Below are 55,271 nucleotides of genomic sequence, written 5' to 3'. Positions count from 1 at the left end.
AGCGACCGCTCGGCCCTGCTGGGAGCTCTCTGACCGCGAGCCGCAGTCCTGCCAGTCCGCGTTCGGCAGCGGCAGGACGGCGGGCGTGTCGCGTGTGCGCTTACCCGTGATCGGGTGGCGACGTGGCCGGGGTGACCGCCGCGTCGCCGGGGCCGGCAACGAGCTGACAGAGCCGGACGAGGGCGTCGGCGCGTTCGCGTTCCGCATCGGCGAAGCGGTAGTCGCGCTCGACGACCAGGACGTCCCGACCCCAGTCGAACACCAGCCGTCGCCCGTGGGGCTCGGGCGCCTGGCTGCGCGACACCACCCGGGCCTCGTGCGCGCGGAGCTGCCCGCCGAGCAGGGTCGCCCCTCCGCGGTCCGGCTCGGTCTGGCCGGTGAGCAGCGCCTCGAGTGCCACCGCGATGCGCGTCACGGCGTCGCCTGGGTGCCCCCGGGACGGGCCGGCGTGCACGAGCTCGATGTCGGGCAGGTCCCTGACGCGGTCCAGGAGGTTCGCTCCCGCTTCACCGTCGATCACGACGACGAGGTCGTCGATCGCCCGGCCACTCCCATCGGCATCGACGACGTGCTCGACGACCTCGACGGCCTGGATGTCGCCCCCGGCGTCGCTGATGACCCCCGCGAGATGGGCGAGGGAGCCCGGCTTGTCGGGCACGGCGCAACGCATCATGACCTCCACGAGGCAACAGCCTATGCGTCGGAGCGAGTCCTCGTTGTTACGGTCAGGTTGACAGGCGCTGCTCACGCACGTACAAGAGGGGTCGTGATCGCGCGCACGAACTCCGCCGACCGCGTGCACCCGCGCCCGGGTGCACCGGCGATCCTGCGCGTATTCGTACCCGGCCTCCTCATTGGCCTGCTCCTTCTCGTCCTTTGATGCCGCGGGCGGGCGCCGCTATCCGCACCGAGCCCCCCGCGGAGCGCATCAGAGGGTGCGGGTCCATTCCCCAGGCGAGCAGGAGCGACCATCATGAGCGAGCAGACGACGCACGCGACCGGTGCGCCGGTACGCATCTTCGACACGACCCTGCGCGACGGCGAGCAGGCGCCGGGCATCTCCCTCGACGTGAAGGAGAAGCTCGAGATCGCGGAGCAACTCGGCCGCCTCGGTGTCGACATCATCGAGGGCGGCTTCCCGATCACGAGCCAGGGTGACTTCGACGCGGTCAAGGCGATCGCCGAGACCGTCGGGGCCCAGCCCTTGGCTCAGGGCGCCGACCAGCCGCCGGTGATCGCCGCACTGGCCCGTTGCCATCCCGACGACATCAAGCGCGCGGCGGATGCGGTGGGTCCGGCCCAGCACGGTCGTATCCACGTGTTCCTCTCGACCAGCGAGATCCACCGGCACGTGCTGCACCACGGCGCGAGCGAGGACGAGATCGTCGCCCAGGCCGTCGAGGGCATCCAGCGGGCCCGCGAGTTCACCGACGACGTCGAGTTCAGCCCCCAGGACGCCACACGCACCGACGACGAGTTCCTCAAGCGCATCGTCGACGCAGCCGTCGAGGCCGGGGCCACGACGGTCAACATTCCCGACACCGTGGGATACGCGATCCCACACGACTTCGGCGCGACGATCGGTGACATCGTGCGTCGCGTCGGCCCCGAGGTCGCGGTCAGCGTGCACTGCCACAACGACCTCGGCCTGGCGGTCGCGAACTCGATCGAGGCGGTGCGTCACGGGGCCACCCAGGTGGAGGTCGCGGTCAACGGGATCGGCGAGCGTGCGGGCAACTGCTCGCTCGAGGAGGTCGTGATGGCGCTCGCGACCCGTGAGGACGTGCTGGGGCGGCGTTCGCGGGTGCGCACCCGCGAGATCGGTCGCGCGAGCCGCCTGGTCAGCACATTGACGGGCTACCCGGTGCAGTTCAACAAGGCCGTGGTGGGCAAGAACGCGTTCGCCCACGAGTCGGGCATCCACCAGCACGGTGTGCTCCAGGACCGGCTCACCTACGAGATCATGAGCGCCGAGGACGTGGGCCTCGAGGGACGCCAGATCGTCCTCGGCAAGCACTCCGGCCGGCATGCGTTCAGCGCGCAGCTCGAGGAGATGGGGTACGACCTCACCGCCGAGGAGACCAAGCGCGCCTTCGAGCGCTTCAAGGAGCTGGCCGACAAGAAGGTCGAGGTCACGGACGCTGATCTCGAGGCACTGGTTGCCGACGAGGTCTTCGCGTACACCGAGGAGGCCTTCGAGCTGGACCGGCTCGAGGTCACCGGAGGCACGGTGAGCCAACCCGAGGCCACCGTGGTCGTTCGTCGCACCGCCGACGCCTCCATCCACGAGGAGACGGCGACCGGCGACGGGATGGTCGATGCGGCTTGCGGCGCGATCCGCCAGGCCGTGCGGCCATGGGTCGGGGCGACCCCGACGTTGGTCAACTTCAACGTCGCGGCCGTCACCAAGGGAATCGACGCGCTCGGCGACGTGACCGTGCAGGTCGAGGTCGACGACCAGCGCTACACCGGGCGCGCGGTCTCGACCGATGTCGTCGAGGCGAGCGCTCGCGCGTTCCTCGCGGCGCTCAACAAGTCGATGCGCCTGCAGCGGGCACGGGACGACGCGGCCCGCAGTCCGATGGACACCCCGTAACCACCGGAGGCCGCCGGCGGCCGGGCTGCCGGCGGCGCACCGGACCCGTGGACGACCACCAGGAGGAGCACCGAGATGGCAAACGTCAAGCTGCACGTCGCCCCCGACCAGACGCCCGAGGAGGAGCAGCGGCTCGTCGCTCGGGTCGCACAGGCGGTCAGCGAGCACACTGGAGACGAGACGGTGAGCTTCGAGCTGGTCGAGAGCGAGAACGTGCAGGTGAACGGCACGGTCGCCGACCGCATGCAGGCCGGCGACCGCTGGAACGCCTAGTCCGACCACCCCGATCCGGCGGGTCCACCACCATGGACCCGGCCACGAGCGAGGAGCCCAGGAGGATGTCGGGTCGAACCCTGTTCGAGAAGGTGTGGGACGAGCACGTCGTCCGGTCGGGGGGTGACGATCCGGACCTTTTGTACATCGATCTGCACCTGGTGCACGAGGTGACCAGCCCGCAGGCCTTCGACGGGCTGCGCCTGGCGGGGCGGCCGGTACGGCGTCCGGACCTCACGCTGGCCACGGTCGATCACAACGTGCCGACCACCGATCGCAGCGAGCCGATCACCGATCCGTTGTCGGCGAAGCAGATCGAGGCGCTGGAGCGCAACTGCGCCGAGTTCGGGATCCGGCTGTTCTCGACCCGCGCCCGGGAGCAGGGCATCGTGCACATGATCGGCCCGGAGCTGGGCCTCACCCAGCCGGGGATGACGGTGGTGTGCGGGGACAGCCACACCTCGACGCACGGTGCGTTCGGGGCGCTCGCGTTCGGCATCGGCACCAGCGAGGTCGAGCACGTCCTCGCCACGCAGACGCTGTCGCAGCGCAAGCCGAAGCCCGCCGCGATCCAGGTCGACGGTGAGCTGCCGTTCGGGGTGAGCGCGAAGGACGTGATCCTGCGCGTCATCGCGGACCTCGGCGTCGAGGGCGGGGTCGGCAGCGTGTACGAGTACCGGGGCAGCGCGATCGAGGCGCTGTCGATGGAAGGCCGCATGACCGTCTGCAACATGTCCATCGAGGGCGGTGCGCGGGCGGGCATGATCGCCCCGGACGAGACGACCTTCGCGTATCTCAAGGGCCGACCGCACGCGCCGCAGGGTGCGGACTGGGATCGTGCCCTCGAGGACTGGCGCGACCTGCCGACCGATCCCGACGCCGAGTTCGCGTGGACCCACGAGTTGGACGCCGCGACGATCGAGCCCACCGTGACGTGGGGCACGACCCCGGCCATGAGCGTGCCCGTCACCGGACGGGTGCCCCGTCCCGACGAGACCCGCGACGCCGAGCAGGCCCGTCGGGCACTGGAGTACATGGGGCTCGACGGCGGGGAGACGATCACCGAGATCCCGATCGACCGTGTCTTCATCGGGTCGTGCACGAACGCGCGCATCGAGGACTTGCGGGCCGCGGCCGGCGTGGTTCGGGACCGCAAAGTGGCCGAGACGGTGCGGGCCATGGTCGTGCCCGGCTCGACGATGGTGAAGCTCCAGGCGGAGTCCGAGGGCCTCGACGAGGTCTTCCGGGCGGCCGGGTTCGAGTGGCGCGAGGCCGGTTGCTCGATGTGTCTGGGCATGAACCCCGACATCCTCGAACCGGGTGAACGTTGCGCGTCGACGAGCAACCGGAACTTCGAGGGCCGCCAGGGCAAGGGCGGGCGCAGCCACCTCGTCAGCCCGGTGATGGCCGCCGCCGCGGCGATCCACGGGCACTTCGTCGATGTGCGCGAGGAGCCGGCGCGCCTCGCCGAGAACCCCTACCTGGCCGGCGGTGGCGTGGGTTAGCCGGCCCGTCACCACCGCCGATGACGACAAGGCCGACCACCCGACGGCAGGGAGCGACCCGTGGATCCCGTGACCGTGATCACCGGAACGATGGTGCCGCTGTGGCGCGCGGACATCGACACCGATCAGATCATGCCCAAGCAGCACCTGAAGAAGGTCGAGCGCACCGGCTACGGCGAGGTCGTGTTCGAGGACTGGCGTGCCGACCCCGACTTCGTCCTCAACGATCCCCGCTACCAGGGCGGGAACGTGCTCGTGGCCGGGCCCAACTTCGGCACCGGCTCCAGTCGTGAGCACGCGCCGTGGGGCCTGCAGCAGTACGGGTTCGAGGCGGTGGTCGCGCCGAGCTTCGCCGACATCTTCAGGACCAACTGCGCCAAGAACGGGCTGCTCACCGTGGAGCTGTCGACCGCCGCCTGCGAGCGGCTCGTCGACCTGGCCACCGCCGACCCGAGCGCTCCGATCCGGATCGATCTCCCCGAGCAGACCCTCGTGGCGGAGTCGGTCCACGAGCGCTTCGAGATCGATCAGCACACGAAGCACATGCTGGTCAACGGGCTGGACCCGATCGCACTGACGCTGCAGCACGACGAGGACATCGGCGCGTACGAGGCGCGCCGGCCCGCCCGGAAACCGACCACACCGGCGCGCGCGTAGCAGCCCGCCGCCGACGGGGGTGGGTGACTCCGCCGGCGGAACGAGCTGCTCCGTGTGCGCCTGCGACCACGCCCCGCGTCCGTCCATTAGGCTTGGGGGGATCGGTCGACCGAGGAGCACGCGTGAGCGAGCCCACCTCCGGCCGCCTGCCCCGGCCCCCCGGCTACGCGTGGCGGTGGCTGCAGCGTTCCCGTCCCGTCGTCAGTGCGCTCGCGGAACGGCTCACGGGTGGACCCCCGCCGCCCGACTTCGTCGAGACCCTGCGGGCCCGGTTCGCGGAGGACCCCTTCGTGCAGGACGTCGTGGCCGACACGATCGCCGAGGTCGCCTTCCGCGGCCGCATCCCGCGGCAGCGTCCGCCGGGGGCCTCCTGGGATCGGGGCCTCACCTGGTGGGCCGCGACCCTCGCCGGCGAGCGGCTGACCGACTACGAGGCCACCGGGCCTGCCGGGTCCCTCGGACAGCAGCGCCCCTTGTTCGACGGTGCTGACGGCGCGGACACTTCCGCGGAGCACGACCAGGCCACCGCGACCGGGGAGGCGATCGATCCCGGCGAGGTCTTGCGCCGCGGCCGCACGGCCGAGCGTGCCGCCCTCGCCGCCGAGCTGCGCGAGCTGTTGGCCCAGACCGACGGCGACCAGATCCCCGCGGCAGCGGTGCGCGACCTGCTGGGCAAGTTGGAGGCCGCTGCGCGGTGAGGGGGGCGGCCCGGGCTCGTCGCGCGGACGATGTCCGAGCGTCCCGGGTGGCCTCGCAGTAGCGTGGGGGGGTCCGTGTGCTCACCCACTCGCGTCTGAGGACGATGCGCGCCGATCTACAGGTCACCTACCTGCCCGCCGGGCTCGTTCCCGCATGGGGACAGCTGCTCGTCTACGACGCCGCGCCCCGCGGTGACTCCCCGCTCGACACGCCGTCCGGCGAGGCACCGGACCGGGTCGACGGGGCCGACGGGTCACATGCTGACCCGACGGGTGCCTCGGGTCCGGGAGCGTCACCCTCCGATCTCGCGGATGCCGCGCGCACCCTCGGGCTGCCGCCGGGGGAGCCCGCCCACGCCCGGCTCGCCGTCCTGCATCGCGACCACGGCGGGGTCGTGCCCCGGGCGGCCGAGGTGGCCGTTCGCGCGATCCGGCTGCGTGACGCGCTGCCGGCCCTGCTCGCCGTGCCGGCGGATGTCGGCCCGCTTCACCGGCGACGTCCCGACAGCCTCCGCGCGTTCGCGCTCACGGCCCGTCTGGCGTGGCGGCTGGTGATCGGGCACCGGATCGTCCCGTCCCTCGCCCTCGACGAGGAGACCGGTGAGGTCGCGGGAACGTGGCGGGCCTTGCCGACCGGTGACGAGGACGCCGAGACCCTGTTGCGCCGGCTCGTCACGGTCCTGCCGCCGGCCGCGCATGCGGTCCCCCGCGACGGCGACGACGGTGTCTGGCGGCCTGACGACTTGCTCGCGGTCTTTTGCGACGGGGTGGCCGACCTCTGCGCCCGCGAGGGATCCGCCGACCCTCGGGAGGGTCGGCCGCGTGCGCGGATCCTGCCGTGGACCGCCCGTTGGGAGGAGGCGCTGCGGGACACGTCCGACCCTCTGGTGCCGCTGCGTGACGATGCCGCCGACCTCGTCGCGGGCGTCGCCGGCTGGCACGCGACGGTGGCGGCCGACGACGCCGGAGTGTTCACGGAGTTGCGGCTCGTCGCGCCATCCGACCCCGAGGGGGACTGGGTCCTTCACCTCGGTGTTCGAACCGAGACCGGGGCGTTCCTGCCCGCGGACCAGGTCTGGGCGAGCCAGGACGACGAGGACGACCCCGGCGGCCTCGCACGCCAGGAGGTCCTGCTTGCGGGCCTCGGTCGTTGTGCGCGCGTGTTCCCGCCGCTCGAGCAGGCGCTCGCCGAAGCGGTGCCCGAGGCCGTGACGCTCGACCTCGAAGGCGCGTGGGAGTTCCTGTCGGAGGCCGCACCCCTGCTCGAGGCCGCCGGGGTGCTGGTCCAGCTGCCGGACGAGCTGGCCACCGGGCACCTGCGCGTGCGGCTGCGGGTCGGCGAGGAGGCGGACGAGGCGACGGACCACGCGCCTGAGCTCGACGCGGCGGAGATCCCGTTCCGCTGGGAGGTGGTCCTCGGCGACGAACCGCTCGACGAGGAGGAGGTGGCGGGGCTGCTCGCTGCCCAGCGACCGCTGGTGCGGTGGCGGGACCAGTGGGTGCGGCTCGATCCCGAGGAGGCCGAGCGCATCCGTGGCCTGTCGGAACCGGGCACCCTGTTGCTCGGTGACGCACTGGGGTTGGCGCTTTCCGGGGCCCAGCCCGCGTCCGGTGAGGGCCCCGCGGCCGGGACCGAGGCCGAGGTCGTCGCCGACGGGCGCGTCGCCGAGCTCGTCCGGCGGCTGCAGGAGGCCGATCGCGGGCCGGCCGAGATCCGCGAGCCCGTCGGGTTCGAGGGGGAGCTGCGCCCGTATCAGCAGCGAGGCGTCGCGTGGCTCGCCGGGATGGGTCGCCTCGGGTTCGGTGCCGTCCTCGCCGACGACATGGGGCTGGGCAAGACGATCCAACTGATCGGCTATCTGCTCGTTCGCGGTGGTGGTCCGCACCTGGTCGTGTGCCCGACCTCGGTCGTCGGGAACTGGGAACGGGAGTTGCGCCGGTTCGCGCCGGAACTGCCCGTCACCCGTCACCACGGCAGCGATCGTCCCTCCGCGCTCGACGAGCCGAACGGCGTGGTGCTCACGACCTACGGGACGCTGCGACGGGACGTCGACCTGCTCGAGAAGGTCGGATGGGACGTCGTCACGCTCGACGAGGCGCAACACGTGAAGAATCCCCAAACCGCAGGCGCGAAGGCGGTGCGCCGGCTCCAGAGCGGCCACACCGTCGTGATGACCGGCACACCGCTCGAGAACCGGCTCGCCGAGCTGTGGTCGCTCATGGACGTGACCAACCCCGGCCTGCTCGGCACCCGGGCGCGATTCGGCCGGCAGTTCGTCACCCCCATCGAGAAGCGCCGGGACGCGACCGCCTCCTTGCGCCTGCGCCGCCTCGTCGCCCCGTTCATCCTGCGGCGCGAGAAGACGGACCCCGAGGTCATCAGCGACCTCCCGGACAAGATCGAGCGCACGGTCGTCTGCCCGCTCACCCCCGAGCAGGCCGAGCACTACGAGCGCGAGGTCTCGGCCGCGTTCGAGACCGGCGGGGCCGTCGCGGCCGACGGCTCGGACATGGAACGCCGCGGCCGGGTGCTGGCGCTGCTCACGAAGCTGAAGCAGGTGTGCAACCACCCGGCGCAGGCGTACGGCACGCTCGACGAGAGCGGGGTGGACGACCTCGCGACGCGCAGCGGCAAGCTCGCGGTCTGCCGCGACCTCGTGCGCGACGCGCTCGATTCGGACGAGCAGGTGATCATCTTCACGCAGTACGTCGCGATGGGGCGGATCCTGTCCGAGGTGCTCGCCCGCGACCTGGACGTCGACGTGCCGCTGTTGCACGGCGGGGTGAACGCCACCGCTCGCGACCGGATGGTCGCGCGCTTCCAGGGCGAGGACGGGACCTCGCCCGTGCCGGTGTTGGTGGTGAGCCTGCGGGCGGGCGGCACGGGCCTGAACCTGACGGCCGCGACGCAGGTGATCCACTACGACCGGTGGTGGAATCCGGCGGTCGAGGACCAGGCCACCGACCGGGCCCATCGGATCGGTCAGTACCACACGGTCGACGTCCACAAGCTCGTGACCGCGGGCACGGTCGAGGAGCGTGTGGCGGACCTCCTGGAGTCGAAGCGCTACCTCGCGGACTCGGTGGTCGGCGCGGGCGAGGCGTGGGTGACCGAGCTCGGCGACGACGAGATCGCCGAGCTCGTCGCGCTCGGCAGTGACGCCGACATCAGCGAGATCGACGAGGACGGGACGTGGAGCGATGCCCTCGAGGCGACCGGATAGGAGGGCGCACCATGACTGACGCCAGGGAATCCGTGGCCGGGTCGGGCAGCGCCGAGAGCGCTGGTGACTGGGCCGCGGCGTGGCGGGCACTCGTCGAGCGGCCGGACGTCGAGGTCACCAAGCGCCTCCGCCAGGGGCACGCGTTCCACCGAGCGAGCCGCACCGGTGATCTCCGCGTGCAGCCCGGCAGGGTGTCGGTGCGGGTTCAGGACGCTCGGGCCACGCCCTACACGCCCGAACTGGAACTGACGCCCCTCGACGACGAGGCCTGGATCACCGTGATCGAGGTCCTCGCGGGCAAGCTGCGCCACAGCGCACGCCTGCTCGCCGGGCAGGCCCCCGACGGGCTGGACGCGGAGCTGGCAGGTACCGGGGTGCGCGTGTTCCCCCGCTACGAGGAGCTCGCCACCTCCTGCGACTGCGCCGATCGCGTGTGGCCGTGCGCGCACGTCGCCGCGCTCTGGGAAGCGTTCGAGGAGCTGCTCGCGGAGGAGCCGTTCGCGCTGTTCAAGGTGCGGGGCCGCGGGAGGGAGCGGTTGCTCGCCGAATTGGCGGAGGCGCGCCGCCAACGTTCGCGGGGGACGGCTCGTCGCGCGTTGCCCCTCGAGGAGCTCGAGGCGACCCGCTGGAGCCGCACGGCGGAGCCGATCGAAGGCTTCGGGGTTCCCCCTGCCGAGGAGCCCCGGACCCCGGCGGGTCCGCTGAAGCTGCTCGGTGACCCCCCCGGGTGGGCCGGTGGCGTCGACGCCTGGAACCTGTTCAGCCCCCTGGTGTCCGCGGCCGCGGAATGGGCGGCGTCGCTGGAGGAGGCCGCGGCCTCCTCCAGCGACGACGGGACCCCCCGCGGCACCGGGTATCGTGCCGAGGCGGGCTCGCGCCCCGATTCCTGAATCCGCCCCACCGGGCCCGTGGGGGCGGATTCGCTCGCCTCAGCGGTCGAAGCCCGGTGGGCTGTCCCCGGTCGCCTTCGCCCAGCCGGCTGCGGCACCTCGCCGAGCGACGAGCTGAGCGACCCCGACCCCCACCGTGGTGGCGACCGTCCACCCGACCGCGTCGCCCCAGCCCGTCGCCGGGTCCGTGGGATCCTCTGGCGGCTCGCTGCCGCGGAGTCGCGTCCAGAGGAGGTTGAGGACCTTGCGGGTCGTGAGCGCCGCGACGAACGCTGCCGCCGCGGCCCCGGCCTTCCACGCGATGGTTTGCGCTGCGCTCGCCACGTGCCCTCGGACCTCCTCGTCAACCCGGTCGAGCCGTCCGGCCAGACGCTCCCGCGCGCGCTCGACCTCCGCGCGCTCGCTCGCCAGCCGTTTGTCCCTCGCGTTCACGCCCGCCCCAATCGTTCGCGCACCACGCGCACGGTCTGCTCGACCTCCGACCTCGTCGTGTCGACCGTGATCGGGGTGGCCAGCAATCGTCGTCCCACCAGGGCAAGGATCACACCCAGGAGCAGTAGCACCCCGGAGACGATCAGCGCGGCAGCCCACACCGGCACGACCAGGGCCAGTGCCGCTCCCGCAGCGATCAGCAGACCCTGGACCGCCAACCAGAGCAGCACGATGGTCCCGATGAGCATCCCGGCGCCGGCCGCCTTCGCCTTCGCGCCCTCGGACACCTCCTGCTTGGCGAGCGCGACGTGAGCCGACAGCAGCGGACCGACATCCTCCGCGAGTCCGCCCACCAGGCCGCGAGTGCCAACGTCCGGCGCCTCCTCGTCCGCCTCGGGGGCGGGCGGTGTCCCGGTCGCCATGGGTCCTCCTCGGTCGTGGGGCACCTCGACCGCGATACCCGTTCGTCGACGGTCCCACACGGCTGCCCGTGACGCGGGCGTGCGGCCTGCGGGCGCGAACGAAAAGACCTCCCCACAGACCCCCACCGCGTCGTACCCTGTGGAGTAGTTGGTGGGCTGCACGAACCGTGCGTGTCGGCCCGCGCCACGAGACAGACCTGTGAACGCGACCGCTCCGGGCCGAGTCCGGGGTGCGCGAGGCGGCTGACAGCCTGACCGAGGCCAGCCCGCGTCGCGCTGACGAGCGAGAGGCCCGCGGACCGTGTCGAGCTCGCGGCTCGGCCGTCCCAGAAGGAGGGTGACAGCGACCGTGGCACAGATCGTCGAGGAGATGCCGCTTCACGACCACGTGCAGCTGTACCTGCGGGAGATGGCACGCACCGCGCTGCTCACCGCCGAGGAAGAGGTCGATCTGGCGAAGCGGTACGAAGCGGGACTCGAAGCGGAACGGCTGCTGGCAGAAGCGACCAGCGAGGGGAGGAAGCTCTCGCCCACCCGCCGCCGGCAGCTGAATCAGGTGGACCGGGACGGCAAGCGGGCCAAGGAACGGCTCGTCCAAGCGAACCTGCGGCTCGTCGTGAGCGTCGCCAAGCGCTATCAGGGGCAGGGGTTGCCGCTCCTCGACCTCATCCAGGAGGGCAACCTCGGGCTGCTGCGCGCGGTCGAGAAGTTCGACTACCGGCGGGGCTACAAGTTCTCCACCTATGCGACGTGGTGGATCCGGCAGGCGGTCGGGCGCGGCGTGGCCGACAAGGGGCGCACGATCCGGCTGCCGGTGCACATGATGGAGCGAGTGCGCCGGGCGCTGTCGATGCAGCGCGACCTCGCCGAGTCCCTGGGACGGGAGCCGGCCCTCGAGGAACTCGCGGAGGAGCTCGGCGAGGAGGCCGAGACCGTCGAGGAGCTGCTCACCTACGCGCGGACGCCGACCTCGCTCGAGACGCCGGTCGGTGAGGACGGTGATGCCGAGCTCGGCGACTTCATCGAGGACCGCAACGCTGACGATCCCCTCGAGGTCGCCGCGAAGGGCCTGGCCCGCCAGGAGTTGCTCGACGTGGTGAGCGGACTCCCCGAGCGGGAGCGCATCATCCTCGAGCTGCGGTTCGGGCTCCTCGACGGGGAAGCCCGCACGCTGGACGACGTCGGCCGGTACTTCGGCCTCACCCGGGAGCGCATTCGCCAGCTCGAGGCACGCGCGCTCTCGAAGCTGCGCCATCCGTCGCGTGGGCGCGCTCTGAGCGACACCGCCGCCTGACGACCGTCCGCTCGGTTTCGAGCGGCTAGTCTCCCCCTCCATGCTGCGATGGGGGATCCTCGGGCCCGGTCGGATCGCCGACCGGGCGCTCGCGCCGGCGATGCGGGCCGCCGGCCACGACCTCGCGTGCGTCGGATCCAGTTCCCTGACGCGCGCGCAACGCTTCGGTGCCCGCCACGGGGCGCGGCGCGCGCGGGGCGCCTACGAGGAGGTGCTCGAGGCCCCCGACGTGGACGCCGTCTACGTGTCGCTGCCGAACGACCTGCACGAGGCGTGGGCGATCGCCGCGCTCGAAGCGGGCAAGCACGTGCTCTGCGAGAAGCCCCTCGCGCTCGATGCGGCGGGCGCGCAGCGCATGGCCGCTGTGGCGGCTCGCACCGGGCGAGTGTTGATGGAGGGCATCATGTCGCGCTTCCATCCCCGCACCGACGCGCTGCTGGCGATGGTGCGCGCCCGCGAGATCGGGTCGGTCCTGCGGGTCGACGCGTGCTTCGATGGTGCCGCCCCGTCCGTGGACGACTACCGCTGGACGCGCTCCAGGGGTGGTGGCGCGATCCTCGATCTCGGGGTGTACGCGATCAGCGCCATCCGTTGGCTGATCGGCGAGGAGCCCCACGACATCCGCGGGCTGATGATCGCCGATCGCGAGGGGGTCGACGAGGTCGCCTCCGCCGTGATCGACCTCTCCGCCGGAGGTCTCGGCACCGCCCGCGTGAGCTTCGGCGGCGCGCGCACACAGCACATCAGCGTCGTGGGCACCAAGGGGTCCCTCGACGTGCCGCACGCGTTCACCGTCGGGGTCGACCGCGAGGCGGTGTTGCTCCGCGACGGGGAGCCGTGCGGTTCCTGGCAGGCAGACCCGTACGAGCGCATGGTGACCGGGTTCGCGGAGGCGGTGCGTGGCGACGCGGCGGTGTTGCCCCCGACCGATGCGCTGGCGACCGCGCTGATCCTCGACCGCTGGCGCGCCACGGCCTCGGCCCCGGCCGCTCGCTGAGCCTGGGAAGCGCCGACCTGGTCAAGGGAGCTGAGGACGGCCCGGGACACCGATCAGGTGGGGCGCGCGGGGGGAGTCAATCGGCGGGCACGTCCGTCCCCGCGGCGCTCCTCCGGTTCCCAGTTGACCGCCTCGCCGTGCGACGGGAACCCGCGCCCGGGCTCGGGCTTGATCAGCTCGAAGCCCGACCCGAGCTCCATCTCTCGTAGGCCGGCGCGAAGGCGGCGGCAGACGGCGTTGACGAGCCACAGCGGTTCGCGGACCTGGACGCTGCCGGCCCAGGCGCAGATCTGCTCCATGACGTCCCAGGCGAGAGCCCGCGGGAAGGTGCCGCTCACGATGAACGCGTCCGGATCGTCCGCCAGCGGTTCGGGGCTCGCGTCCGCCAGCCCGAAGAGGTCCCGTTCCTGGGCGATCGTCAGTAGGTCGCCGGACAGGACGAGCCCGAGCTGGTCCTCGAGCAGCGTCAGGTCGCTCGGCAGGGCGATCCCCGGACGCGGCGTCACCTCGTGGATCCGCTCGAGCGCGAGCTGCAGGTCGCGCCCTCTTTCACCGCTGGGACCCAGCTCGATGCAGAGCGCCTTCACCGCACCCCAGTGCGTGTGGTAGGCGATCGGAACGACGGTGAGATCGGTGGTGCGGCGGGAGTTCAGTGATCGGTACCGGACGGTGACCGCATGCTGCTCGGTTAGGGCCGCGTGGAATCGCTCCACGCTCGCGAGATCGGTGGGGGACGGGGGCCCGGTGTGCGCCTGCGGCGGGAGGTCCGGCAGTAGCTCGTCGAGGCTGCGCGTGGCGGCCGTCGCGAGCGTGCCGTCCAGCTGGCTGGTCACGGCCTTGGCGAACCCGAGGGCCCGTTCCTGACCCTCGTCGAGCGCAGGGAAGGGCTCGGCCAGCGCGACCACGTCGCCGTGCTCGGTGAGCGCGATCCCGGCGGCACCCGCCCCTCGACGCGCTCCCTCCGTCCGTCGGAGCTCCCGCAGCCGGTTGGCGAGGTCGTCCGCGCCGACCCACCCGACCGTGCGCAGGGCAGCGAGCAGGTCCTCGGTGCGGGCCGGTCGCGCGGCGAGTCGACGCAGCAGTGCGAGCCGCTGCCCCTGTGTCGTGCCCTGCGCTGATCGGGGATGCGCCTGCACGTAGGCGCGCGCGAGCTCGAGCGTGTCGGCGTCGGCGGGGTCGAGCGGTGCCCGGCGCTCCGCCCAGGTGGCCACATCCCGACCGTCGACGCGGCCCAGGTCCGTCGTGATCGTCCGGGTCATAGCGCGCCTCTCGCTCGGGGACACGGCCTCCATCGGCCGGCGCGCGGGTCAGGGTCAGATCTGACGCGCCCTGCGTCAAGTGTGAACGGTGCGGGGGGCATCGTCGACACCGGCACGGGGAGGGCACCGGCACCGATGCCGGTGCCGAAGGCGGCCGCGAAGGGCGGGAGAGCCGAACGGGTCCCGTGGACTGACGAGGGAAGGGGGAGCCGATGCTCGCGCGACGGATCGAGCCGAGCGAGGCCGTCGGGGCACGCTTCGCCGCCTCGCGTCGGGAACCGACGCGCCGGGCGGGGTCGCGGCCCGGGCGAAGGACGCCGCCTCGCCGCACCACTCGCGGGCCGCGCGGCGAAGTGCGCTGGTGGGAACGACCCGCCCCCGGAGGCGACGAGGAACTGTGGCGCGCGGTGATCCGGTGCCACGAGGCGTTGCAGCGACGCCGATGGTCGGTCACCGAACTCGCGTGGCGGCTGCGCCTGGCTGGCCATCCCGTCGCCCGGGAGACGCTGTCGAAGGTGCTGAACGGACGTCAGCGCACCAGCTGGGCCACGGTCGAGCAGCTCGCCAGGATCCTCGATATCGACCTGCCAGGACGAGAGCAGCCGTGACGGTCGGCTCGGTCCCGCCTCCCGTGCTGGCTCGGGAGCTAGACAGCGCCCTCGCCGACCCACGCGCGCGCCAGGGCACGGGGAAGTCCCCACCGCCCGAGCGCGGTGAGGCGATGCGAGGCATCGAGCGCGCCGAGATGGGCGAGCAGCTCGCTGACGATCGCGAGGCCCCGCCGCAGCACGGCCTCGTCGTCCTCGTCGAGCTCCTGCTCCTCGACATGGGGACACCGGGCGATGTGGCCGGCCAGGGATTCCACGTCGGCGTTGGTGCCGACCCCGCCGCGCACGAGCTCGATCACCACGGCAGCCCAGTCCGCCACGTCCACGCTCGTCCACGCCGCTTCCAGGTTGGCATCCACCGGCAGCGGGTCGTCCGGGTCGACGACCCCGGCCGCGAGCTCTATCCACAGCTCGGCCTCGTCCGCGGGCAGTGTTCCGGGGGACAGGTTCGCGGCGGCGAGCAGGGCATCGGCTGGCCAAGCTGCCGGCGCGGCGCGCACCGCCTCGGTCGCCGCTGCCATCGCCTCCTCGATTCCCGGGGGCGCCGCGGGCAGGCCGGCGAGGGCATCTTGAACCACGTCCCAGGCCTCGGCGGCATCGAGGTCCTCACCGGCGACCTCGTCATCGCCCGATCGAGGCGCGTCCCAATCGACGGCCCCGTCGAGCTCGTCGTCCTCGTCCTCGGTCAGCCGCCCGTACTGGTCCGGCAGTGTGCCCCAGCCGAAGACGGGAATCGGCGTGTCCGGGGCCTCCCCGTAGACCTCCTCGACGGCGAGGTCCACCTCCTCGACGGTGCAGTCGTGGCTCCACTCCTCGCCGAGATCGAAGACGTAGCGGAAGCGCGTCCCCTCGTGGAGTCGAACATCGCGGAGCGCGACGCTGTCGCTGTCTTCGACGTGCGGGGCTCCCTCCTCGCCGTCGTTGGTGAGCGAACGCCCGTCGACGTTGAACTCGTGCAGGTGACCCAGGTCCCAACGGCCGAAGGCCACGTCGATCGCATCGCCCAGCTCCGCGAAGGTGTGCCCCCGGTGGGCGAGCATGACACGACCGGGTGGTTGTGCGAGGGGCTCACCCTCGCGACCGGTCAGGACCACCTTGATCGTCACCCAGTCGGTCACCGTCGCCATCCTGTCTGCTTGCTCGATCGGCCGCTTCGCGCGACGGGGCACCGTACCCTCGTCGCGGCATACGTTCCAGCGTCCGTGCGGCGGGTCTCGACGGCAGGAGCGTTCGTGGCGGAGATATCCGAGCGGCGGGAGCGGTGCCGTGGCGGCCCCTCGAGGGGGTGTTCAGCGCCAGCGGCGAGGTGGACGAGCCCGCAGTGGCCGCCCCCGGGCACGCGGTGGCGTTGCTCGCCTAGGAGCGCGACCGCGACGTGGTCGAGGGCTCCTTCACGACGGGCGCGAACGACCGCCCGGGCCTCCGGCTACTCGAGATCGCGCTTGAGCAGGTCCATGAGCAGGCAGTCCTGCCACTCCCCGTTGGCGTTGCGCTCGTACTCCCGCATCACGCCGACCTCCTTGAAGCCGACCCGCTTGTAGGTACGGATCGCCTTCTCGTTGTCGGCCGCGGGATCGATCGCGAGACGGTGGTGCCCGCGATCATGGATCAGGTGCCGCGCCAGCGTGCGGATCGCGTCGGTACCGAGGCCCTTGCCGTGCCAGGCTGGATGCAGGAACACGTCCACCGACGCGTGACGGTAGTCCGGGGCCGGCTCCTCGACGTACTGGATGGAGCCGACGACCTCGTCGTCCAGGTGGGCCACCGTGAACACCGTCGTGTCCGGTGCCTCGAGCAGATCGCGTCGGACCCGACTCGCGTCGTAGCGGGGCCACCACCGTGACACCTCGGGCTCGGCGAGGATGTCGGCAAGTACGTCGACGTCCTCGGGCGTCACCGGTCGGAGCGTGACTTGGGTGCCGTGCAGGACTGGACGCATAGGATCCCTCCGGCCACCATCCTGCCAGAATCGACGGGGTCGGTCCGGTGGACGTTCATTCGCGAGCGGGGAAAACGTGACGATCCGGGCCGTCCTGTTCGACCTCATGGATACCCTGTTGATCGATCCTTACCCACGGGCCGTTCGTGCGGGTACCGGGGGGTCGGTGGCCGATCGTGCCGGGCACCGGGACCGGGAGGCCTGGCCGGAGTTCGAGATCGCGGCGATCGACGAGACGGAGTTCTTCGCCCGCTTCTGGGCGCCGGGCACGGATCTGCCGTTCGATGCCACGGCCTTCCAACGAGCTCGACGGGCGGGTTACGCGTGGGTGCCGGGCATGCGTGACCTGCTCGACGACCTCGAGGGGCGCGCGGACCGCTACATCGTGAGCAACTACCCGGTCTGGATCGAGGAACTCCGCGCACGGTTCGCACTGGACGCACGCGTCGAAGGCGTCCTCGCCAGTCACCACCTGGGCGTGCGCAAGCCGGTCCGCGCCTTCTACGAGCGGGTGCTGGAGCAGGTCGACCTGCAGCCGGCCGAAGCGCTCTTCGTTGACGACCGAGAAGCGAACTGCGAGGCGGCGCGGGAGATCGGGATCGCGGCACACCGTTTCGAGGGGGTGGACGACCTCCGGTCGCGCCTGGTCCACGAAGGGGTGCTGTCCGAGTAGCACGTCGCCCGGTGGGTCGTGCTCGGGATCAGAGCACCGTTCGTGCGTCCTTCGACGGATTCGCTGTGGCTCGGTGGGGTGACGTAGGTGGCGAGGCCTCGCCGGTCAGAGCAACCAGACGAGCGCGGTGGTCGCGACCGCGGCAAGAACGAGCAACGGGACCGCGTCCTTGCTCGCGTCGCGAATGATCGCGCCCTCTTCGCCCGTCGCCCCGACTGCGCCGGCTGCGATCGCCACGTTCAGGGGTGTGAGCGCGTTCCCGACGTTGCCGCCCGCGGTCTGTCCGGTGAGCATGGCGGCCATGTCCGCGCCGAGTTGATCGGCCGCCCCGGCCTGGAGCGGCGCCAACAGGGCGTTCGAAGCCGTGGTACTGCCGGTGACCGCCGTGCCCAGCGCCCCCAGGACGGGGGAGATCGCCGCGAATCCCGGGCCGAGAGCCGCGACGAACGCCTCGGCCAGGCGGGAGACGAGACCGGCCTCGACCATCACCGCTGCCAGGATGGTGAGTCCGAGCAGGCTCGCGGCGGTCTTGCGTCCGCGGGTCGCCCAGCCCGCGAGCGCGGCACGTCCCTCACCGGGCGGCAGCCAGCCGAGGAGCCGATAGCCGGCCCACGCCACGAACGCGATCGCGAGCAGATAGATCCACGGGTGGAGCAGCGGGTCGAACGGCTGATGGGCCGCGACCGCGGCTCGTTCCCCGAAGTCGGTGGTCGTCGCGGGAAAGCTCGGCGCGAGGGTCGGAACGCGGGCGAGCAGTTCGCGGACGGGCGGCACCCCGAACGCGACGACGACGAGCAGGGTGAGGCCGGCGTACGGTGCCGCGGCGAGGGCGAGCGGTCGCGGGGAGACCCGGCCGCCGCCCCGACGCAGGAACAGAGCGAGGACGACCACGCCCGCCAGCCCCGCCGCGGTCGAGCCCAGGGCCGGTTGGACCGCGGCGACCCCGACGAGCACCGAGCCCATCGCGACCGCGGTGACGACCAGGGGGAGGATGGCGCCGCGTGCACCCCCGTCCGGGCCGGCTCGCCGCAGGAGCAGCAGGCCGGCGAGCAGCGCGTTCACCGCGAGCAACGAGGAGGCGAGCAGCGCGAACCGCGCGGTCTCGGTGACGGTGAGTTCCGCCGTACCGGCGGCCACGAAGAACGACGAGCCCATGGAGCCGAACGTCACCGACCAGTGGTAGCCCACGAGGACCGCCGCGATGGCCGCGGCCGGGGCGAACCCGGCGGCCACGAGCATGGGGGCGGCGACCACGATCGGCACGCCGAACCCCGCCACCCCTTGGACGAAGGACGGCACGGTCCATGCGAAGAGGAGGAGTTGGCGCGCCTTCGTGCCCGCCAGCCGGCCCAGCTCCTCCGAGAGGCGTGCGAGCGCGCCCGCCCGCTGCACGAGCTCGTAGACGAGGAGCGCGGGCACGACGATCAGGAGGATCCAGCCCCCGGTCCAGGCTCCCTTGCCGACAGCCACGGCCAGGCCCGTCGCATCGAGCCCGGCCGCACCCAGGGCGACGAGCACGGCGATCCCGAGACTGAACCAGCCGGCCCGAGTGAGCGCCCAGCGTCGCCAGACCACCAGGGTCCCGAGCAGCACGACCGGGAGTGCCGCGGCGACGATCTCGAGGGTTGCTGGCAGCTGCACGTGACTCCTGGTTCCCGGAGCTCGCCGGGTGTTCTCGATGACCGGCGGGATGTTAGGGCCGCCATCGTCGGGTTCGCACATGCGGCCCGGCGGTCGCCGACTCCTGCTCTGCGCGTCAGCTCCCCTGCGCGCCCCAGCGGTAGACTCCGTCGCGATCGGACACATCGGACCACGACGAAGGGCGAAGGCTTGCGCGAGCACCGTGTGGCAGTTGTCGGCGGCGACGGGGTCGGCCCGGAGGTCACCGTGGAAGCGGCGAAGGTCGCTCACGCGGCGGGGGAGCGATTCGGTTTTCGCCTCGCGACGAGCGACTACGACCTCGGTGGGGACCGCTACCTTCGGACCGGGGAGGTGCTCCCGGACGCGGTCGAGGACGAGCTGCGCGGGCACGACGTGATCCTCGTCGGCGCCGTCGGTTCGCCCGACGTGCCGCCGGGCGTGCTGGAGCGCGGCCTGCTGTTGCGGCTGCGCTTCGAGTTCGACCAGTACGTGAACCTGCGGCCGGTCCGCCTGCTGCCCGGGGTGCCGACGCCGATCGCGGGACTCACGCCGGACGGCTGCGACCTGCTCGTCGTACGCGAGAACACCGAGGGCTTGTACGCGGGGGCCGGAGGGCACCTCTATCGGGGGACTCCGAGCGAGGTCGCCACCCAGGAGTCGCTCAACACGCGTCGCGGGGTGGAGCGGGTCGCGCGGTTCGCCCTACGGAAGGCTGCGGAGCGACGTGGCCACCTGACGCTGTGCCACAAGACGAACGTGCTGACCCACGCAGGAGACCTCTGGTATCGCACCGTCGAGGAGGTCGTGGCGGAGGCCGGCGAGGTCACGATGGACTACGCGCACGTCGACGCGATGTGCCTGTACCTCGTGAACGACCCGGGGCGCTTCGACGTCGTCGTCACGGACAACCTGTTCGGCGACATCATCACCGACCTGGGCGCTGCGGTGCAGGGAGGGCTGGGGCTGGCGGCCAGCGGCAACCTGAACCCGGATCGCGCCGCGCCGAGCATGTTCGAGCCCGTCCACGGGTCCGCGCCGGACATCGCGGGCACCGGCGCCGCGAACCCTGCGGCCGCCGTGTTGTCCGCCGCACTCATGCTCGAGCACCTCGGCGAGACCGACGCGGCCACCGCGGTCGAACGGTCGGTCGGTCGCGTGTTGCCGGAGCTCGGTGCCATGGCCGGTCCGCAGATGGGATACTCCACGTCGCAGATCGGCGACCGGATGGCGGGCCTGGTCGCCGACGGGGCGTAGCGGAGACGGGTGGGCCGGCGCCTCGCCAGCCCGGAACGCTCGGGGAGGACCAAGTCGGGCAGGATCAAGGAGGGCCGCGATGCCAATATCCCCGGTGGACGAGATCTGGATGGACGGGGAGTTCGTCCCCTGGAACGAGGCCCAGATCCACGTCCTGACCCCGACGCTGCACTACGGGTGGGGGGTCTTCGAGGGCATCCGCGCCTACGAGACCGAGGAGGGCGCGGCGGTCTTCATGCATCGCGCGCACATGGAGCGGTTGCACCGGTCCGCCAAGATCCTGCAGATGGACGTGCCCTTCTCGGTCGACGACCTCATGCAGGCGGCCCGGGAGTTGATCCGCCGGTCGCGCCTGTTGTCGTGCTACATCCGGCCGCTGGTCTATCTGGGCTACGGCGAGATGGGGCTGAACCCCATGCCGAGCAACGTGCGGGTCGCCATCGCGATCTGGCCGTGGGGGACCTACCTCGGCGATGAGGGACTGCAGCACGGGGTGGACGCGAAGGTCTCCTCGTGGGTTCGGATCGGCGCGAACATGATCCCGACCGGCACGAAGGCCTGCGGCGTGTACATCAACTCCTCGCTGGCGAAGGTCGAGGCTCTGCAGGCCGGCTACGACGAGGCGATCCTGCTCAACGAGCACGGGGAGGTCGCCGAGGGATCCGGCGAGAACGTGTTCATCGTCCGCGACGGCGCACTGCTGACACCACCGCTGGCCGCGGGGGTGTTGAAGGGGCTGACCCGCGAGGCCGTCATCGAGTTCGCCGGCGACCTCGGTATCCCGTTCGCCGAGACGCGGCTGCTGCGTCAGGACCTCTACACGGCCGACGAGGCGTTCTACACCGGCACCGCTGCGGAGGTCGTGCCGATCCGCTCGGTGGACGGCCGCGAGATCGGCGCTCCCGGGCTGATCACGAAGCGGGTGCAGGACACCTTCTTCGACACCGTCGCCGGGAGGGAGCCGCGCTACCGCCACATGCTCGACGTCGTCGGCGCGGGCTGAAAGCCCCCGGCGTGGCTCCTAACAGGCCTCCACGATCCAGCCCATGGCGGGGTCGAGGTCGATCTCGGCCTCACGCGGCAGGCCGAGCCGCGACATCCGGAAGAAGACCTCCGGGACCTGGGTGGCGCGGCCGATCTCGCGGTCCTCGCAGTCCTCCAGCCGGCCCTCGAACCAGAGGAGGCGCTCCTCCTCGGCAGCGAGCGTGAACGGCTCGAGCTCCGCGAGGTCGCTCGGCGAGTCCGGGGGCGCGCCGTCCGCGGGCACGGGGGCCTCGCGCACGGCGGTGGGGGTGAAGCCGCCGCGGTCGAGCTGTCCGAGGGGCACCGAGCGCACGCGGGCGGGAAGCTCGCCCTCGTTGCGGATCGTGACGCCGAAGCCGATCTCGGTGCCCTCGAGGTTCGTCGGCAGGCACGCGGTGCTCGCGGCCCCCTCGTCGACGGGCAGCCGCCGACTGTCCTCGGGGCACATCGTCGCGCCACTGCGCTCGAAGGGGTCGCTCGCGAGCACCACGAGGAGGCCTCCGGCCACGAGCGTCACGAGAACGATGACGATCGCGACCACGCTCGCCGTCCGGCGTGGCGGCGGCAGCGTCGTCACGGTTCTCCCGACTCCTTCCCGGACGCGTCACGAAGTGCGCCTCGAACCTCGGGCCGCAGCATATCGAGTAGCCGATCCGAACGGGCCGTTTGCCGCGGCTTGCGCCTCGTGCCACACTCGCCTGCGTGATGTTGCACACGCGCACGCACCCGGAGGCCACGTCGGTGGCCGTCCTCGCGTGCGCCGGGATCATTATTCGACCGCTCCCGTAGACCGGTGGGCGGTGCCGGCTGCGGGAGCGGCCGGCACCCTTCGGGGCGGTCGCTTCAACGGTCGGCACCACACCACGCGAAGGTGAGGTGCACCGATGGCCGAAGACCACGTCGCCGAGTCCCCTGGTCGGCAACCCGACACGCCCCTGCCCGCATGGGTCGACCTCTACGACACGACCCTGCGGGACGGCACCCAGCGCGAGGGGATCACGCCGACCGTCGACGACAAGCTGCGCATCGCACGGCTCATCGACGGTCTGGGCGTTCCGTTCATCGAGGGCGGCTGGCCGGGTGCGAACCCGAAGGACACGGAGTTCTTCGCGCGGGCGGCGAAGGGTGAGCTCCCGCTGGAGCGTGCGGAGCTCGTCGCATTCGGCATGACGCGGCGTCCCGATCGGGACGCCTCGGGCGATCCCTCGCTCGGGACCCTGCTGGAGGCGGCCACGCCGGTGGTGTGTCTGGTGGGCAAGGCATGGAGCCTGCACGTCACCGAGGCGGTCGGGACGACGAAGGACGAGAACCTCGCGATGATCGCCGACAGCGTGCGGCTGCTGCGCAGCGAGGGCCGGCGGGTCCTGTTCGATGCCGAGCACTTCTTCGACGGGCATCGCAACGATCCGGACTATGCGCTTGCGGTCCTCGAGGCCGCGGCGGAGGCCGGCGCCGAGTGTCTCGTGCTCTGCGACACGAACGGCGGGATGCTGCCGGAAGAGGTGGAGCGTGTCACCGGCGGGGTCGTCGGCCGCTTCGGTGGCCGGGGAGGCACGCAGATCGGCGTACACGTCCACAACGACACCGAGTGCGCGGTCGCGAACTCGCTCGCGGGTCTGCGCGCCGGAGCGACCCACGTGCAGGGGACGGTCAACGGCATCGGGGAGCGTTGCGGCAACGCGAACCTGTGCTCGCTGATCCCGAACCTCAAGCTCAAGTACGGCATCGACGTCGTCGGGGACACCGAGCTCGGACAGCTCACCACCGTCGCCAACGAGGTGGCCGAGACCATGAACCTCATCCCGGACCCGCACGCCCCGTACGTCGGCCATGCCGCGTTCGCGCACAAGGCGGGGCTGCACACCTCCGCGCTGCAGAAGAACCCGATGACCTACCAGCACATCGACCCCGCGAAGGTCGGCGGGGAGCTGCGGCTGCTGATGAGCGAGCTCGCCGGTCGGTCCACGATCGTGATGAAGGGGGAGCAGCTCGGGATCGACCTCGGCGGGGACGGCGACCTCGCCAATCGCATCCTCGGACGCGTCAAGGACCTCGAGCACGCCGGGTACTCCTTCGAGGCCGCCGACGCCTCGTTCGAGCTGCTCGTCGCGGACGAGGCGGGCACCGCCGAGGACGTGTTCCGCCTCGAGGGGTTCCGGGCCATCGTCGAGCGGCGAGAGGACGGCAGCCCGGTCGCCGAGGGCACCGTGCGCGTCTGGGTGCGCGACGAGACGGCCGAAGGGGGTTGGTCGCGACGGATCGGCGTGGGTGAGGGCAACGGCCCCGTGGATGCGCTGGACCAGGCGTTCCGCCACGCCGTGAACGGGCAGTTCCCCGATCTCGACCGGATCCACCTCGCCGACTACAAGGTGCGAATCGTCGACCCGCAGGCCGGGACGGGTGCGACCACGCGCGTTCTCGTCTCCTCGTCCGATGGGGAGCGCGAGTGGCAGACGGTCGGTGTCTCCGAGAACGTGATCGATGCCTCGTGGAAGGCGATGGCCGACGCCTACCGGTACGGCCTGGCCGGCATCGATGGTCCCGGGTAGGTCGGGGATGGCTGAAGTGAGGTAGGTCGGGGATGGCTGAGGTGGCACCGCCGGATCCACCGCTCGCCGCCGAGGGCGTGCGGCTGCGACCCTTCGACGAGCGCGACGTCGCGGACCTGGTGGAGGCGTGCAACGACCCGGATATCGCGCAGTGGCTGGTCGCCGTCCCGCAGCCGTACACCGAGTCGGACGCTCGGGAGTACGTCGCGCACTGCGCGGCAGGGTTCGCCGACGGCAGCAGCCTGCAACTCGCGGTCACCGACGCCGACCGTGGGACCTTCCTGGGCTCGGCGGGGCTGATGCGGCCGTTGCCCGCGCAGCGGGTGATCGAGGTCGGCTACTGGACCGCGCCCTGGGGGCGCGGCCAGGGTGCGGCGACGACCGCGACGAGGCTGCTCAGCTCGTGGGCCATCGATGATCTCGGGTACGCGCGCGTCGAGCTGATGGCTGCGCCCCTCAACGCGGCTTCGAACCGGGTCGCCCAGAAGGCCGGATTCGCCCGTGAGGGCGTCCTGCGCGGGCGTGAGCGCACGCGGGACGGAGTGCAACGCGATCTCGTGGTCTACGGGCTCCTCGCCGGCGAGCACGAGTCCCGCCCGCGTTGAAGCGTTCACGCGGGCCCGCGGTCGTCCCCGGCCCGTTCGCCTGCCCCGGTTCTCCTGGCTCGTTGCTCCGGTGCGAGCTTCGGCGGGGTGCGGCTCCGCTGGTAGCGTCGCGCGGTGGGTGCGCGGTCGGGGTCGGGTCGCCGCAGGCTCCGGGGCGCACCCGAATGCTCTGGTGCTGGGAGCGAAGGAGGGGTTGGCATGCGCCTGGTCCGGGTCGCCCGACCGAGCGGGCCCGCGTTCGGGATCGTCACCGAACCGCCCGGCAAGGGCGAGCACGTCGCGCTGCTCGACGGGCACCCGTTCGACGAGGACCTCGCGGTGACCGACCAGCTCGCACCGATCGATCAGGTGCCCCTGCTCGCGCCGATCATTCCGTCGAAGGTCCTGTGCGTGGGCAAGAACTATCCCGAGCACGCGCGCGAGATGGGGACCGAGCCTCCCTCGGAACCGCTGATCTTCCTGAAGCCCGCGACCAGCGTCATCGGCCCCGGTGACACGATCCGCCTGCCGCAGCTCAGCGACGAGGTGCACCACGAGGCCGAGGTGGCGGCGGTCATCGGCCGGTTGACCCGCAAGGTGTCGGTCGAGGAGGCCGAGGGCGCGATCCTGGGCTACACGTGCGCGAACGACGTCACCGCGCGCGACCTCCAGCGCCGCGACGGCCAGTGGACCCGCGCGAAGGGATTCGACACGTTCTGTCCTCTGGGGCCGTGGATCACCAGCGAGGTGGACCCCGGTGCCGGCATCACCGTCCGCGCGCGGGTCGATGGCGAGGTGCGCCAGGAGGGGAGCACCGCCGACCTTATGTTCCCGATCCCCGAGCTCGTCGCGTACTGTTCGGCGTTCACGACGCTGCTGCCGGGCGACGTGATCCTCACCGGCACGCCGGCGGGGGTGGGTCCCATCACGGCGGGCCAGACCGTGGACGTGGAGGTCGCGGGGGTGGGGACCCTGTCGAATCCGGTGGAGGCCGACGTCTGAGCGGCCGCGTCCCCGACGGTCTCCCCCCGGCCGGTAGCCTGTCACCCGGCATCGCTCCGACCCGCGAGGAACCCACATGACCGCTCCACGCGTCCGTTTCGCGCCCGCGCCCAGCGGAACGATGCACGTCGGCAACGCTCGGACCGCGCTGTACAACTGGCTGCACGCCCGCGGCAACGACGGGACCTTCGTGTTGCGGGTCGAGGACACCGATGCGGAGCGCGCCACCGATGCGGCCTTCGCGGCGACCCTCGAAACCCTTCGATGGCTCGGTCTCGACTGGGACGAAGGCCCGGACGAGGGCGCGGGCGACACCGGTCCGTACGGGCCGTACCGCCAGAGCGCCCGCCGGCCGCTGCACGAGGCGGTCGCCGACGCGCTGGTCGCCGGCGGCCACGCCTACGAGGCCTTCGAGACCGCGGAGGAGCTCGAGGCAGAGCGCGAACGCGCGCAGGCCGAAGGCCGCACCCCCGGCTATCAGGGTGGGCACCGGGAGCTCACCCAGGAACAGAAGCAGGTGTTCCGCGCCGAGGGGCGCGAGCCGGTCATCCGGCTGCGCACCCCCGACAGCGGCGAGGTCACGTTCCACGACGTCGTCCGGGGCCCCGTGACGTTCCAGTGGAAGGACGTGCCCGACTTCGTGATCCTGCGTGCCGACCGCTCGCCCACCTACCCTCTCGCTGCGGGGGTGGACGACCTCGCGATGGGGATCACCTTCGTCGCGCGAGGGGAGGATCTGCTGGCCGCGACGCCTCGCCAGATGTTGCTCGCCGAAGCGCTTCTCGCTGACGAGGGCGGGACCTCGTTGCTCGCCGGCGTGCTCGCCGACACGGGCTTTCCCCCCAGACCGGACGTACCCCGCCCGACGTACGCGCACCTGCCGCTGCTCGTGGGCGAGGACCGCAAGCCGCTGTCGAAGCGGCACGGGTCGGTGGCAGTCGACGAGTTCCGGCGGCAGGGCTTCCTGCCGGAGGTGCTGTGCAACTTCCTGGCGCTCTGCGGGTGGAGCTACGACGCGACCACCGAGCGGTTCACCGTGCCCGAGCTCGTCGAGCGGTTCTCTTTCGACCGGGTCGGCAAGAACCCGGCGTTCTTCGACACCGACAAGCTTCGTGCCCTGAACGGTGACCGGATCAAGGAGCTCGACGGTGGGGAGCTCGCCGACCGGCTCGTCCCGTACCTTGCCGCCGAAGGGCTGATCGCCGAGCCCCCCACCCGCGAGGAGCGGCGCCTCCTCGGGGATCTCGTGCCCCTGCTGCAGGAGCGGATCCAGACGCTCGCCGAGGCGGCCCCGCTGATCGCCTTCTGCTTCGCCGACAGGGTGGAGTACGACGAGAAGGCGGTGGACAAGCACCTGCGCAAGGGACGCGCCGACGAGGTGCTCGAGGCCGCCGAGCGGAGCCTCGCCGAGGTCGAGCCGTGGGACGCGGACACGATCATGGCCTCACTCGACGGCGTCGCCGAACGGCTGGGGCTCGGGCGTGGCAAGACGTTCCAGCCGGTCCGCGTCGCGGTCGCCGGGACCCCGGTGAGCCCGCCGCTGCCCGAAACGCTGGCCGTGCTCGACCGAGCGCTCGTACTCGCTCGGATGCGAGAGGCACAGCGCCTGGCGGCCTCCCCCGCGGGCTGAGGGAGTCCCGAACCGTTCACCCCTCGTTGGTGGGGTACCGGGCGGCCTCGTCGCGGATCTCGGCCGGCCGCGCACCCGGTCAGCCCGGGCTCGCCGCGCCGGCCTCCCAGTGCTCCCCGTGAGCCGCTCGGATCCGGGGAACGGAGCCGAGCGTTTTGAGGGGGGACAGCCGCGACGCTATGCTCACGTGTGCCCTTCGGGGGTGGTGTAAACGGCAACACGACTGGTTCTGGTCCAGTTATTGGGGGTTCGAGTCCTCCCCCCCGAGCGAGCCGGACGCGGACGCTCTGGTTGCGGAAACGCGGCAGGACGCTACCGTGCCGGTGCCGGACACGATCCGGCGACAACTGATGTTCGTGCTCCCGTCGTCTAGCGGCCTAGGACGCCGCCCTCTCAAGGCGGTAACGCGGGTTCAAATCCCGTCGGGAGTACCATCGCGGGCGCCCCCGCCGAGTCCATCGGCGGGGGCACGCGCATGTCTGGCGATGTGGCCTCTTCTGGCCATGTGGCCGTTGCCCCAGGGTTTCGGGGCCGACTCCTCCGGCAATAACGGTGCATCGCCAACCATGTCGATTATGAAAATCGATGCCGTGTAGGGTGAAGCGTGGGCCGCCAACCGGCCTCTCCGCTGCCCGACGAGGGGAGGGCTCCCATGAGCCCCGAGAACGCGAACCAGGACCGACGGACCGTCGCCGAGCGGGCCATCGACGAAGCCTTCGACCGCGCCAAGCGTGGCCTGCCGCTCGACGACCACCAGACCCGGATCGTGCAGTTCCTGGGGAATGGATTCGGTTGCGCGCCGTGCTCCCACGCTGCGGGGCGCCCGGAGTCCTGACCATCGGGACGGTACTCCTGAGCGCTGGCTGATGCCCGGGACTGAGGCCCGGGACTGAGGCCCGGGACTGAGGCCTGGGACTGAGGCCTGGGACTGAGGCCTGGGACTGAGGCCCGGGGCGGTGGACCGCTACTCGCCGATGTCCCGCGAGGGCCGTACCACGAGCACGGGACACTCGGCCCACCGGACGCAGTGCTGGGCGACCGAGCCCAGCAACAGACCCTTGAAGCCGCCGAGGCCTCGGGTGCCGAGCACCAACAGGTCGGCTCGGCGAGTGTGATCGATGAGGACGCGCGCTGGACGCGGATCGGGGATCGGGGTGCGCTCGACCCGGACGTCCCGAGCCCCGACGTCACCGAGCATCTGGCGGATGAGATCGTCGGCGCGCTGGCGAGCCTCCGCCATGAGCCGGTCCCTGTCGGAGCGCTCGAACCCCGCCGCGGCCGTGGCCGTCAGCGCCGCGGGTACCGCGAGCGCGGTGTTCGGCTCGACCTGTCCATCCGGCGGCGGATACACGTACACCGCCGACAGCTTCGCGTCACGATCACGGGCTTCGTCGACCGCCCATGGCAGGGCCTCCCGCGAGCCGACCGATCCGTCCAACCCGACCACAACGGTCCCCATCGTGTCCTCCGCCCAACTCGCCGGGCCCGTTCCGTTTCCCGTGCCACTCTTCCCGGTGCCACTCTTCCCCGTGTCGCCGCGTCACGCTGTCCCGCGCCACGCTTCACCACGCCACCGAGCATAGTGCCCGCAGGGTCCGAATCCGGTACGAGAGTGTGGCTCCGACATTGACGGCCCGGTCCCTCTGACGCCACCCTCGATCCATGGCCTCGGCCCCGCGAGACCCCCTCGGTCGGTCGTCGGCCCCCGAGGCACGCGTCCTGTCGCCGGAGATGATGGCGCGGGCCCGCGCTCGGGAGCCCTTCGACACGGTCCTGCGCAGCGACGAGCCCGTTCACGTTCGGCCGATCCGCCCCGATGACCGGGAGCGGTTGCGGGAAGGGCTCACCCAACTCTCTTCCCGTTCCCGTTACCTGCGGTTCCACACGGCGGTGTCCGACCTCACGGACGCCCAGCTCCGCTACCTCACCGAGGTCGACGGCCACGACCATTGCGCGTGGGTCGTGCTCCCGCTCGGCCCGAGCGAGCAGGGCACCCCGGGGATGGGGGTGGCCCGGTACGTGCGGCTCGCGAACGAGCCTGAGACGGCCGAAGCGGCGGTGACGGTCCTCGATCGTTTCCAGGGTCGCGGACTCGGGACGTTGCTGCTCGAGACGCTCGCCTGCGCGGCGGTCGAAGCCGGCATGGTCGCGTTCTGCAACTACGTCCTGGCGGAGAACACCGGGATCCGGGCGCTGCTGACATCGTTGGGTGCGGAGGAGGTCCAGGTCGAGGGCGCAATCATCCGCATCGACCTGCCACTGCACGCCTACGGCGCGCCTCGCAGGGAACCGGGGGACGAGCCGCCCGAGGCCGCTGAGCCGCGCGAGGCCGCTGAGCCGGCGCCCAAGCGGGTGTTGCGGTCGGCCGCCGAGAACCGCCTTCCACCTTTGCCGATCACCTCACCCCCGTTCTGGCGTGCCAGCCCGGAGTCGCCGACCCCGGCCATGAAGTGGCGACGTCCGGTGGTTCCCGAACCCGACTTCGCCGGGCATGATCCTGAGCAGTCGGATCCCGAAGCCGGCGCCGACGAGTCGGGGCGGCCGGAGGCCGGAGACGAGCGGGCCTGAGCCGGGGCTGGGGCGGCCACCGGTCACCTCGGCAGGAGGGTCACGGTCACCTCGGCAGGAGGGCCATGCGGGCGCTGCGGCTCATCAGCGTGAGCAGCGCGGCGGCCGACAGCACGATGCCGATGACGCTGCCGAGGCCGCGGAAGGGGAACGCGGCGGCGAGCACAACCAGGGCGTGCAGGGCGGTCGCGAGCGCCCACCCCCAGGCCAGGCGGCGTACCAGGCCGACCAGTGCCACCGCCAGCAGTACGGCTGCGGCACCGAAGCCGGCCGCCGCCTCCGCGACGACCGCGCCGGTCGCCGGGCCGATCTCGGAGAGCACAGGGATCACCACCCCCGAGTGGGCGAGCGACATGAGCGCAGTGCCCACCGCCATGAGGCCGGTCAGCGCGACCGCGATGCGGACCGTGACGGGCGATGGCTGGGAATCCGCGGAGTCCATCGGCCCACGGTAGGTCAACTCGAGCGCCCACGGCTTGCGCCCGGCGGCCGGCGCGAGAGGATTGGTCCGATGCTGGCACGGTCGCCGGGGGTGTTGCGATGCGTACGCGTGACACGCGGCCCGAGCGGCTCGGCTGAGGCTCGCTGCCGGCCAACGTTACGCTGCGGCGTGGACCGTTCACGCCCTCGGACCGGGAGGAGTCGCTCATCATGCGCGTGCACGTCTCCATCGACATGGAAGGCGTGGCCGGCGTGGCCACGACCCGTCAGGTGCGGCGGGGCGAGGCCGACTACGAACCGGCGCGGGAGCTCATGACCGACGAGGCGAGCGCGGTCGTCTCCGGGGCGTTCGAGGGGGGTGCCGACGAGGTCGTCGTGACCGACGCGCACGGCGACATGTCGAACCTCCTCCCGGAGCGGCTCGACCCGCGCGCCGAGCTGGTGCTCGGCTCCCCCAAGGTCGATCTCGCCATGCTCGAAGGTCTCGACGAAGGCGCGAACGTGACGCTGTTCGTCGGATACCACGGCGGCACCGACCAGATGGGGGCGCTCGCGCACACCTACTCGGGGGCCAGCTTCGCCGCGGTCCGTCTCGACGGGGTCACCGTCACCGAGGCCGAGATCAACGCGCGCGTTGCGGGGTACCTGGGCGTCCCGGTCGGACTCGTCAGCGGCGATGACACGGTGTGTGATCGTGTCGCCGCGCGCCTGCCCGGGGTGCGCACCGTGTGCGTGAAGCGCAGCCATGCCAGCCAGGTGGTCACCAGCCTGCATCCCGACGTTGCACGGGGGCGCTTGCGGGAGGCCTCCGCCGAGGTGGTCGCCGGAGTCGACCACCTGGCGCCGCCGGACCCCGGCGGTCCCACGGCGGTGGAGGTGGAGCTGAGCAGCCAGGGCGGGGCCGAGCTCTGCGCGCTCGTGCCCGGCGTCGAGCGGGTCGACGCGCGAACCGTGCGCTATGACGCGAGCGACGTGCTGGCGGCCTTCCGCTGCCTGCGCGCCTGGCTCTACCTCGCCGCTGCCGCCGCGCGCTGAGGCCTCCTCCGTCGAGGCGATGGTCCGCGCAGCCTGGTCGGTTCGGCATTCGCGTGCGGTTCGCCGGCCGTGCCGCGGGCCGCGCTGCTGTCGTGCGGCGTCCGCACGGTGAGGCGGGCTGCAGGTGTTGCGCTGGTTCGTCGCGAACGGTTCGACGCAAGATCTCGCACTGAAATGACGAGGTCGATCGAGTGCAAGGCGTTGGTCGCCGATCACGGCAATCGAGCGCGACATTTCGCGTCGGATCGACATACACATCCTTGTGCAACCGCTCAGCGCACGCTTCCTGACACCGCCCGGCGCGCGGAGGTGCCCGTCCGCACGGAAGCCCGCTCTGCCCCCGCGGACGAGCGCGTCAGAGCGCCGCGTCCGTCCCGTCGGCTCGGCGCAGGTCGTCGGGCGTATCCACGTCGAGGGCGAGGCCGGGCCGTTCGATCACCGTGAGGGGTACGCCTGCCTGGGCCGCCAAGCGCCGGTGCGCCGCCGCGGAGCCCGACCCGTACGCGGTTCCGATCACACCCGGGGGCTCGCGCAGCAGCGCGCCGGTGCCGCCGTCCTCGGTGGGGGCCACGACGACGCGTCGGCCGATGACGCCGGCGACGCACACCGCTTCGACATCGGCCGACGTCACCCATGGCAGGTCCCCGGCGACCACGATGCTGGCGGCATGGGCGGCAACGGTCGCGTCCGCGGTCTCCAGCGCGGCCGTGAGGCCCGGCCGTGGCTCCACCACCACGTCGGCTCCGTGGCGCCGCGCGACCTCGCCCACGGCCTCGTCGCCGGCGACGACCAACACCCGTTCCACCGGCCCGGCCTCCCGGCAGGCCTCGAGCACGCGCGCGGCGAGGCGGACGGCGAGCTCGCGCCGCGCAGCAGGCCCGAGGGCCCCGCGTAGCCGTGTCTTCGCGTCGCCCAGTGCCTTCAGCGGCACGATCGCCGCGACGGGCGGTATGTGGGGGTCCATCGTGAGGGCAGCCTACTGTCCACGTGGAAGGGGGTCGGGGTCTAGACTCCCTGCTGCACCGCTGCGCGCCGACCAAGGGGTCTCCCGTGGCTGATGGCACCGCCGAGCGGCTGCGCGTGCTGTTGCTCTTCGGGGGGCAGTCCTCCGAACACGGGGTTTCGTGCCTGTCGGCGGCGAACGTGCTGGAGGCACTCGATCCCGCCCGCTACGAGGTCACGACCGTCGGCATCACCCGCGACGGCCGCTGGACCCTGGTGGAGGACGTGCCGCGCACCCCGCTCGAGACGGACACCGACGACCCGGCTGCGGCGCTGCCGGAGGTCGGTGACGACGGTGACACGGTGGCTCTGGTGCGCACCCGCAAGGGCACCCAGCTCGTGCGTTTCCCGGAGCACGATGCGCCGGGCAGTGGGGCGAGCAGCCTCGGCCCGGTCGACGTCTGCTTCCCGGTGCTGCACGGTCCCCACGGCGAGGACGGCACCGTGCAGGGTCTCCTCGCGACCCAAGGGGTGCCCTACGTGGGTGCGGACGTCGCGTCGAGCGCCGTCGGAATCGACAAGCGACAGATGAAGAACGTCTTCACCGCCCGTGGACTGCCGCAGGCGCCCTACCGGCCGGTTCACCGAGCCCGGTGGGAGGAGGACCGCGACGGCGTCCTACGCGAGATCGAGGGGGCGCTGGCCTACCCGCTGTTCACCAAGCCCTCGCGACAGGGCTCGTCGATCGGCATCGCGAAGTGCCGGGACACGGGGGAGCTCGTGGCCGGGATCGAGGAGGCCTTCGGCTACGACCGGGTCGCGATCGTGGAGCAGGGAGTCGACGGGGCCCGGGAGCTCGAGTGCGCCCTGCTCGGCAACAACCGTGTCGAGGTGACGCCGCCGGGCGAGGTCCGGACCGCGCACGACTTCTACGACTTCGAGGGCAAGTACCTCGACGAGGGGCTCGAGCTGCAGTGCCCCGCCGCGGTGCCCGAGCCGATCCAGCGTGCCTGCCGGGAATTCGCCCGCGAGGCGTACCTCGCGATCGGTTGCCGCGGTATGGCCCGCGTCGACTTCTTCTACATCGAGGGGGCGACGGAGCCGGTGCTCGTGAACGAGATCAACACCATCCCTGGCTTCACGCCGGCGTCGATGTTCCCGTACGCGTGGTCCACGCAGGGTCTGGAAGCGCCCGCGCTGGTCGACCGATTGCTCGAGCTCGCGCTCGAGGCCGGCTCCCGAGATGCGCGCTACGCGCCGTGACCGGACCGCGCCGCCCCACGCGGGGTCTGATCACGACGGCAACACCGGCGCCCTGGAGGCTACAGGTGGACGACCGGGCAGGTCAGCGTGCGGTCGATGCCCTCGATCGCCTGGATCTGGGCCACGACCAGGCGGCCGAGTTGGTCGACGTCGCTGGCCTGGGCGCGGACGATCACGTCGTAGGGACCGGTCACGTCCTCCGCGGACTCGACGCCCTCGATCCGGCGGGCCGCCTCGGCGACCTCGGCGGCACGGCCCACCTCTGCGTGGATCAGGATGTAGGCGCTCACCATGTTCGGACCTTTCGATCGCACATCGCCCGGGTCGGAGGCCGGGCGACGGGGGTGCAGCATCGCGCGCCGGTTCGTCTGTCGGGTCCGGCGCATCGTACGCCCCGCCCCCACGCCTGGGACACCGCGAGCTGAGGGATGAAGCCATGACAGGAGCGGACCATGATCTTCACCGATAGGCGGGAGGCCGGGCGTCTTCTGGCCGATGCGTTGCGGGGTGAGCCGGCCGTGAGGGGGGCCGATCGCGTCGTGGTGCTCGCCGTGCCGCGTGGCGGGCTTCCGGTCGCCGTCGAGGTCGCGAGGGCGTTGGAGGCGCCGCTCGATGTGGCGGTGTCACGGTCGCTGCGGGCGCCGCACGACCCCGAGGTGTCGATCGGCTCGGTCGGCGCTGACGGCCACGTCGAGATCGACGACGCTGCCGTCGCCCGCCTCGGGCTGGTGGAGGAGAACCTCCGAGCCGAGATCGACGAGCGGCGCGACCTGGTCGCCCGGCGCCTCGCGCTCTACCGCGAGGTGCTGGAACCCCTCGATCCCACCGGTGCCGTGGCTGTTGTCGTGGACGACGGTGTGGCCTCGGGAGGCACGGCGACGCAGGCGTGCGGGCTGGCTCGACGAGCAGGGGCTGACACGGTGGTTCTGGCGGTGCCGGTCGCGTCCGCCACGGCCGTCCCTCGACTCGAGCAGGCAGCCGACCGCGTGGTCGTCCTGACCTCCCCGGCGGAGTTCCTGGCCGTCGGTCAGGCCTATCAGGAGTTCCCCCAGGTCGACGACGAGGCGGCACTGGCGGTCCTGGAGCAGGCTCCCGCCGACTCGGCGCGTGGTTAGCGGGTGGATTCCACCTCGAACGTGAGTCGGACCTGCGTCCGGTACTCGACGATCGCGTCGTCCCGTACGACCGCAGTGGTGCCGAGGATGTCGAGACGCTGGATGTTGCGCAGCGTCTTGGACGCTTCCTTGAGCGCCTCGTGCGCGGCCTCGCGCCAACCCACCTCGGAGACGCCCTCCAGCTCGATCGTGTTCAACACGGCCACTGCGGCCCTCCCTCGCTCGCTTCGCGGGCGAGGGCATCCTAGCTCCCGGCGTCACCCCGTCGGGAAGGCGGCGGTCACGTGACCGGTGCGTCGGGAGCCTCGCGGCCCGCTGCCGAGGATCCGGGAGCGCCGGGCGATCCCGCCGCGTCGCCGGTCGGGGAGTTCGAGCTGCTGGAACGGCTCGCCCCGCGGCTCGCGCCGGACGGGCCCGAGCTGCCCGTCGGCTACGGCGACGACGCGGCGGTCATCGATCTCGGGGGCGCCGCCGCCTGCGTGACGGTGGATGCCATCGTCGAGGGACGGCACTTCGTCTGGGAGCTCTCCACGCCCGACGACGTGGGGTGGAAGGCCGTCGCGGTGAACGTGAGCGACCTCGCGGCCATGGGCGCCGACCCCACCGCGGCGGTCGTCGCGCTCGGCCGCCCCGCGGACCTGGGCGCCTCGTCGGTCGAGGCCCTCTACGACGGGATGGCCGCGGCCGCGGCTCACTGGGGGCTCGACCTGGCGGGGGGTGACGTCGTGCGCACCGATCAGCTCGTCGTCGCCCTGACGCTGCTCGGGAGGATCGACCCGGCGCGAGCGGTGCGCCGCCGTGGGGCCCGGCCCGGCGACCGACTGGTCTGTGTCGGCTCGCTCGGCGCGGCGGCGGCGGGGCTCGAGCTCGGGATCGCTGGACACCGCACCCCGGAGCCACTGCTAGCCGCCCACCGTCGCCCTCGGGGTCTCGTGACGGCCGGCAGGGCGCTCGCCGACGCGGGCACGCACGCCATGATCGACATCTCGGACGGGCTCGGGGCCGACCTCGGCCACGTGGCGCACGCCTCCGGTGTCGCCATCGACGTCTGGGGGGCGTCCCTGCCGGTGCCCCCCGAGGTGTGGGAGGCTGCGGACGCCCTCGGGAAGGATCCGTGGTCCCTCGTGTGCGCGGGCGGGGAGGACTTCGCGCTCGTCGCGGCCGTCGCCCCCGACGACGCCGCGGAGGTCGCGCGACGCGCGGGCGCCGCAGAGGGAGTGCCGGCGGCGGTCGTGGGGGAGATCCTGGAGAGCGAGGGCGAGCCGAGGGTCACGCTGCACCTCGACGGCCAGCGGCGTGATCTCCGCCGGCTCGGGTACGACCACTACCGGGACGACGATCCCCGTGACCAGGGAGGGCCGACATGATCCCGCGAGCGCTCACGATCGCCGGCTCCGACTCCGGCGGAGGGGCCGGGATCCAGGCGGACCTCAAGACGTTCCACGAGCACGTGGTGTTCGGGATGAGCGCGATCACGGCGCTCACTGCACAGGACACGACGGGGGTGCACGAGGTGCACGCCGTGCCGCCGGCTTTCGTGCGTGCGCAGATCGACGCGGTCGCCTCCGACCTGGGGGTCGAGGCGGCCAAGACCGGGATGCTCGGGAGCGCGGCGGTGGTCGACGCCGTCGCGGACGGCATCGCGGCGCACGAGATCGCACCGCTCGTCGTGGATCCCGTCTGCGCGTCGAAGCACGGGGATCCGCTGCTGGACGACGACGCCATCGAGGGCTTGCGCCAGCGGATCCTGCCGCTCGCCGAGGTCGTCACCCCCAACGTCGGCGAGGTCGCCGTCCTGACCGGGGTCGAGGTTCGCGGCGTCGGCGACCTGTCGCGGGCGGCGGAGGCGGTGCTCGCCCTCGGACCGCGGTGGGCGCTCGTCAAGGGCGGGCACCTGCCCGACAACCCGCGGGCGATCGACCTCCTCACCGACGGCCGCACCTCGATCCACCTCGAGGCCGAGCGGCTCGACACTCAGGACACGCACGGGACCGGCTGCACGCTCGCCGCTGCGATCGCCGCGCGACGGGCCCGGGGGGAGTCGCTCGAGGACGCGGTGCACGGCGCGAAGGCGTTCGTCACGGGTGCCATCCGTCACGGGCTGCGGCTCGGGAAGGGCATCGGACCCGTCGATCACGCGTGGGCCCGCCGGTAGGCAAGGAGCAGGGCGTGGATCCGCTGGCGCTACAGGCCCGTTGGGCGCAGGTCGCGGATCGTCTCGGTGCGACTCCCGACGGTGCCGACGACATCCTTCGCGCGGTCGTGGCCCGCTACGGCGAGCCGCACCGTCGCTACCACACCCTCGAGCACGTCGCGGAGGTGCTCGAGGGCATCGACCGGCTGATCGAGGCGGGCGAACCGGCCGAGGATCCCCTCGCAGTCGAGCTCGCGGTCTGGTTCCACGACGCCGTGCACGATGCCACGGCCGATGACAACGAGGAGCGCAGCGCGGCGCTGGCGGTCGAACTGTTGAGCGGGGCGGGGTTGGCCTCCGAGCGCGTGGACCGAGTGGCCGACCTGGTGATGGCGACCAAGTCGCACCTACCGAGTTCGCCGGACGCGGCGCTGCTGGTGGATGCCGACCTCGCGATCCTCGGTGCCGACCCGGAGCGCTACGACCGGTACGCGGCCGACGTCCGGGCCGAGTACGCGCACGTGGACGACGCCCGCTGGGCGGAGGGTCGACGGGACGTGTTGACCCGGTTCCTCGAGCGACCGCTGCTCTATCACACGGGCACGATGCGCCGGGAGCGCGGTGCGATGGCGATCGCGAACCTTCAACGCGAGATCGCCGCCCTCGAGGTGAGCCGAGGGTCCTGACGGGTCACGGGCGGCGATCGCCCGGACGGGGACGCCGCAGGCCGGCGCGTCGCAGGCGCCTCACGAGGTCGCGGCTGGTGACCGGCTCGGCGCCCAGCGCGATGGCGTGCTCGCGAACGGCGGTCGGGACGTCGTAGTGATCGCCCTGGAACCACCGACGCTCGAGGCCGAGCCGTGCGGCGAAGGCGTGCAGTTCCTCGTGACTGTGGTCGCTCGCGAGATGTGCCCACCGTCGGCCGCGCCACCGCCAGATCGCGTCGTCGACGATGATCACCGGCGGCTCCCGTCGGCCCGGACCCGAGCCCAGCGCGGACGCGGGGCGCTACTGCGGCGGCCGCTGGACCTTGCCGGCCTTCATGCAGGAGGTGCAGACCCGCGCGCGCCGGACGGTGCCGTCGTCCCAGATGCGGATGCGCTGCACGTTGGGGTTCCAGCGCCGCTTGCTGCGCCGGTGCGAAAAGCTCACCTGGTAGCTGAAGTTCGGCTTCTTGTCGCAGATCTCGCAGACGGCGGCCACGGTCGGACCCTTCGGTCGGTTCGGCGCGGAGGTCGGGTGCTGGGCGCGGGTGGTGCGGAGGCGGTGACACCCGCGGGTGCCGCCCGGGCGGCGTGGGCGCTCCCTCGCGGTCCTCGCTGGTCGCGCGAGTGCGGCAGGTCGACACGGCCACCGGCGCGGCGGCAACCCCGGAGCATACCGTGCGGCCAGGATCCTCACCACCGCGCGGGCCTTCCGCGGTCCGCCGCGCGGAGGTGCTTACACTGCCGGCGTGGATGCTCGTCCCTCGCAATCGGCCTCCGGCGGCGCCGACCCCGCGTCCGCGGACCCGGCGTGGCCGTGGCTGGCCGCCGACCTCGAGGAGGTCCCCGGCATCGGCGCCCGCACGGCCGCGGCCCTGCGGCGCCACCTCGGCGTGCGGGCGGTGCGCGACCTCCTCGAGCACTACCCCTATCGAGGCCGGTACCGGGAGGTCGGCCCCGTGGCCTCCTCGCAGCAGACCGGTGTCGGCCAATCCGTCACGATCGTCGGCACGATCGAGAGTTGGCAGACGTTCGACACACGTCGGTCGAACCTCAAGCTCTCCAAGGCCACCCTCGTCGAGGACGGCGGCTCGGTCGTCGACGTGACGTTCTTCAACCAACGATGGCGGCCCCGCCGCCATCCGCCGGGCACGCGGGTCGCGGTCAGCGGGACCCTCGACGAGTTCCGTGGACGCCCGCAGCTCAAGAACCCGAGCCTCGCCGAGCTCGACGGCGACGAGCAGCCCCCGGACACTCGGGCTGCCCACCCGACCTACCCGGCGACCGAGGCCTTGCCGACCCACCGGATCGCGGCGGCCGTCAACGCCGTGCTCGACGTGCTGCCGCCCCTGCCGGAACACCTGCCGGAGGAGCTGCGGGCCCGGTACGGTCTGCCGACGCTGGACGGCGCGGTGCGTGGCATTCACCGTCCCCGCGATGCCGCCGAGGCCGAACGGGCGCGCCACCGTCTGGTCTACGACGAACTGCTCTGCCTGCAGCTGGGGTTGCAACAGCGGCGCGCGCGTCTGGAGGCCGAGACGCGCGGCCTCGAGCAGCAGCCGCAGCGCGGCGGGTGGGCGGACGCGCTCCTCGAGGCACTGCCGTTCCCGCCCACCAATGCGCAGTGGTTGGCGTTCGCCGAGCTGGCGGGTGACCTCGGCAGCGTCAAGCCGATGCATCGGCTGCTGCAGGGCGACGTCGGGAGCGGCAAGACGCTCGTCGCGGCGTGGGCGATGCTCACCGCTCTCGATCACGGCCGTCAGGCCGCCCTGATGGCGCCGACCGAGGTGCTGGCCGAGCAGCACCTGCGCACGCTCGACGACCTGCTGGCGCCGCTGGGGGTCAACCTGCTCGTCGGGCCGCGGGTGGGGCTGCTCACCGGCAGCCAGTCGTCGCGCCGGCGTCGCGAGGTCCTCGCCGAGCTCCACTCGGGCGAACTCGATCTCGTCGTCGGCACGCACGCGCTGCTCGAGCCGGGGGTGTGGTTCGCGGACCTCGGTGTGGTCGTCGTCGACGAGCAGCACCGGTTCGGGGTCGAGCACCGCATGCGCCTGCGCGACAAGCGCGTCGACGAGCACGCCCCCGATGTGCTCGTCATGACCGCCACGCCGATCCCTCGGTCGCTCGCGCTGACCTTCTACGGCGATCTCGACCTCGCGATCCTGGACGAGTTGCCGCCGGGACGGCAGCCGATCCGCACCGAGGTCATCCACACGGCCTCGTCCCGGCGGAAGAAGCTCGAGGCCTTCGTGCGCGAGCGCGTCTCGGCGGGGGAGCGCTGTTACGTGGTCTGCCCGCTCGTTGAGCCGTCCGAGGCGCTCGACGGGGTCAAGAGCGCCACCGACGAGTATCGGCGGCTCGTCGAGGGGCCGTTCGCGGACCTCGACGTCGGTCTCCTGCACGGCCAACTACCGACCGCCGAGAAGGACGCCGTCATGGACGCCTTCCGCGCGGGCGACGTGCAGGTGCTCGTCGCCACCAGCGTGATCGAGGTGGGCCTGGACGTGCCCGCCGCCACGATCATGATCATCGAGGACGCGCACCGGTTCGGCCTGAGCCAGTTGCACCAGCTCCGTGGGCGCGTGGGCCGTGGTGGTGCACAGAGCTGGTGCGTGCTGATGAGCGAGGAGGCGGACGACAACCCGCGGCTGCGGGCGCTGGCCAGCACGCGTGACGGGTTCGAGCTCGCGGAGACGGACCTCGAGCTACGGGGGGAGGGCAGTTTGTTCGACACCCGCCAGTCCGGGCTGCCCGACCTCACGATCGCCAGGCTCGACACGGACCGCGACGTCGTCCGCCACGCGCGCGACGACGCGCGCCTGCTCGCCGCCGACGATCCGACACTCGAGCGGCACCCGCGCCTGGCCGCGGAGGTGCGCCGGCGCTACGGCGACGACGCGCTCGACGCGCTCGAGAGCGGATGAGCGCCGGGTCGAGGGTGGCGGGGGGGTCGCCGCCACGCGCGCTCGGGCAGGGGTCCTGATGGGCCTGCGCATCGTGGCCGGCGCCGCCGGCGGTCGCCGGCTCGTGGCCGCGGACGGCACGCGCCCGACGACCGAGCGCGTGCGCGAGGCGGTCTTCTCCAGCCTCGGCGACCGGGTCGAGGGCGCAGACGTCTGTGACCTCTGGGCCGGTTCGGGTGCGCTGGGGCTTGAGGCACGCTCCCGCGGTGCGGCCAGCGTGGTGCTCGTCGAGCGGGATCGTCGCGCGCTCGCCGCGATCGGGCGCAACGTCGAGGCCGTGGCGCTGGACGGGGTCACCGTGCGGCACGAGGACGTGGCGGTGTTCTGCCGCCATCCGCGCGCCGGCCCCTTCGATCTCGTGCTCTGCGATCCCCCGTTCGCCCTGGCGAGCGACGAGGTGTGGGCGCGGCTCGAGGAGCTGCGGGCCTCGGGCGCCCTCGCCGTGGGTGCGCTCGTGGTCCTCGAGCGCGACCAGCACGACCCCGGTACGCCCCCGCCCTGGCTGGCGGTCGAACGTGAGCGCTCCTACGGTGATGCCCTCGTGCGGACCCTGCGGGTGATGTCGGCGGGGTCGGCGGAAGGGAGGGACGGATGACGACAGCGGTGTGCCCGGGCAGCTTCGATCCCGTCACCAACGGCCATCTCGACGTGATCGAGCGCGCGGCGCAGCAATTCGATCGCCTGATCGTCGCGTGCATGCGCAACATCGGCAAGCGCGGGCTCCTCGACGTGGACGAGCGGGTGGAGCTCCTCGAGGCCGTGACCGGGCACATCTCCAACCTCGAGATCGCGACCTTCGACGGGCTACTGGTCGACTTCTGCCGCGCGAACGGCGTGTCGGTGATCGTGAAGGGGCTCAGGGCCGTCAGCGACTTCGAGTACGAGCTCCAGCAGGCGCAGATGAACGGTCGGCTCGGCGACGTCGAAACGTTCTTCCTGACCACCAGCCCGCTGTACTCGTTCCTGTCGTCCTCGCTGGTGAAGGAGGTCGCCCGGTTCGGTGGCGGGGTCGAGGACTTCGTCGCACCCGTGGTCGCCGACCGGCTGCGGGCTCGACTGCAGGACTGACCGCGCTCGGTCGATCCGCCGGGTGCCCGTGGGGATCGGCTCGCGCGTTCCCCCGGCAGATGCGGCATCCTCCCGACTCGGTGGTGGTGTGTGCGAGGCCGGCTCCGACGACCAGGCCCGACCGGACGGAAGGACCGCTCCAGTGGACGTGGAGGCCTACATCGACCGCATCGAGCGCATGGTTGCCGACGCGCGCCCCGTTCCGCTGTCCGCATCGGTGATGGTGAGCCGTCAGGAGCTCGAGGAGGCGCTCGAGGGGCTGCGCGCCACGTTGCCCGACGAGCTGCGCCAGGCCCGCTGGATCCTGAAGGAGCGCGAGGAGGTGCTCGAGCAGGCCCGCCGTGAGGGTGAGCAGGTCGTCGCGGACGCGCGGCGCGAGGCCGACCGCCTGGTCAGCGACGACGAGGTGATGGCGCGGGCCGAGCGGGAGGCCGAACGCATCGTCGCCGATGCCCAGGAACAGGCGAAGGTGTTGCGCCTCGAGGCAGAGGACTACGTGGACGGCAAGCTCGCGAACTTCGAGATCGTCCTGCGCAAGACCCTGCATGCGGTCGAGAAGGGGCGTGAGCGCCTGGGGGGCCGCCTCGACTCCGACGACCTCGCCGAGCACGACGCTGCCGGGCAGACCGATTCCTCGGCCCGGGAGCGTCCCGATCCCACGGGGGACGTCGGGGCGCGACCGTCCGGATCGGGCGCCGAGAACGTCGAGCGTGTGGCGGGGACGGACGAGGAGGCCCCGATGGACGAGCCGCCGCGGGAGGGCCGACGCCTGTACGACCACGAAACGGGCTCGACGTAGGCCCGTGCTAGGCTTGTCGATCGGGCGCGAGTAACCACCCTGCCTGTGCGCCGAACGCACGGCAGGCGATCTGATCGGCGAACCGGAGCGCTGTCGTGCTCATGACTTCCTCAACCACCGACAACCTGATCCAGGTCGCCGACCTGGTGGATCGACCTGGTGCGTCGCGCGAGGTCGACCTCTCCCTGCCCGTACCCGACGAGTTCGAGTTGCCGCTCGCCGCCGTTCGTGAGCCCGTGCGGCTCGACGGGGTGGTCGAGAGCGTCGTCGACGGGATGCTCGTTCGCGGTCAACTCTCCGCGGAGGTGGGGCTCGCGTGCGCCCGCTGTCTGCGTGCGGTGACGCACCCTGCTCACGTCGACGTCGTCGAGCTGTTCGCCAACCCGGCGGCGCTGGACGAGGAGGACGAGCTCGAGGAGGGCTACGAACTCGCCGAAGGGCATCTCGACGTCACGACCCTGGTGCGGGATGCGCTCGCGAGCGCGATCCCCTACCGTCCGCTCTGCGCAACGGATTGCGCCGGGCTCTGCGCGTTCTGCGGGCACGACCTCAACGAGTCCGACTGCGACTGCGAGGAGGACGATCTCGACCCGCGGTGGGAGGCGCTGCGAGGCCTGCAGTTGCCGGAGGGACACGGTCCCGAGGGCACCGGCTAGCCTGCGGCCCTGGTGGGGAGCCCCGTGCCCGGTTCCCCCGAGAACGTTCCGACCATTCCGACCCGTCCGCGACATTCGCCGTACCCGACCGAGCCACGAACCGGTTCCGGCCGAGCGCGACCGATCCGAGGCCCTCGCGGGCCCCTCGGGGGCGGCCCGCGCCCGGGGCCGGGCGATGCTCGGCGACGGCAGAGAGGAGCACCCGTGGCAGTCCCCAAGCGCAAGCTGTCCCGCTCGAGGACCCGCCGGCGTCGCGCCCAGTGGCTCAGCCGTACGCGTCCGGCCGCTGCTCGCTGCCAGCAGTGCCGCGCTCCCGTGCGGCCGCACACCGTCTGCCACTCCTGCGGAGCGTACGGTGGGCGCCAGGTCATCGACGTCGCCGAGTAGGCGTCCGGCAAGGAGCCGTCGCGGTGGCCGATCCGGAGACCCTACAGCGGGCCCTCGGCTACCGGTTCGCCGACCCGTCCCTGCTCGACCTGGCGCTCGCGCACCGTAGCTGGGCCTTCGAGGCCGGCGGCGAGCCGACCAACGAACGTCTCGAGTTCCTCGGCGACGCGGTTCTCGGGCTCGTGGTCACCGATCGCATCTTCCACCAGAGCCCGGACTCGCCCGAGGGCCGCTTGGCCAAGGCGCGGGCGGCCGCGGTGAACACTCTGACCCTGGCGGCGGTCGCGCGCGACCTCGGTGTCGGTGCGCAGGTTCGGCTGGGTCGGGGCGAGGAGCAGTCCGGTGGCAGGGACAAGGACTCCATCCTCGCGGACACGCTCGAGGCGATAATCGGGGCGGCCTACCTCGATGCCGGCATCGACGCGGCGACCGCGCTCGTCCGGCGCCTGCTCGACGACCGCCTCGACGAGATCCTGCACAGCTCCACCTTGTTCGACTTCAAGACCTCGCTGCAGGAGCGTGTGGCCGCACTCCAGCACACGTTGCCGGTGTACCGGCTCAGCGAGGACGGCCCGGATCATCAGAAGCAGTTCACCGCAGCGGTGTACATCGACGATGAGCTGCTCGGTGAGGGCATCGGGCGGAGCAAGAAGGAGGCCGAGCAGCAAGCGGCCCAGGTCGCGCTCGGAGCCCTGAGCGAGCGTGGAGCGGAGGGGGAGGCGTGACGCAGCTGCCCGAGGCGGAGGTCCTGCGCAAGGAGCTCGAGAAGGAGGTCGTGGGCAAGCGCGTCAAGGACGTGGAGGTCGGTGCGACCCGGCTCGTGCAGCGCCACCGGAACCGCCCGGAGTTCGTCCGTGCTCTGACGGGGCGCAAGATCGCGTCGGTCGTACGGCGGGGCGTGCGGATCGTCTGCGAGCTGGACGAGGGACAAGCGCTCGTCGTCGGCCTCGGTCCGACCGGCTGGATCACCCGGGAGACCGCGAACGCGGACCCGGCCGGCCACGTCCGGGCCCGTATCTGGTTCACGACGGGGGGAGCCCTGCACGTCGCCGATCCCGACGATGCGGCCGAGTTGTTCGTCGTCGAGACCGCCAGCCTCGACGGGATCGGTGAGCTCACTCCCACCGGGGTGGATCCGCTGGCCAACACGTTCACGTGGCACGCCTTCGGGAGCTATCTCGCCGCACGCCGCCGAGAGCTCGCGCTGCTGCTGCGGGACGAGACGTTCGTCATCGGTCTGGGTGACCGCTACAGCGACGAGGTGCTGTGGGCAGCAGGGCTCGATGGTGCCCGGACCTCGAACCACCTGTCGAGCCAGGAGGTGCGTCGGCTGCACCGAGCGCTGTTCGAGGTCCTCTACGAAGCGGTCAAGCAGGGGGGCTCCGGGGGCCAGGAGCCCGAGGGGGACGAGCTCGACGAGGACGAGCCGCCGGCCGCGCACATCAAGGTCCACGGGCGTGCGGCTCAGCCGTGCCCCCGGTGCCGCCGGCCGATCCATCGGGACGAGGTGGACGGTCACCCCATGTACCACTGCCCGTCCTGCCAGACCTGACCTCGGTGCGTCCCGCGCGGGCGCCGCCGGTGGGACTATCCCAGCCCCAGGTCGGTCACGAGACCGCTGATCGCCTCCTCGAGAATGCCGGGGGCGGCGATGACGGCATCGTGATCGGCGTGGATCGTACGGACGGGCGCTCCCGGGAGGAGCGCGGCCAGGCCGTACTGCCAGTTCGGTGGCACCAGGCGGTCCTGGCTCGTCACCACGACGCCGGTGGGCACGTCGATGGTGGGGATCCAGCCGCGGCCGTCGAACCGGCCGAGTTCCCGACCGGCCTCGGCCACATCGTCGGCGCTGCCCCGGTCGAACTCACCGACGAGCCAGGGGAGGCGCTGGACCACCTCGCGGGGCGTCTCTTGGTGGATCATGCGGGTGATGGGGATCGGCAGCCGACCCTCCGCGCGGGCGAGCAGCAGCGATTCGAGCTGGTGTCGGGGCAGGAGGCGCAGCAGGAGTTGCAGCCCGCCCATGGACCGCCACACGAGGCGGTAGGCGGGCGAGTCGGCGTAGTTGGAGCTCGTCGCACAGAGCACGAGGCCGCGCACGACGTCGGGGTGGCGCTGCCAGGTGTGCATCGCGATCGCCCCACCCATGGAGTAGCCCACGAGGATGGCGGGGCCGGTATCGAGACGGCGCAGGAGCGCGGCCACGTCGTCGGCGACGTCGGTGAGGCGGAAGGGTGCGGCCGGTCGCGATCCGCGGCCATGACCCCGGTGGTCGGGGATCACGAGCCGAGCCCGGCGCGCGAGCCCCGGGGCGACGGCGGCCCAGTGCAGGTCGGACGGGAACATCCATCCGTGCAGGAGCGCGAGCGTCGGCGCATCCCGGGAGGGCGCCGGCGTCTCTCGCAGGAACATCTCCCCGCGCCCGGGCAGCGCGAGGGTGCGGCCGGGCGGCAGCCCCGGTGGGGGTTCGGCCACTCCCCGGGAGGCGGTAGGCGGTCGAGGTCGCGAGGCGACGATGTAGCCGCCGACCAGTGCGCCACCCACCCCGAGCCCGATGCCGCGGCGCATCCCGCGCAGCACTCGGCGGGTTCGCTGGGTGGGTCGACCGTGATCTTGCGGCAACATTCGGCCTCCCGGTATAGTGCGCTCGTGAACGCGCGGCTTTCGTGCGTGCGGTGATCCCGCACGGTCGGCGAGCCGCCCATCGACCGTGCCGCACGACGCTGCCCGGTCGAGTCGCGTTCCGCAACGCTGGGGCACGCACCGCGTGTCCAGGAGCACGTCCGAGGCGACGAGGACGGAACCGACCGGTCGCCGAGCGTCGTGCGACCCATCGGGCCCCGTGGACGGATCCGCGGTCACCCGCCGGCCGTCCGGCTGGTGAAGGCCTGAACACCGCAGTCAAGACGAGGCTACCGCGCGCGACCCGCGCGAGATCGTAGGAGGACCCCCGCATGAAGGCACTCGTCGGTTCCTGGGACCACCGTCCGCACCACCTGCTGGCCGAGATCACGGCCCTGCGCACGCGAGTACGCGAGCTCGAGGAATCCCTCGAGGCCGTTCGTCAGGAGCGTGACGCGCTGCGTGAGGCCGTCGAATTCGCGCGAGACGCCGACGACGTGAGCCGCGACGACCGCGAGGTCGCGCTCACCCACTGACCGCAGGGCGTTCCGCGAGTCGCCGTCGGGCCACGGCGACGATGATCCGCGCGAGGGCCGACGACCGTCGTCGGTTCGGGTGTGGTCGCGCGCGTCCCGCGTCCCCGTCACGCATCGCGCCCTGCGCGGTCACGCCCTGCTCTGGTGGCGCCCGGCGGTCGCGTGGAACCCGGCGGTTGTGACGTGCCCGCGGCGGGTTAGACTCCGCCGCCGTGCCGCGACGGGAAGGGGACGACCGGGCGTGCACCTCACGTCGCTCACTCTGCGAGGCTTCAAGTCGTTCGCGGACAAGACGCGGCTCGACTTCGAGCCCGGGATCACGGTCGTCGTCGGCCCCAACGGATCGGGCAAGTCAAACGTCGTCGATGCGCTCACCTGGGTGCTGGGCAGTCACAGCGCGAAGGCGTTGCGCGGTGGCCAGATGAGTGACGTGATCTTCGCCGGGAGCCCCCAGCGGCGGGGCCTGGGGCGGGCGGCTGTCGAGATCACGATCGACAACGCGAGCGGCACCCTGCCGATCGACTTCAGCGAGGTCACCGTCAGTCGCTCCATGTTCGCGAGCGGCGAGAACGAGTACGCCGTCAACGGCGAGTCCTGCCGCGCGCTCGACGTCGCAGAACTCCTGAGCGACACCGGCCTCGGTCGGGATGCCCACTCGATCGTGAACCAGGGGCAGCTCGAGGCGGTCCTCAACTGCAAGCCCGAGGAGCGACGGTCCTTCATCGAGGAGGCTGCGGGCATCCTCAAGCACCGCCGCCGCAAGGAGCGCAGCCTCCGCAAGCTCGCGCAGCTGGACGGTCATCTCGAACGGCTGCAGGACGTCGTCAAGGAACTCCGACGCCAACTCAAGCCACTGGAACGACAGGCGGAGGCAGCACGGACCCACGCGCGCCTCTCGGCCGAGCTCGCAGAGGTGCGCCGCGTACGGGCCGCGCGCGAGCTCGACCACCTCGACCGGCGACTCGCCGATGAGCGGTCGACGGGTGAGGCCTCCACCGAGCGCGTGGCCGAGGTCAGCGCCGAGGTGGACGCCGAGCGGGCCCGAGAACGCGAGATCGAGCAGGCCCTCGAAGCGCTCGCTCCCGAAGCCGAGGAGGTTCAGCGCACGCACTTCCGGCTGTCGACGCTCGTCGAGCGGCTCCGCGGGCTGCGGGAGCGTATCGAGGAGCGCCGCACCGGCCTCACCGAGGCCGTGGAGGAGCCGGTCGCCGGGCGGGACCCCGCGCAGTTGCGGGCGGAGGCGGCGGAGGCCCGGGAGCGGCTCGGGGAGCTCGCGAACGAGATGACCGGGTGCCGCGACGCCCTCGAGCGCACGGAGTCGCAGCGTGCCGAGGCCGAGCGCGCGCGCCGGGCCCACGAGCAGGCCGCCGTGGCGGAGGCCCGCCGTCGCGCGGAGGCCCGCGAGCGGCGCATCCGCTGGGAGGGTGAGCTGAGCGCCCTGCGGTCGTCACTGGCGCAGGCCACCAGCGAGGAAGGGCGCCTCCAGAGCCAGGTGTCGGGGCTGGAGGCGCGCCGCGAGCAGCTGACCCGCGATGTCGAGGCGGTGCAGGCCGAGATCCAACGGCTGGACGCGGAGTCCGGAGACGTGGCCGCGCGGCTCGAGGAGGCCGAGCAGACCGCCCAGCGCAAGGAGCAGGCCGCGAGCGAGGCCGCGAAGGCCGAGCGCGACCTCGAGCGCCGGCGGGCCAGCCTCGACGCTCGTGCCGACGCGCTGCGGGCGGCCGGCCAGGAGGCGACCGGCGGGGCCGCGGCGCTCCTGGAGGCTGTGGATGCGGGAGAGCTGGCGGGGATCCGAGGGCCTCTGGCCGAGGAGATCCGCGTCGCCGACGGGTGCGCCACCGCGCTCGCCGCGGCACTCGGCCCGCTCGGTGACGCCCTCGTCGTCGAGTCCCACACCGCGGCCCGGGAGGCCGTGGCGTACGTGCGGGCAAACGAGTGCGGACGGGTTCTGCTGCTCGCCGCCGACCCGGCCGACTCCGACACGCCCGACGACGCCGACGACACGGCCGATGCCGCCGACGACACGGCCGATGCCGCCGACGCCGAGGGGGACGAGGCGTCCGCCGGAGAGGCGGACGCGATGGCGCGAGCCGGCGCCAGACGGCTCGTCGAGGCGGTCGAGGCCGAGCCGCACGTACGGGCCGCGCTCGACCGGGCGCTGGGGGCCTGTTGGCTGGTCGCCGATCACGACACCGCGGCACGGCTCGCGGCGGCGCACCCCCGTCACGCGTTCGTGACGCCAGCGGGTGAGCTGGCGGGGCCCCGTGGGTACGCGGGGGGTTCGGCCGGACCGTCGAGTGCCGTCCTCTCCCGGGCGGCCGCCGAGCAGGCCGAGGCGGAGCGCGACGCGGTGGACGACGAGCTCCTCCGAGCGCGCCGCCGTGTCGGTGATGCCGAGCGGGAGCTGCAGACGGCCCGCCACGAGCTCGACGCCGCGACGGCCGCCATGCAGGAGTCGGATGCCGGCATCACGAGCGCCGCCGAGCGCCTCGGCCGTCTGCGCAAGGAGCTGGCCGCGTGCGAGGAGGAGCTGGTCACACGACGTCAGCAGGCGGACGACCTCGGGGCCGAGATCGCGCAGCAACGCGAGCGACTGGCGACGCTGGAGGCCCGTGGCGGCGACGAGCCCGAGGGCCCCGACGACGAGGAGGACGAGGACACCCCGGACCTCGAGGCCGAGCGGCTCGACGACGAGCTCGCCAAGGCCCGGGACGCCGAGGTGCAGGCTCGCCTGCGGGCCAGCACCGCCGAGCAGCGCCACGACGAGGTCGCCCGGCAGGTCGAGGCGCTCGAACGGGAGGCCGACGAGGTCGAGGCCCAGCTCGTCGAACGGGAGCGGCGACGCGATGAGCGGCTCGCGGCGATCCAACGGTGCGCCGAGCTTCTCGCGGTCGCCGAAGCCTCCTACACCCGGACGGAGGCGTCGTTGCAAGAGGCCGCCACGGCCCGCGACGAGGTCGAGGAACGTCGCGCGGCCCGGCAACGCGAGCTCGGGGTGGTGCGTGCGCGGGTCCGCGATGCCGAGGGGCGCCTCTCAGAGTTGCGGGACACCCAGCACGCCGAGCAGCTCGCGCGCCAACAGCTCGAGCACGAGCTCACGGCGGTGCGGACTCGCATGGCCGAGGAGCTCGATCTCGACCCGGACGCTGCGCTCGCCGCTGCGCGCGACGGTGCGACCCGTCTCGAACCGGCCGGTTCGCAGTCGGCCGGGGACGTGAGCGGAGCCGGCCCGGTGCGTGCAACCGATGAGGATGCTGACGGGGAGGCCTCCGGGGAGGCCGCGGGCTCTGCCGGATCGGGGGAGCGCTCCGGGGACGACGACCCCGAGCACACCTCCGGGGACGACGACCCCGAGCGCACCCCCGGGGACGATGGCGAGCCGGTTGCTGACGAGCCGGGCCGCCCGCCGGTTCTCGAGGGCGGCGAGGCGCGGGATGCCGAGTTGGCCGATGAGGAGAAGGAGCTCGAGCAGCGGCTCGCGCTGCTGGGTGCCGTGAATCCGTTGGCGCTGCAGGAGTACCAGCAGCTGTCGGACCGCTACGCGTTCATCACGGAGCAGATCGAGGACGTGCGCGGTTCCCGGCGCGATCTCGAGAAGGTCATCTCCGCGGTCGACGAGCGCATCCGCTCGGTGTTCGCGGAGGCGTTCGCCGACGTCGACGCGGCCTTCCAGGAGCTCTTCCCGCGCCTGTTCCCCGGGGGCGAGGGGAACCTGGAACTGACCGACCCCGACGACCTGCTCGAGAGCGGCGTCGACGTGGTCGCGCGACCTCCGGGCAAGCGGGTGAAGCGGCTGTCCCTGTTGTCCGGCGGGGAGCGCAGCCTGACCGCGATCGCCATCCTCTTCGCGATCTTCCGCGCCCGGCCCTCACCGTTCTACGTGCTCGACGAGGTCGAGGCGGCCCTCGACGACGTCAACCTCCAGCGCTTCCTGGAGGTGGTCGGGGATTTCCGCGAGACCAGCCAGCTGATCATCGTGACCCACCAGAAGCGCACCATGGAGGCCGCTGATCTCCTCTACGGGGTGACGATGGACGGCAATGGCGTCTCGCAGGTGATCAGCCAGCGAATGGACGAGCAGGTCGCCGCCGGCTGAGTAGCCGACGAGCCGGCCGGCTTCCCCAGGGGGCGGGTATCACCCCGCCGTCGCCGACGCGTCGCCCGGTTAGGCTGGCACCGCACGGAGCCGATCCCGCAGCGGCCGGCCCCGGACGGCCGCTCCGACCCGTTCGAAGGCGCGATGGACACCGACCTGCTCACGATCCTGGCCGTGGTCATCGGCGTGCTCGTCGTCGGCGGTGGGGCCTTCCTCGTCCGCGGCCGTGGCGCGCCCCCCGACGAGGGGGCGGAGCCCGCCGACCGGCAATCCGGCGCTCCCGCAGCCACCGCGGAGTCGACGACCGAGGCGCCGGCCCCCACCGAGGAGAGCTCGGCACCGCCGGCGGAAGCCCCCGAGGCTCCCGCTCCACCGTCCGAGGCCGCCGACTCAGTCGTCGAGCCCGCGGCCCCGCTCAGCCCCACCGAGCGGTTCCGCCAGCGGCTCGGGCGCGCACGCTCGAGCCTCGGGAACACGGTCGCGTCGATCTTCAGCCGAGGGATCACGGACGAGGCGTGGGACGAGCTGGAGGAGGCCCTGATCGCCGCCGACGTCGGTGTCGAGGCGACGACCGAACTCGTCGAGGGGCTGCGCGAACGGGCCAGGGCCGAGGGGATACGCACCGGTGACGAGGCGCTCGGCCTGCTCAAGGAGGTCCTGCGTCTCGAGCTGGGCGTCGCCGACCGCACACTGTCCCGTCGGGAGGACGGGCCGAGCGTGTGGCTCGTGACCGGGGTCAACGGCACCGGCAAGACGACCTCGATCGGCAAGCTCGCCGCCCGCCACGTCCGCGAGGACGAGCAGGTCGTCCTGGCGGCGGCGGATACGTTCCGAGCGGCGGCGGCCGACCAGCTCGAGCGCTGGGGCGAGGCCGTCGGTGCCCGGGTCGTTCGGGCGGCCGAGGGTGCCGATCCCGCGAGCGTCGCCTTCGACGGGCACGCCTCGGCTCGAGCGGCCGGTGCCGACCTGCTGCTCGTCGACACCGCCGGCCGTCTGCAGAACAAGAAGGAGCTCATGGCCGAGCTCGGCAAGGTCAAGCGGGTGCTCGACCGCGAGGCCGGGCAGTGCGACGAGGTGCTGTTGGTCCTCGACGCGACCGTCGGCCAGAACGGGCTCCAGCAGGCCCGCGCGTTCATGGCGGCCGTCGAGGTCTCCGGGGTCGTGCTGACCAAGCTCGACGGGACCGCACGGGGAGGCATCGTGATCGCGATCCAGCGCGAGCTCGGGCTGCCGGTCAAGCTCGTCGGGCTCGGCGAGGGGGTGGACGATCTGGCACCGTTCGACCCGGACGCGTTCGTCGAGGCCCTGTTCGCCGAGGTCGCGCAGGACGTCACGTTGGGTGAGGACGAGGCCTAGCCGATGGATGGGGGTCGCCGCAGCGTGACGGACGCCCGGGAGGCACTGCGGCTGCTCGGCGACGACGAGCCTCCCGCGCACCGTGGCGCGGCTCAGCGACGCCTGCGGGAGTGGCTGGCGAGCCCGGGCGAGGTCCGTCGCCTGCTCGATGACGCGCCGGACGGTGCGCGCGAGGTGTTCGTCACCCTGGTCCGGGAGGGGTCCGCCACGGTCGAGGCCCTGTTGGGTCGGGGCTGGTGGGGCCGTGGGGCGTTGCCGCCGCCGCTCGACTGGCTCCAGCGGCGCGGACTCGTCGATGCGGATCTCGACGGGCTGGTCCGCGCCGAGTCCGCCGCCGTCGACGGGTTCCTCGCCCAGACGCTCGACCTGCCCGCTGCCGAGGACGGAGGGTCTGGCCTCGGGCAGGCCCGTGTCGAGGCCGCCCGCAGTGTGGTGGTCGCCGAGGCGGGGGAGCTCGACCCCCTCCTCGCGGTCGCCGGCACCGACCTGCGGCTGGTTGCGCCGACGGTCGCGGTCAGCTCACGTCCCCCCGACGAGGTCGCCGCCCTGCTGCGTCGCGCGGGCGTGGGCCTCGCCGACGACGCGTCGGTCGCGGTGACGCCCGGGTCCCCCGCGCTCGCGACGACGTCCGAGGATGCCGTCGGCCCCCGCGCGATCCGCGAGATCCTCGCGCGCGCCGTCGCGGAGGAGCGCCAGGTCCAGCTCGAGTACTTCGCGTCGTCCCGGGGTGGCGCCGCGACCGAGCGCGCGGTCGATCCGTGGCGATTCGCCGACGATCTGCTCGTCGGTCACTGCCACCTGCGGGGGGGTGAGCGCACCTTCGCCCTCGACCGGATCGGGCGCGCCCGGCTGCTCGTCAACCCGATCGTGCACTCCGCCCCCGCGGACTGACCCCGAAGCGGGGCCAGCGGTGGTCCGAGGGAACGCGGGTCAGAGCTCGAGCTCGGTTTCGAGCAGGCGGGTGACCGCCTCGTGGGCCGCGTCGCGCATCGGGAACAGGACGATGTCGGGCCCGGCCTCGCGAAGGATGCCGGCGTCCTCCTCGACCGCGGCGGTCAGCGCGACGCGGCCGCGGTATCCGGCCTCCCGCAACGCCTGGAGGAGGGTGAGGTTCGCATCGAGGTCGCGGACGGTCGACACGACCCACCCGATCGAGTCGAGCGGAAGGTGCGAGACCAGCTCCGGGTCGGCGGCGTCACCGAACTTCGGGAGCACCCAGCCGGTCTCGTCGCCCTGCGGGACGTCGGGGTCGAGTTCCTCGGTGACGTGCCGCACGACCTGGGGGTCGTCGTCCACGCCCAGGACGCGGTGTCCGCGCGCCGCGAGGTCGGCGGCGATCCGTCCGCCGAACCGGCCGAGACCCAGCAGCACGACGTCGGCCGAGGGCGCCTCGACCGCGCCGAGGTCCCGTTCGCGCAGAGTTCGCCGCTGGACCCGGTCGAGGACCGGGGACAGTCGACCGTAGATCTGCTTCGAATACAGGATGAGGTACGTCGACAGTCCGATGGTGATGATCCCCACGAGGGTGATGAGCCCGAGGGTCTCCTCGCCGATGTGCCCGACCGACAGGCCGAGCGCGGCGAAGATGAGGCTGAACTCGCTGATCTGGGCGACGGTCAGGCCGGTGAGGAATCCCGTACGTGCCCGGTAGCCCATCGCCGTCATGATCCCGAGGACGATCAGTGGGTTGCCGATGAGTACGAACAGGCTGAGGACGATCGCGGGTCCGACCTGCCCGCCCGCGTCCGTGAAGTCGAGTTGCACCCCGAGGGTGATGAAGAAGAACAGCAGCAAGAAATCGCGAACCGAGACGAGCCGTCCCCCGATCGCCTCCCGGTAGCCCGTGGAGGCCAGGCTGATGCCGGCCACGAAGGCGCCCACCTCCTCGCTGAAGCCCAGGAGATCGCCGACTGCGGCGAGGGCCACCGCCCAGGCGATCGCGAACAGGACGAGGAGCTCGCGCTCGCCGGCCAGCCGTTCGAGCAGGCCGGGCAGGACGAACCGCATCAGCAGGGCGATCACCGCGACGAAGGCCGTCGCCCGCAGCCCGACCACGCCGAGCTCGACGAGCACCTCCCCGGCCGCGGCCGCCTCCCCGGCCTCCCCGAACGCCGAGAGCGCGATCATGACGACCACGACGACGATGTCCTGCACGATGAGGATGCCGAGCGCGATCTTGCCGTGGGTCTCCTCGACCTCCTGCTTCTCGGTGAGCAGCTTCACGATGATGATCGTGGAGCTGAACGTGAGCGCCACCGAGACGTAGACGGCCGGCACGACCGCGAACCCGAGCATCAGCGCGAGCGCGAACCCGATGAGCGAGGTGAAGGCGACCTGCCCGAGGCCAGCGACGAGCGCCACGGGACCCACGTTGCGGATCAGGTGCAGGTCGAGCTTCAGACCGACCACGAACAGCAGGAGTGCGATGCCGATCTCCGCGAGGACGTCGAGCGCCTCGGTCTCCTGGACGACGCCGAAGCCCACCGGCCCCACCAGGATGCCGACGAGGATGAAGGCGACGATCAGCGGCTGCTTGAGCCGCGAGGCGATCGTGCCCGCAGCGGCGGCGACCAGCAGGAGGATCCCGATCTGTTGGAAGACGCTGTCGAGCTCGAGCAACGGGGGCTCCTTGTGGGCACCTCGGACTCGGACGGGGCGGTGGTCGCGGGGCGCTAGACTCGAGGGCCGCGCAGCGCCTTCAAGTCCCGGCAACCGCAAGCGCCCCCGTCGGCGCGACCCCGTGAGGTAGGTCGATGTTCAACGCTCTCTCTGACCGCCTCGAAGCGGTACTCGGCGGCCTCAAAAGCCGCGGCAAGCTTACCGAGGAACAGGTCGACGCGACCCTGCGCGAGATCCGTCTCGCCCTCCTCGAAGCCGACGTCAACTTCAAGGTCGTCAAGACGTTCGTCGCCCGGGTGCGGGAGCGGGCGGTCGGCACCGAGGTGTCGGGGGCACTCAACCCGGGCCAGCAGGTCACCAAGATCGTGCACGAGGAGCTCGTGCGCATCCTGGGCGAGCAGTCCGCGCCGCTCGATCTCGGGAGCGCCTCGCCGGCCGTCATCATGCTCGCCGGCCTGCAGGGTTCGGGGAAGACCACCGCCGCCGGAAAGCTCGCGGCACAGCTCAAGAAGAAGGGCCGCACGCCCCTCCTCGCGGCGTGCGACCTGCAGCGCCCCGCGGCGGTGGATCAGCTGAAGGTGCTCGGTGAGCGCGCCGGGGTCGCGGTCCACGCCCCGGAGGCCGGCGGCGACCCTTCCGCCGACCCGGTCGCGGTCGCGCGGAGCTCGATCGACGAGGCTCGGCGCCTCGGGGCCGGGGTGGTCATCGTCGACACGGCCGGCCGCACCAACGTCGACGACGCGATGATGCAGCAGGCCAGCGACATCCGGGAGGCCGTCGAGCCCGCGGAGACGCTGTTCGTCATCGACGCGATGAT

At 72.3% G+C, this 55,271-nt stretch carries 56 protein-coding genes and 2 tRNA genes (2 of these 58 cut by a window edge); 41 read left to right on the top strand and 17 right to left on the bottom strand.

Going from position 1 to position 55,271, the window contains the following annotated elements:
* Window positions 1-33 carry the end of a dihydrolipoamide acetyltransferase family protein gene (locus ER308_RS05355; protein ID WP_131154025.1) on the top strand. 1,368 nt of this gene lie to the left of the window's left edge, so 33 of the gene's 1,401 nt are visible here — the last part of the coding sequence; its start codon lies beyond the left edge, outside the window; it ends in the stop codon at window positions 31-33.
* 67 nt (window positions 34-100) lie between these two features.
* Here ER308_RS05355 and ER308_RS05350 read toward each other — a convergent pair whose 3' ends face one another.
* Window positions 101-682 carry an ACT domain-containing protein gene (locus ER308_RS05350; protein ID WP_131154024.1) on the bottom strand — a complete coding sequence of 194 codons (582 nt, stop codon included), beginning with the start codon at window positions 680-682 and terminating at the stop codon, window positions 101-103.
* Between the two features lie 291 nt (window positions 683-973).
* On the opposite strand from ER308_RS05350, the gene ER308_RS05345 reads away from it, so the two are divergent.
* From ER308_RS05345 to ER308_RS05315, 7 genes are all read left to right on the top strand, one after another.
* Complete coding sequence (locus ER308_RS05345) at window positions 974-2,596, top strand: 2-isopropylmalate synthase (protein ID WP_131154023.1); 1,623 nt, start codon at window positions 974-976, stop codon at window positions 2,594-2,596.
* Between the two features lie 75 nt (window positions 2,597-2,671).
* Complete coding sequence (locus ER308_RS05340; protein WP_131154022.1) at window positions 2,672-2,869, top strand: hypothetical protein; 198 nt, start codon at window positions 2,672-2,674, stop codon at window positions 2,867-2,869.
* 65 nt (window positions 2,870-2,934) lie between these two features.
* A complete protein-coding gene (gene leuC / locus ER308_RS05335) occupies window positions 2,935-4,374 on the top strand; it encodes a 3-isopropylmalate dehydratase large subunit (protein ID WP_131154021.1) in 1,440 nt (479 codons plus the stop codon).
* Window positions 4,375-4,434: 60 nt separating this feature from the next.
* Window positions 4,435-5,031, top strand: coding sequence for a 3-isopropylmalate dehydratase small subunit (leuD, locus tag ER308_RS05330; RefSeq protein WP_131154020.1), 597 nt, complete (start codon window positions 4,435-4,437; stop codon window positions 5,029-5,031).
* A gap of 122 nt (window positions 5,032-5,153) precedes the next feature.
* On the top strand, window positions 5,154-5,729 hold the full coding sequence (locus ER308_RS05325; protein WP_131154019.1) for a hypothetical protein: 576 nt from the start codon (window positions 5,154-5,156) through the stop codon (window positions 5,727-5,729).
* Between the two features lie 104 nt (window positions 5,730-5,833).
* Window positions 5,834-8,953 (top strand): DEAD/DEAH box helicase, encoded by a 3,120-nt coding sequence (locus ER308_RS05320; RefSeq protein ID WP_131154018.1) that lies wholly within the window; start codon window positions 5,834-5,836, stop codon window positions 8,951-8,953.
* Between the two features lie 11 nt (window positions 8,954-8,964).
* The gene (locus ER308_RS05315) at window positions 8,965-9,843 is read left to right on the top strand and encodes an SWIM zinc finger family protein (RefSeq protein WP_131154017.1); all 879 of its coding nucleotides are present in this window, start codon (window positions 8,965-8,967) and stop codon (window positions 9,841-9,843) included.
* 39 nt (window positions 9,844-9,882) lie between these two features.
* Here the strand turns inward: ER308_RS05315 and ER308_RS05310 are convergent, their stop codons facing one another.
* Together ER308_RS05310 and ER308_RS05305 are read right to left on the bottom strand one after the other, a co-directional pair.
* Window positions 9,883-10,275 (bottom strand): DUF4235 domain-containing protein, encoded by a 393-nt coding sequence (locus ER308_RS05310; protein ID WP_165491837.1) that lies wholly within the window; start codon window positions 10,273-10,275, stop codon window positions 9,883-9,885.
* Entirely contained in the window at window positions 10,272-10,697 is a 426-nt protein-coding gene (locus ER308_RS05305; RefSeq protein WP_131154015.1) for a phage holin family protein, read from the bottom strand. The genes ER308_RS05310 and ER308_RS05305 overlap by 4 nt, the downstream gene beginning before the upstream one ends.
* A gap of 349 nt (window positions 10,698-11,046) precedes the next feature.
* Here ER308_RS05305 and ER308_RS05300 point away from each other — a divergent pair, with 349 nt between their 5' ends.
* Window positions 11,047-11,991, top strand: coding sequence for a sigma-70 family RNA polymerase sigma factor (locus ER308_RS05300; protein ID WP_338029785.1), 945 nt, complete (start codon window positions 11,047-11,049; stop codon window positions 11,989-11,991).
* Window positions 11,992-12,031: 40 nt separating this feature from the next.
* Window positions 12,032-12,988 carry a Gfo/Idh/MocA family protein gene (locus ER308_RS05295; protein WP_131154013.1) on the top strand — a complete coding sequence of 319 codons (957 nt, stop codon included), beginning with the start codon at window positions 12,032-12,034 and terminating at the stop codon, window positions 12,986-12,988.
* Window positions 12,989-13,041: 53 nt separating this feature from the next.
* On the opposite strand, the gene ER308_RS05290 is transcribed toward ER308_RS05295, so the two are convergent.
* A complete protein-coding gene (locus ER308_RS05290) occupies window positions 13,042-14,247 on the bottom strand; it encodes a WYL domain-containing protein (protein ID WP_131154012.1) in 1,206 nt (401 codons plus the stop codon).
* Between the two features lie 212 nt (window positions 14,248-14,459).
* Between ER308_RS05290 and ER308_RS05285 the strand changes: the two genes are divergently transcribed.
* Window positions 14,460-14,855 carry a helix-turn-helix domain-containing protein gene (locus tag ER308_RS05285; RefSeq protein ID WP_131154011.1) on the top strand — a complete coding sequence of 132 codons (396 nt, stop codon included), beginning with the start codon at window positions 14,460-14,462 and terminating at the stop codon, window positions 14,853-14,855.
* Window positions 14,856-14,893: 38 nt separating this feature from the next.
* Here the strand turns inward: ER308_RS05285 and ER308_RS05280 are convergent, their stop codons facing one another.
* Together ER308_RS05280 and ER308_RS05275 are read right to left on the bottom strand one after the other, a co-directional pair.
* Window positions 14,894-15,982 (bottom strand): IS1096 element passenger TnpR family protein, encoded by a 1,089-nt coding sequence (locus ER308_RS05280; protein ID WP_131154010.1) that lies wholly within the window; start codon window positions 15,980-15,982, stop codon window positions 14,894-14,896.
* Between the two features lie 299 nt (window positions 15,983-16,281).
* Window positions 16,282-16,794: a GNAT family N-acetyltransferase gene (locus tag ER308_RS05275; protein WP_131154009.1), complete on the bottom strand. Its 513-nt coding sequence runs from the start codon at window positions 16,792-16,794 to the stop codon at window positions 16,282-16,284.
* A 76-nt stretch (window positions 16,795-16,870) separates the two neighbouring features.
* Here ER308_RS05275 and ER308_RS05270 point away from each other — a divergent pair, with 76 nt between their 5' ends.
* Window positions 16,871-17,467, top strand: coding sequence for an HAD-IA family hydrolase (locus ER308_RS05270; protein ID WP_420826205.1), 597 nt, complete (start codon window positions 16,871-16,873; stop codon window positions 17,465-17,467).
* A 105-nt stretch (window positions 17,468-17,572) separates the two neighbouring features.
* On the opposite strand, the gene ER308_RS05265 is transcribed toward ER308_RS05270, so the two are convergent.
* Window positions 17,573-19,108, bottom strand: a complete 1,536-nt coding sequence (locus ER308_RS05265; RefSeq protein WP_165491836.1) for an L-lactate permease — start codon at window positions 19,106-19,108, stop codon at window positions 17,573-17,575.
* 189 nt (window positions 19,109-19,297) lie between these two features.
* Here ER308_RS05265 and ER308_RS05260 point away from each other — a divergent pair, with 189 nt between their 5' ends.
* On the top strand, window positions 19,298-20,362 hold the full coding sequence (locus ER308_RS05260; RefSeq protein WP_131154007.1) for a 3-isopropylmalate dehydrogenase: 1,065 nt from the start codon (window positions 19,298-19,300) through the stop codon (window positions 20,360-20,362).
* Window positions 20,363-20,441: 79 nt separating this feature from the next.
* Window positions 20,442-21,365 (top strand): branched-chain amino acid transaminase, encoded by a 924-nt coding sequence (locus ER308_RS05255; protein ID WP_131154006.1) that lies wholly within the window; start codon window positions 20,442-20,444, stop codon window positions 21,363-21,365.
* A gap of 18 nt (window positions 21,366-21,383) precedes the next feature.
* Here the strand turns inward: ER308_RS05255 and ER308_RS05250 are convergent, their stop codons facing one another.
* On the bottom strand, window positions 21,384-21,962 hold the full coding sequence (locus tag ER308_RS05250; RefSeq protein WP_131154005.1) for a hypothetical protein: 579 nt from the start codon (window positions 21,960-21,962) through the stop codon (window positions 21,384-21,386).
* 307 nt (window positions 21,963-22,269) lie between these two features.
* Between ER308_RS05250 and cimA the strand changes: the two genes are divergently transcribed.
* The 7 genes from cimA to ER308_RS05215 all read left to right on the top strand — a co-directional run bounded on the left by cimA (window position 22,270) and on the right by ER308_RS05215 (window position 27,985).
* Window positions 22,270-23,934: a citramalate synthase gene (gene cimA / locus ER308_RS05245; protein WP_131154004.1), complete on the top strand. Its 1,665-nt coding sequence runs from the start codon at window positions 22,270-22,272 to the stop codon at window positions 23,932-23,934.
* A 32-nt stretch (window positions 23,935-23,966) separates the two neighbouring features.
* Window positions 23,967-24,539: a GNAT family N-acetyltransferase gene (locus tag ER308_RS05240; protein ID WP_131154003.1), complete on the top strand. Its 573-nt coding sequence runs from the start codon at window positions 23,967-23,969 to the stop codon at window positions 24,537-24,539.
* A gap of 198 nt (window positions 24,540-24,737) precedes the next feature.
* Window positions 24,738-25,520 (top strand): fumarylacetoacetate hydrolase family protein, encoded by a 783-nt coding sequence (locus tag ER308_RS05235; RefSeq protein ID WP_131154002.1) that lies wholly within the window; start codon window positions 24,738-24,740, stop codon window positions 25,518-25,520.
* Between the two features lie 76 nt (window positions 25,521-25,596).
* Complete coding sequence (locus ER308_RS05230; RefSeq protein ID WP_131154001.1) at window positions 25,597-27,150, top strand: glutamate--tRNA ligase; 1,554 nt, start codon at window positions 25,597-25,599, stop codon at window positions 27,148-27,150.
* A gap of 196 nt (window positions 27,151-27,346) precedes the next feature.
* Window positions 27,347-27,418 (top strand) — tRNA-Gln (locus ER308_RS05225).
* A gap of 90 nt (window positions 27,419-27,508) precedes the next feature.
* Window positions 27,509-27,584: transfer RNA gene (locus tag ER308_RS05220), tRNA-Glu, on the top strand.
* 218 nt (window positions 27,585-27,802) lie between these two features.
* Window positions 27,803-27,985: a hypothetical protein gene (locus ER308_RS05215; RefSeq protein WP_131154000.1), complete on the top strand. Its 183-nt coding sequence runs from the start codon at window positions 27,803-27,805 to the stop codon at window positions 27,983-27,985.
* Window positions 27,986-28,114: 129 nt separating this feature from the next.
* Here the strand turns inward: ER308_RS05215 and ER308_RS05210 are convergent, their stop codons facing one another.
* Window positions 28,115-28,609, bottom strand: a complete 495-nt coding sequence (locus ER308_RS05210; RefSeq protein ID WP_131153999.1) for a universal stress protein — start codon at window positions 28,607-28,609, stop codon at window positions 28,115-28,117.
* Window positions 28,610-28,812: 203 nt separating this feature from the next.
* Here ER308_RS05210 and ER308_RS05205 point away from each other — a divergent pair, with 203 nt between their 5' ends.
* Window positions 28,813-29,718, top strand: a complete 906-nt coding sequence (locus ER308_RS05205) for a GNAT family N-acetyltransferase (protein WP_131153998.1) — start codon at window positions 28,813-28,815, stop codon at window positions 29,716-29,718.
* A gap of 46 nt (window positions 29,719-29,764) precedes the next feature.
* On the opposite strand, the gene ER308_RS05200 is transcribed toward ER308_RS05205, so the two are convergent.
* Entirely contained in the window at window positions 29,765-30,160 is a 396-nt protein-coding gene (locus ER308_RS05200) for a hypothetical protein (protein ID WP_131153997.1), read from the bottom strand.
* Between the two features lie 209 nt (window positions 30,161-30,369).
* Between ER308_RS05200 and ER308_RS05195 the strand changes: the two genes are divergently transcribed.
* Entirely contained in the window at window positions 30,370-31,194 is an 825-nt protein-coding gene (locus tag ER308_RS05195; RefSeq protein ID WP_131153996.1) for a M55 family metallopeptidase, read from the top strand.
* 355 nt (window positions 31,195-31,549) lie between these two features.
* Here ER308_RS05195 and cofC read toward each other — a convergent pair whose 3' ends face one another.
* Window positions 31,550-32,158: a 2-phospho-L-lactate guanylyltransferase gene (gene cofC, locus ER308_RS05190; protein ID WP_131153995.1), complete on the bottom strand. Its 609-nt coding sequence runs from the start codon at window positions 32,156-32,158 to the stop codon at window positions 31,550-31,552.
* Between the two features lie 86 nt (window positions 32,159-32,244).
* On the opposite strand from cofC, the gene ER308_RS05185 reads away from it, so the two are divergent.
* Window positions 32,245-33,399: a D-alanine--D-alanine ligase family protein gene (locus ER308_RS05185; RefSeq protein ID WP_131153994.1), complete on the top strand. Its 1,155-nt coding sequence runs from the start codon at window positions 32,245-32,247 to the stop codon at window positions 33,397-33,399.
* A gap of 59 nt (window positions 33,400-33,458) precedes the next feature.
* Here the strand turns inward: ER308_RS05185 and ER308_RS05180 are convergent, their stop codons facing one another.
* A complete protein-coding gene (locus tag ER308_RS05180) occupies window positions 33,459-33,692 on the bottom strand; it encodes an Lrp/AsnC ligand binding domain-containing protein (protein WP_131153993.1) in 234 nt (77 codons plus the stop codon).
* Window positions 33,693-33,851: 159 nt separating this feature from the next.
* On the opposite strand from ER308_RS05180, the gene ER308_RS05175 reads away from it, so the two are divergent.
* Window positions 33,852-34,514: a phosphoribosyltransferase gene (locus ER308_RS05175; RefSeq protein WP_131153992.1), complete on the top strand. Its 663-nt coding sequence runs from the start codon at window positions 33,852-33,854 to the stop codon at window positions 34,512-34,514.
* Here ER308_RS05175 and ER308_RS05170 read toward each other — a convergent pair.
* Window positions 34,511-34,720 (bottom strand): dodecin family protein, encoded by a 210-nt coding sequence (locus tag ER308_RS05170; RefSeq protein WP_131153991.1) that lies wholly within the window; start codon window positions 34,718-34,720, stop codon window positions 34,511-34,513. The two genes, ER308_RS05175 and ER308_RS05170, sit on opposite strands and share 4 nt — an antisense overlap.
* A gap of 78 nt (window positions 34,721-34,798) precedes the next feature.
* On the opposite strand from ER308_RS05170, the gene thiL reads away from it, so the two are divergent.
* Genes thiL through ER308_RS05155 form a run of 3 tightly spaced genes read left to right on the top strand, consistent with a single transcriptional unit; the run spans window position 34,799 to window position 37,334 of the window.
* A complete protein-coding gene (thiL, locus tag ER308_RS05165) occupies window positions 34,799-35,881 on the top strand; it encodes a thiamine-phosphate kinase (protein ID WP_131153990.1) in 1,083 nt (360 codons plus the stop codon).
* On the top strand, window positions 35,878-36,669 hold the full coding sequence (gene thiD, locus ER308_RS05160) for a bifunctional hydroxymethylpyrimidine kinase/phosphomethylpyrimidine kinase (protein ID WP_131153989.1): 792 nt from the start codon (window positions 35,878-35,880) through the stop codon (window positions 36,667-36,669). Before thiL ends, thiD begins: the two co-directional genes overlap by 4 nt.
* A 14-nt stretch (window positions 36,670-36,683) precedes the next feature.
* Window positions 36,684-37,334 carry an HD domain-containing protein gene (locus tag ER308_RS05155; protein WP_205745913.1) on the top strand — a complete coding sequence of 217 codons (651 nt, stop codon included), beginning with the start codon at window positions 36,684-36,686 and terminating at the stop codon, window positions 37,332-37,334.
* 4 nt (window positions 37,335-37,338) lie between these two features.
* On the opposite strand, the gene ER308_RS05150 is transcribed toward ER308_RS05155, so the two are convergent.
* On the bottom strand, window positions 37,339-37,608 hold the full coding sequence (locus ER308_RS05150; protein WP_131153988.1) for a DUF4031 domain-containing protein: 270 nt from the start codon (window positions 37,606-37,608) through the stop codon (window positions 37,339-37,341).
* Between the two features lie 48 nt (window positions 37,609-37,656).
* Window positions 37,657-37,851: a 50S ribosomal protein L28 gene (rpmB, locus tag ER308_RS05145; protein ID WP_131153987.1), complete on the bottom strand. Its 195-nt coding sequence runs from the start codon at window positions 37,849-37,851 to the stop codon at window positions 37,657-37,659.
* 250 nt (window positions 37,852-38,101) lie between these two features.
* On the opposite strand from rpmB, the gene recG reads away from it, so the two are divergent.
* The 8 genes from recG to ER308_RS05105 all read left to right on the top strand — a co-directional run bounded on the left by recG (window position 38,102) and on the right by ER308_RS05105 (window position 44,777).
* Window positions 38,102-40,276: an ATP-dependent DNA helicase RecG gene (gene recG / locus ER308_RS05140; protein WP_165491835.1), complete on the top strand. Its 2,175-nt coding sequence runs from the start codon at window positions 38,102-38,104 to the stop codon at window positions 40,274-40,276.
* A 58-nt stretch (window positions 40,277-40,334) separates the two neighbouring features.
* The gene (rsmD, locus tag ER308_RS05135; protein ID WP_131153985.1) at window positions 40,335-40,910 is read left to right on the top strand and encodes a 16S rRNA (guanine(966)-N(2))-methyltransferase RsmD; all 576 of its coding nucleotides are present in this window, start codon (window positions 40,335-40,337) and stop codon (window positions 40,908-40,910) included.
* The gene (coaD, locus tag ER308_RS05130) at window positions 40,907-41,383 is read left to right on the top strand and encodes a pantetheine-phosphate adenylyltransferase (RefSeq protein ID WP_131153984.1); all 477 of its coding nucleotides are present in this window, start codon (window positions 40,907-40,909) and stop codon (window positions 41,381-41,383) included. The genes rsmD and coaD overlap by 4 nt, the downstream gene beginning before the upstream one ends.
* Window positions 41,384-41,525: 142 nt before the next feature.
* Complete coding sequence (locus ER308_RS05125; RefSeq protein WP_131153983.1) at window positions 41,526-42,182, top strand: ATP synthase F0 subunit B; 657 nt, start codon at window positions 41,526-41,528, stop codon at window positions 42,180-42,182.
* Window positions 42,183-42,283: 101 nt separating this feature from the next.
* Window positions 42,284-42,838, top strand: coding sequence for a YceD family protein (locus tag ER308_RS05120; RefSeq protein ID WP_131153982.1), 555 nt, complete (start codon window positions 42,284-42,286; stop codon window positions 42,836-42,838).
* A gap of 12 nt (window positions 42,839-42,850) precedes the next feature.
* Window positions 42,851-43,225 (top strand): 50S ribosomal protein L32, encoded by a 375-nt coding sequence (gene rpmF, locus ER308_RS22920; protein ID WP_338029783.1) that lies wholly within the window; start codon window positions 42,851-42,853, stop codon window positions 43,223-43,225.
* Between the two features lie 23 nt (window positions 43,226-43,248).
* Entirely contained in the window at window positions 43,249-43,950 is a 702-nt protein-coding gene (rnc, locus tag ER308_RS05110) for a ribonuclease III (protein WP_131153980.1), read from the top strand.
* The gene (locus ER308_RS05105; protein ID WP_131153979.1) at window positions 43,947-44,777 is read left to right on the top strand and encodes a DNA-formamidopyrimidine glycosylase family protein; all 831 of its coding nucleotides are present in this window, start codon (window positions 43,947-43,949) and stop codon (window positions 44,775-44,777) included. The genes rnc and ER308_RS05105 overlap by 4 nt, the downstream gene beginning before the upstream one ends.
* A 35-nt stretch (window positions 44,778-44,812) precedes the next feature.
* Here the strand turns inward: ER308_RS05105 and ER308_RS05100 are convergent, their stop codons facing one another.
* Window positions 44,813-45,850: an alpha/beta fold hydrolase gene (locus ER308_RS05100; protein ID WP_131153978.1), complete on the bottom strand. Its 1,038-nt coding sequence runs from the start codon at window positions 45,848-45,850 to the stop codon at window positions 44,813-44,815.
* Window positions 45,851-46,179: 329 nt separating this feature from the next.
* Between ER308_RS05100 and ER308_RS05095 the strand changes: the two genes are divergently transcribed.
* The 4 genes from ER308_RS05095 (at window position 46,180) to ER308_RS05080 (ending at window position 52,726) form a co-directional block, all read left to right on the top strand.
* Complete coding sequence (locus ER308_RS05095) at window positions 46,180-46,383, top strand: hypothetical protein (RefSeq protein WP_131153977.1); 204 nt, start codon at window positions 46,180-46,182, stop codon at window positions 46,381-46,383.
* Between the two features lie 241 nt (window positions 46,384-46,624).
* A complete protein-coding gene (locus tag ER308_RS05090; RefSeq protein WP_165491834.1) occupies window positions 46,625-50,479 on the top strand; it encodes an AAA family ATPase in 3,855 nt (1,284 codons plus the stop codon).
* Between the two features lie 144 nt (window positions 50,480-50,623).
* Window positions 50,624-51,835 (top strand): signal recognition particle-docking protein FtsY, encoded by a 1,212-nt coding sequence (gene ftsY, locus ER308_RS05085; RefSeq protein WP_131153975.1) that lies wholly within the window; start codon window positions 50,624-50,626, stop codon window positions 51,833-51,835.
* Between the two features lie 3 nt (window positions 51,836-51,838).
* Entirely contained in the window at window positions 51,839-52,726 is an 888-nt protein-coding gene (locus tag ER308_RS05080) for a WYL domain-containing protein (protein WP_131153974.1), read from the top strand.
* A gap of 39 nt (window positions 52,727-52,765) precedes the next feature.
* On the opposite strand, the gene ER308_RS05075 is transcribed toward ER308_RS05080, so the two are convergent.
* Window positions 52,766-54,454 (bottom strand): cation:proton antiporter, encoded by a 1,689-nt coding sequence (locus ER308_RS05075; RefSeq protein WP_131153973.1) that lies wholly within the window; start codon window positions 54,452-54,454, stop codon window positions 52,766-52,768.
* A 134-nt stretch (window positions 54,455-54,588) separates the two neighbouring features.
* Between ER308_RS05075 and ffh the strand changes: the two genes are divergently transcribed.
* Window positions 54,589-55,271, top strand: partial view of a signal recognition particle protein gene (ffh, locus tag ER308_RS05070; RefSeq protein ID WP_131153972.1) — the 5' end (the start) only. The gene runs 826 nt beyond the window's last position; the window shows 683 of its 1,509 coding nt (coding positions 1-683); it begins with the start codon at window positions 54,589-54,591; the stop codon falls past the right edge of the window.

The organism is Egibacter rhizosphaerae, from assembly GCF_004322855.1.
Classification (GTDB): Bacteria; Actinomycetota; Nitriliruptoria; order Euzebyales; family Egibacteraceae; genus Egibacter; species Egibacter rhizosphaerae.
The sequence above is the reverse complement of the archived record's forward strand: the minus strand, read 5'-3'. Positions and strand labels throughout refer to the sequence as shown.

What these genes read in the sequence shown, in the direction of transcription:
- ER308_RS05275 (WP_131154009.1), bottom strand. Translation starts at nt 16,794, where the DNA reads ATGCGTCCAGTCCTGCACGGCACCCAAGTCACGCTCCGACCGGTGACG.
- ER308_RS05210 (WP_131153999.1), bottom strand. Translation starts at nt 28,609, where the DNA reads ATGGGGACCGTTGTGGTCGGGTTGGACGGATCGGTCGGCTCGCGGGAG.
- rsmD (WP_131153985.1), top strand. Translation starts at nt 40,335, where the DNA reads ATGGGCCTGCGCATCGTGGCCGGCGCCGCCGGCGGTCGCCGGCTCGTG.
- ER308_RS05240 (WP_131154003.1), top strand. Translation starts at nt 23,967, where the DNA reads ATGGCTGAGGTGGCACCGCCGGATCCACCGCTCGCCGCCGAGGGCGTG.
- ER308_RS05215 (WP_131154000.1), top strand. Translation starts at nt 27,803, where the DNA reads ATGAGCCCCGAGAACGCGAACCAGGACCGACGGACCGTCGCCGAGCGG.
- thiD (WP_131153989.1), top strand. Translation starts at nt 35,878, where the DNA reads ATGATCCCGCGAGCGCTCACGATCGCCGGCTCCGACTCCGGCGGAGGG.
- coaD (WP_131153984.1), top strand. Translation starts at nt 40,907, where the DNA reads ATGACGACAGCGGTGTGCCCGGGCAGCTTCGATCCCGTCACCAACGGC.
- ER308_RS05305 (WP_131154015.1), bottom strand. Translation starts at nt 10,697, where the DNA reads ATGGCGACCGGGACACCGCCCGCCCCCGAGGCGGACGAGGAGGCGCCG.
- ER308_RS05200 (WP_131153997.1), bottom strand. Translation starts at nt 30,160, where the DNA reads ATGGACTCCGCGGATTCCCAGCCATCGCCCGTCACGGTCCGCATCGCG.
- ER308_RS05230 (WP_131154001.1), top strand. Translation starts at nt 25,597, where the DNA reads ATGACCGCTCCACGCGTCCGTTTCGCGCCCGCGCCCAGCGGAACGATG.
- ER308_RS05180 (WP_131153993.1), bottom strand. Translation starts at nt 33,692, where the DNA reads ATGGTGAGCGCCTACATCCTGATCCACGCAGAGGTGGGCCGTGCCGCC.
- cimA (WP_131154004.1), top strand. Translation starts at nt 22,270, where the DNA reads ATGGCCGAAGACCACGTCGCCGAGTCCCCTGGTCGGCAACCCGACACG.
- ER308_RS05320 (WP_131154018.1), top strand. Translation starts at nt 5,834, where the DNA reads ATGCGCGCCGATCTACAGGTCACCTACCTGCCCGCCGGGCTCGTTCCC.
- ER308_RS05080 (WP_131153974.1), top strand. Translation starts at nt 51,839, where the DNA reads ATGGATGGGGGTCGCCGCAGCGTGACGGACGCCCGGGAGGCACTGCGG.
- ER308_RS05340 (WP_131154022.1), top strand. Translation starts at nt 2,672, where the DNA reads ATGGCAAACGTCAAGCTGCACGTCGCCCCCGACCAGACGCCCGAGGAG.
- ER308_RS05120 (WP_131153982.1), top strand. Translation starts at nt 42,284, where the DNA reads ATGACTTCCTCAACCACCGACAACCTGATCCAGGTCGCCGACCTGGTG.
- cofC (WP_131153995.1), bottom strand. Translation starts at nt 32,158, where the DNA reads ATGGACCCCCACATACCGCCCGTCGCGGCGATCGTGCCGCTGAAGGCA.
- ER308_RS05255 (WP_131154006.1), top strand. Translation starts at nt 20,442, where the DNA reads ATGCCAATATCCCCGGTGGACGAGATCTGGATGGACGGGGAGTTCGTC.
- ER308_RS05285 (WP_131154011.1), top strand. Translation starts at nt 14,460, where the DNA reads ATGCTCGCGCGACGGATCGAGCCGAGCGAGGCCGTCGGGGCACGCTTC.
- ER308_RS05100 (WP_131153978.1), bottom strand. Translation starts at nt 45,850, where the DNA reads ATGTTGCCGCAAGATCACGGTCGACCCACCCAGCGAACCCGCCGAGTG.
- ER308_RS05280 (WP_131154010.1), bottom strand. Translation starts at nt 15,982, where the DNA reads ATGGCGACGGTGACCGACTGGGTGACGATCAAGGTGGTCCTGACCGGT.
- ER308_RS05345 (WP_131154023.1), top strand. Translation starts at nt 974, where the DNA reads ATGAGCGAGCAGACGACGCACGCGACCGGTGCGCCGGTACGCATCTTC.
- ftsY (WP_131153975.1), top strand. Translation starts at nt 50,624, where the DNA reads ATGGACACCGACCTGCTCACGATCCTGGCCGTGGTCATCGGCGTGCTC.
- ER308_RS05175 (WP_131153992.1), top strand. Translation starts at nt 33,852, where the DNA reads ATGATCTTCACCGATAGGCGGGAGGCCGGGCGTCTTCTGGCCGATGCG.
- leuC (WP_131154021.1), top strand. Translation starts at nt 2,935, where the DNA reads ATGTCGGGTCGAACCCTGTTCGAGAAGGTGTGGGACGAGCACGTCGTC.
- ER308_RS05195 (WP_131153996.1), top strand. Translation starts at nt 30,370, where the DNA reads ATGCGCGTGCACGTCTCCATCGACATGGAAGGCGTGGCCGGCGTGGCC.
- ER308_RS05290 (WP_131154012.1), bottom strand. Translation starts at nt 14,247, where the DNA reads ATGACCCGGACGATCACGACGGACCTGGGCCGCGTCGACGGTCGGGAT.
- ER308_RS05235 (WP_131154002.1), top strand. Translation starts at nt 24,738, where the DNA reads ATGCGCCTGGTCCGGGTCGCCCGACCGAGCGGGCCCGCGTTCGGGATC.
- ER308_RS05315 (WP_131154017.1), top strand. Translation starts at nt 8,965, where the DNA reads ATGACTGACGCCAGGGAATCCGTGGCCGGGTCGGGCAGCGCCGAGAGC.
- ER308_RS05295 (WP_131154013.1), top strand. Translation starts at nt 12,032, where the DNA reads ATGCTGCGATGGGGGATCCTCGGGCCCGGTCGGATCGCCGACCGGGCG.
- ER308_RS05205 (WP_131153998.1), top strand. Translation starts at nt 28,813, where the DNA reads ATGGCCTCGGCCCCGCGAGACCCCCTCGGTCGGTCGTCGGCCCCCGAG.
- ER308_RS05095 (WP_131153977.1), top strand. Translation starts at nt 46,180, where the DNA reads ATGAAGGCACTCGTCGGTTCCTGGGACCACCGTCCGCACCACCTGCTG.